We start from the raw sequence: 56,958 nt of genomic DNA on the forward strand, positions 1-56,958 counted from the left end.
GCTGTCGATGAGAAGGGCGGCGATGACGAGGGCGCCGATGCAGGCGACCTGGACGGAGGAGGGCACGGCCATCAGGTTGAGGCCGTTGCGCAGCACGCCGACCGTGAGCACGCCGAGCAACGTGCCGAAGAGCCAGCCATTGCCCTTGTCGAAGGAGGTGCCGCCGAGCGCCACGGCGGCGATGGCGTCGAACTCCATGCCGATAGCAGCTGTCGGGTGGCCGGCATTGATGCGCGCGGTCATCAGCAGGGCCGCGACCCCGGCCATTGCGCCGCCGAGCATGTAGACGGCGACGAGCAGGCGCTTCCAGGCCACTCCGGCGAGCGTCAGCGCATCGCGATTGCCGCCGAGCGCGCAGACATAGGTGCCGAAGCGGGTATGGTAGAGCAGGATGTGGAAGAGAGCGTAGAAGCCCGCACCGATCAGGATCGGGGTCGGGATGCCGAACGTGGTGCCGGAATAGATCAGCCGCACGAAGCGCGGGATGCCGACGACGCTCTGGCCGTCGCTGACGACGAGGGCGAGGCCCTGTGCGGCGCCCAGCGTGCCGAGCGTGGCGACGAAGGGCGGAATCGACAAGCCCGCAATCAGCCAACCATTGACGAGCCCGAACACGAGCCCGACGCCGAGTGCGCCCAGCAGTGCCAGCACGAGCGATTGCGTCGAGACCACGATCAGCGCCAGCACCAGCGAGGCCAGCGTCAACACCGCACCCATCGAGAGGTCGAGCCCCTCGGTCATGATGATCAGCGTCATCGGCAGGGCCAGCATCAGCAGGATGACCGACTGCACCAGCACGTTGGAGAGGTTTCCGGCGCTGAGGAAGCCAGGGCTCGCCACGGCGAAGAACAGCGAAAGCCCGGCGAGTGCGACCGCCACGCCCGGCACTGCCGGGACGCGCGGGGACGGAGAGGAGACGGCCTGATCACTCATCGTGCATCCCCATTCTGACGATGTTCTCTTCGGAGAGTTCGGAGCGGGAGAGTTCCCCGACGATGCGCTTGCCGCGCATGACATAGGCCCGGTCGCAGACGTGGACGATCTCGGCCTGCTCGGAAGAGATCATCAGCACCGCCGCACCATCCGCGACGAGTTGGTCGATCAGCGCGAAGATCTCGGACTTGGCGCCGACATCGATGCCCCGCGTCGGCTCGTCGAAGATGAACAGCCGCGTGTCGGCCGCGAGCCATTTGCCGATCACCACCTTCTGCTGATTGCCGCCGGAGAGCACCCCGACGCTCTGGCTGGGCGAGGGCGTCGCGATACGCAGCCGCTTGATCAGCTCCTCGGCCGAGCGGCGGGCGCGGGCGGGCGAGAATAGCTTGTGCGGGAACAGCTTCGGCAGGCCTGCGGCGGCGAGATTGTCGCTGACCGTGCGGATCAGTGCGAGCCCCTCCGTCTTGCGGCTTTCCGGGATGAGGCCGACACCGGCGAAGGCGGAGACGTCCGGTCCACCGCGCTTGGCCTGGCCGAAGACCCGCACTTCGCCGGCCGTGATCTCGTCGGCGCCGAAGATGGCGCGCGCGACCTCGGTCCGGCCGGAGCCGACGAGGCCGCACAGCCCGACGATCTCACCGGCGCGCACGGTCAGATCGATGTCGCGGATGCCGTTCTTGGCGCTGAGGCCCCTGACCTCCAGAGCGATCTCGCCCGGCTTCTCCGCGAAGTTGCGCGGATAGCTCATATCGACATTGCGGCCGACCATCATCCGCACGAGCTCGTCCGGCGTGGTCTCGCCCGGCTGCGCCCGGCCGGCGAGCTTGCCGTCGCGCAGCACGGTGATGCGGTCGCCGAGCGCGAACACCTCCGCCATGCGGTGCGAGATGTAGACGATGGCGACGCCCTTGGCCTGAAGCTGGCGCATCACCGCGAAGAGACGTTCCGTCTCGCGGTCGGAGAGCGCGGCGGTCGGCTCGTCCATGACGAGGATGCGCGCATTCTGCGAAAGCGCCTTCCCGATCTCGACCATCTGCTGCTGCGCGACGCCGAGCGTGTGGACCTTGGTCCTCGGATCGACGTCGAGCCCGATCAGGTCGAGCACGGCCTGCGCCTCGCGATAGAGCCGCCGGCGGTCGACGAGACCGGGCATGCGCGAGGGAAATTCGCGGCCAAGGAAGATGTTCTGCGCGACGTCGAGATATGGGACGAGCGAGAATTCTTGGAAGATCACGGCCATGCCGAGCTTGCGGGCATCCGCCGGGGTGCGGATCTCGACGGTCTCGCCCTTGTGGAAATACGTGCCGGCATCGGCCTGGTAGGCGCCGCACAGCACCTTCATCAGCGAGGATTTGCCGGCGCCGTTCTCGCCGAGCAGCATGTGGACCTCGCCCGGCCAGACGGTGAAGGAAACGTCGTCGAGCGCCTTCACACCGGGAAAGCTCTTGCAGATGCCCTTGAGCTCGAGGAGAGGCTTGCCCTCGGCCGCGCGGGGCGGTGGGAGTTCCGCTTCGATGCGGGGCTTGGCCGCGGTCATCGCGTTCATGCTGCGCCTCCCATCCGCGGCGAGGAGCGGAAGATCTTGCCGGGGTTCATGATCCCGAGCGGGTCGAGCGCCTGCTTCACGAGGCGCATCGCATCGACGGCGTCGCCCAGTTCCAGCTCGAGGAAATCCATCTTGCCGAGGCCGATGCCGTGCTCGCCGGTGCAGGTGCCGTCCAGCGCGATCGCCCGCCTGACGAGGCGCCCGTTGAACGCCTTCACCCGCGCGAGGTCCTCGGCACTGTCGGGGTCGTGCAGGACGAGAAGATGGAAATTGCCGTCGCCGACATGGCCGACGACCGGGGCGACGAGGCCGCTCTCCGCGATGTCGGCGGCCGTCGCGACGAGACATTCGGCCAGGCGCGAGATCGGCACGCAGACGTCTGTGACCAGGGCGCGCGCGCCGGGCCGCAGGGCGAGCCCGGCATAGAGCGTGTTGTCGCGGGCCTGCCAGAGGCGGCTGCGCTCTTCCGGCGAGGTCGCCCAGGCAAAACCCTGCCCGCCGAACTCGCCGGCCAGCGCCTGCGCCGTCTCGGCCTGCTCGGCGACGTAATTCTTCGAGCCGTGGAACTCGAAGAAGAGATGCGGCTCTTCCGGCAGGCCGAGTTTTGCGTGCAGGTTCATGCCGCGCATCATCACCGCGTCGAGAAGCTCGATCCGCGCCACCGGAACGCCCGATTGGATGACAGCGATCGCGGTGTCGACCGCGGCTTTGAGATCGGGAAAGGCGCAGACGGCCGAGGAGATCGCTTCCGGCTGCGGATGCAGCTTCAGCGTCACCTCGGTGATGACGCCGAGCGTTCCTTCCGCGCCGACGAGCAGGCGGGTCATGTCGTAGCCGCCCGCGGATTTGCGGGCGCGCCGGGCCGTGCGGATCATGCGGCCATCGGCGAGCACCGCCTCGAGCGCCAACACATTGTCCTTCATGGTGCCGTAGCGCACTGCCATCGTGCCGGAGGCGCGCGTCGAGGCCATGCCGCCGATCGAGGCGTCGGCGCCGGGGTCGATCGGGAAGAAAAGGCCGGTGTCGCGCAACTGCGCATTGAGCTGCTTGCGGGTAATGCCGGGTTGGACGCGTACATCCATGTCCTCGGGGCTCGCCGACAGAACCTTGTCCATGCGGGACATGTCGATGCACACGCCGCCTTGGGGCGCCGAGGCGTTGCCCTCGAGCGAAGTGCCCGCGCCGAACGGCACGATCGGCAGCCGCAGCTCGTGGCAGAGCGTCACAATGCTGCGCACCTCCTCCGTGGATTCCGGAAACACCACGAGATCGGGAGGCGAGGGCGCGTGATAGGCTTCGCTGCGGCCGTGATCGGCTAGGACGCCGGGAGCTCGGCTGGCGCGCGGGCCGAGCGTTTCGGTCAGCCGCGCCACCGCCGTCTCCACGGCTCCCTCGTTGGATGAGGGTCTGGTCAACATGGTTTCTCCCTTCGCGTTGGCCCGCTGACCGGGCTCTCTGGATGCGATTGTCGGTGGCGTTCCCCGGTGGCGCAGGCGGCTGCCTAGAATGCGGGGTTGAGCTGGAAGTCGTAGGTCAGGCGGCACCACGGTCGGTCGAGTGCCCGGCCGTCCGGAGCGGTGCCCGCCGGCTGCTCGGTGAATTCGCTGATCAGCGAATCCTTCACACCGAAGACGGCATCGGAATCGAGATACTGGTCGCCGGAGACGAAGACATGGGTGACGAGCTTCTCGTGGCCCGGCGCCGCGATCATGAAATGGACATGCGCCGGCCGCCAGGGATGGCGGCCTTGCGCCTCCAGCATCTTGCCGACCGGGCCGTCATGCGGGATCGGATAGGCGGCGGGCTTTATCGACCAGAAGTGGAAGCGGCCCTGGACATCGGTGCGGAAGCGCGCCCGGGCGACGAGATCGACCGCGTCGTCTCGTCGGAATGCCAGACATCGACGATCGCTCCCGCGAGCGGGCTGCCATCCGCCGCGGCGACAGTGCCGGAGACATACATCGGCTCACCCGGCAGCTCGCCGGAGATGTCGCTGCCTAGCGCCGCTTCCGGCGGGCCCTCGACATAGAAGGGGCCGAGCACGGTGCTCTCGGTGACGGCGCCTTGATGGTCGTGATTGATCGCGTCGACCAGCATGGAAACGCCGAGCGTGTCGGAGAGCAGGATGAACTCCTGCCGCGTGCCGGTGCACACTGGCCGGTATCGGTCAGGAAGGCGATGCCCTTGGCCCATTCCTCCTGCGTTGGGCGGACCTCGCGAATGAAATCGTGCAGGTGGCGGACGAGTGCTTCGCTGATCTGCTTGGTGCGGGCATCCGGCGCGCCGGCGACGCGCTCCAGTACCGCCTGGGTGATACTGTTCTGGTCGAAGTTCCTCATCCGAGCCTCCCTGCGTTGGTGTCGAGACCGGGCTCGCGAAGCCCGGCGAGCCATTCGGCAAGGCGCACGGTCGAGATGAAATCGGCCTCGCCCTCGCCGCGTCCGATCAGGGCGCCGTAAGTTTCGCGCGTTAGTGTCGCCAGGGGCAGCGCCATCTCGGCGGCATGGCCCGCGCCGATGATCAGGTCGAGATCCTTGGCCATCTGCCGGCATGAGAAGGTCGGGGCGAAATCGCGCGTCTCCAGGCTCTTGGCCTTGTAATGCACCATCGGCGAGCCGACCGCGCTGTTGGTCAGCACGTCGAGAATATCCTGCCACGCGAGATTGCCCTTGCGGGCAAGCACGATGCTCTCACCCATCATCGCGGCAGAGACCGCGATCATCAGGTTGACGGCGAGCTTGGCGAAGCGTGCCTCCTCAGCCTCGCCGAGATATTTCTGGGCGCGAGTGAAGTCCTGCGCGATCGGCAAGAAGGCGTCGAAAGCCGCGCGCGGTCCCGATACGAAGCAGGTCAGATTGCCGGTATGGGCGATAGCGGCGTTACCGGAGACCGGCGCACGCAGATAGGCGATGCCGCGCTGCGCGGCTGCCAGCGCGACCTCGGCCGAGATAGCGGGACTGACGGTCGAGGTTTCAACCAGGATCGCGCCCTTGCGCATGGCATCGAAGAGCCCGCCTGAGAGAGTGACGGCGGCGAGCACCTTGTCGTCCGGCAGTGAGGTGAAGACGATGTCGCGTCCGGCTGCGTCGGCAAGCGTCGTGGCAGGCGTGACGCCGCCACGCGAGGCCTCGGCGATGCGCTGCTGGTCGCGATCAAAGCCTGCGACGGCATGCCCGGCTGCCGCGAGGCGGGTGGCGATGGGCAGCCCCATCTTACCGAGCCCGATCCAGCCGATGGTTTGTGTGTCCATCATTCTGTTGTCCTCAAGCTGCTCGCTGCGAGCGGCGAAGCTCCTCGACGATTCTTGTGCCGGAAGCAGCAAGGCGTTCGAGCTTCTCGTTCAGTCCATCGGCTAGCAGCCGGCCGTCCCGTTTCGCAAAACGTCCTGCGATCAACACGGCTTCGATGTCGCCGCGCCCAGCCTGCATGATGACGGTGGCGGCGGGATCGTGCACCGGCTGTAGATGCAGCGCCCGTGCGTCGATCAGGGTGATGTCGGCTTGCTTGCCGGGCGCAAGCGAGCCGATGCGGTGATCGAGGCCCAGCATCTTCGCGCCCTCGATGGTGATCCAGGAGAGCGCCTGCCGCACGCGAATTGTCGAGGTCGGCGGAATGGCGCTGGTCCGGCGGCGGCTTTCGGCGTTGTCGAGCGCACGCTGCATGCCGAGCGCGATGCGGGCGACGCCCATCATGTCGCCGGCGAGAACGGATTCGAGATCGACGCCGAGCGATGGTGCGACGCCGCGTGCGAGGAGCCGGCCGGTGATCGGGAAGCCATGGCCCTGCGTCATCTCGTTCTCGGGCGTGACCGAGAAGGAGGCGCCGAGATCGACCAGTTGCCCGAACAGCTCGTCGGAGAGGTCATTGCCATGCACGATGTTGATGCCCGGCCCAACCAGTTCCTCGGCGATCAGCTTTTCCCATCCGCCTGGCGTCTTGGCTTCGCCGCCGCCCTGATGCATCGAGGCGACGAGGCCGAATTCGCGCGCGAGGCGGAAGTCGGCGCGGGCTACCTCCAGCGTCGCATAGTGGGGGCCGAGGATGGCGAGGCCGAGCGTCAGCAAGCCGTCATCGCTGGCGAAGCGGCCGCGCCGCAGGCGCTCGATTTCGGCGCGCGGATGCGGCACCTCGGAGAAATGCGGTTCGCCGGGGTTCGGATCGGGCTTGGGCGAGCCGTGGAAGAAGGCGGCGCGGATGCCGCTCTCGGCCAGCGCCTCGACGGCGGCATCGGTATGTTCGGGCGTGGGATTGTTGTGGCACCAGTCGACCAGCGTCGTGGTGCCGGCATCGATCTGGCCGAGCGCGCCCATCAGGGTCGCGATGCCGATGTCCTCCGGCCTGAACAGCGTGGCGAGACCGGCATGGACCCAGCGGAAATATTCGAGCAGCGTCCAGTCGGCCGCGAGCCCGCGCAGGCCCGTCTGCCAGCTATGCATATGGGCGTTGACGAAGCCCGGCACGGCGATCCGCCCGGCCACGTCGAGACGCTCGGCATCCCCGGCCTCGATGCGCGGCGCGATGGCGGCGATCTTGCCGTCCGCGATAAGGATGTCGCCGCGAGGCAGGTCGCCCACGGCCGGATCCATCGACAGGATGGTGGCGCCCGAGAGGAGGATGCGGCGAGCCATGGCTCAAGCCGCCTCGTCTTCGACGATAGCGGCGCGTGGCCGCTCGCCGGCGTAGGCATTGGCGAGCAGGTCGCGGATGCCGTCGCGCGTGATCGGGCGCGGATTCCAGTAGGGGTTCTCGACCGCGATATCCGCCGCTGTCTCGATGCCACTTTCCGGCATGCCGAGTTCGGCCAGCGAGAGCGGCACGCCGAGCGCGCGCACCAGATCGAACAGGCCCTGCGCCGCGTCGGGTGCGCCGAGCGCCCGGCAGATCGCGGCCATCGCCTCCGGCGCGGCCGCGGCATTGTAGGCGACGGCATGCGGCAGGATGACCGTATGCGTCTCGGCATGGGGCAGGTCGAAGCTGCCGCCGAGCGTGTGGCAGAGCTTATGATGCAGCGCCATCCCGACCGCGCCAAGGCAGCAGCCGCAGAGCCAAGCCCCGTAGAGTGCGTTGGTGCGCGCCTCCAGGTTCCCCGGCTCATGGACGAGGATCGGCAGGGCGGAGGACAGCGCGCGGATGCCGTCCTCCGCCATCAGGGAGATGATCGGATTGCGATCCCTCGCATAGAGCGCCTCGACCGCGTGGGCCATGGCGTTGATGCCCGAGGTTGCCGAGAGCAGCGGCGGCAGGCTGACCGTCAGATCGACGTCGTAGATCACCGTTTCCGGCAGCACATCGAGCGAGCGGATCGTCGTCTTCCGGCCGGCTTCCGTCTGGCCGAGGATCGGCGTCATTTCAGAACCCGCATAGGTCGTCGGGATGACGACCTGCGCCACTCCGGTGCGCAGTGCCAGAGCCTTGCCGAGGCCGGTGGTGGAGCCGCCACCCAGCGCCACGACGCAATCGGCCCCGGTTTCGCGCAGGGTGACGAGCGCCCGCTCGGTCACCTCGACCGGCGTGTGCATGGTTGCCTCTGTGAAATAGCCGGCGAGGGCTGGGCCGAGCAGAGCGCCGAGGCGCTGGCCCGCGCCGACCTGCTGCGGCGTCGTCAGCACCAGAGCCCGCCGGCCAAGCCGCTCGACTTCCGCCGCGACGTCGCTGATCGTGCCACGCCCGAAGCGGACCCGCGAAGGGAGAGCCTCATAAGTGAAGGTCTCGATCATCGGCCTCTCCTTGTGGATCAGGATTGCGGTGGGTCTTGCCAACTCATTCGCCGGCAACGACTTCGCGGCGACGGTGCGGCTGGCTCCCGGCGAGGGCAGGCGGCTCCTCGCCGGCGTGATAGTCGACCTGGAAGCGCGCGATCCTCAGATCGGCAAGTTCCTGCCGCACCCGCAGGTGCTCGGGATGGGTGGCATAGGCTTCCAGCGCGGCGCGATCGGTGAATTCGCTGACCAGCACGACATCGCAGGCATAGTCGACATCGCTGAAGTCGACGCCGATCTCGATGTGGCTGAGGCCGTCGATCAGACCCCGGAGTCCCTCGAAGGCGAACTTCACCTTGGCGCGCGCCGCGGCGCGCTCCTGCGGAGTGTCACCGCGCAAGCGCCACATTACGATGTGGCGGATCGGACCGGACATGAGTGTTTCCTCGACCCAGGGTCGTTCTTGTTGCAACCAATTAAGGCTTGCGGAACGCGGAAATAAAGACGACTTCCAGGAAGTCTCTTTTACGGAAAGCGGAAATATGGATCGGCTCACGCAGATCGAGGTTTTCGTAAAGACGGCGGAGATGCGCAGCCTTTCACGGGCGGCGGAAGCGCTCGGCATGTCGAACGCGGCCGCCAGCCGGCACCTGGCCGCCTTGGAGGAGCGTCTCGCCGCCCGGCTTGTCGAACGCAATACGCGGCGTCTTTGGCTGACGGAGGCAGGCCAAGCCTTCTATCAGCGCAGCAGCGCACTGCTTGGTGAATTCGCCGAGGCCGAAGACGCCGTAAACGCCCATACGCTTGCGCCACAGGGAGTGCTGCGGGTCACCAGCTCGCTCTCTTTCGCGACGATCTATCTGGCGCCGATGCTGCCGGCCTTCCGCTCGCTCTATCCCAAGCTCAGCATCCATATCGCCGTCGCCAACCGCTATCTCGATTTCATCGAGGCCGGGATCGACGTCGCCATCCGCACGCGGCTGCATGAACCCGATACGAACATCATCGTGCGTCGGCTGGGACGGATGCGGCGCGTGCTGGCGGCTTCCCCGGCCTATCTGCAAGAACGCGGCTGGCCCAAGGCGCCCGCCGACCTCGCTCAGCACGAGATGCTGGTTTACAACCTCGCCGCCGATCCGTTTTCGCTACGCCTGACCAGGGGGGATACGGAGCGGGTCGTCCGAATCAGCGCAGCCCTCGACTGCAATGACGGGCAGGTGATCCGCCAGGCGGCCATCGCCGGCCTCGGTATCCTCATCCAGCCGCTCTACATCGTGCAGGAGGACATCGCGGCAAGGCGCCTGGTGCCTGTGCTGCTCGACTGGCAGCTCCCGATGCTGACGATGAACATCGCTTATCAGAACCGCGACCACCTGCCTGCCAAGATCCGGGTGTTCAACGAATTCCTCGTCAATCATGTCCGCTCGACCTCGAATAGCCAGATATGGACGGCGTGACCGCCCTTCGCGGCGCCTTGGCTATAGACGATCGTCTCGGATGGCTGGGAGGCGGCCGATACGGACGCGTGCCAGCCGGGGGCGGCGTGAATCAGAGACAACTCGACTGTTTCACCCGCATCGCCGAACTCGGGAGCTTCCGCAAAATTTCCGAAGCGCTGAGATCGCCCAACCCGCCCTCACACGCCATATGCAACACTTGGAAGAGGAATTGGGAGTCCAGCTTTTCTTCTTCCACGGTTCGACCGCCATGCCATCGAAATCCGTGTTGCCGACACCTAGGAATGCATCGAAGCGGACCTCGCCATTGCCGCAGCAATCATCGCAGCGGTTAGGCAGCTGTATCTAAACGAAGCTGCCTTTCATGCGCCGTTGGATACCAGCCGCCTCGTCAGTATCGTCGCTGCATCGTACGGGCGGAAGACGCCCTCATCGACGATCCGGATTATCTTTCCGCCCTCGGGCCGATCGGGAAACGCATGCACTGCTGGCGAGCTTGGCGCAATCTGCTCGGGCACGCGGCTGACGGAAACGGGGCATCCCATTGGGAGAGCCTCCTTCGGGCCGGCACGATTGCGAGCAGAATCGAGCACGCACTCGGAACTTGCCCTTCCAGAAAGCGGATCGCGTCAGTCTATCGAGAATGTCTGACTGCCTCGCCAATGGACATCGTTCCGAGGCCAAACTTTTGCTCGCCACAGGGCGATAGACCTCGCTCGGTGCCTAGCTGGCCCCGCTTTCGGGCAGCGCGCCAATGGGCAGAACCGGCGCGCTGCGAAGGCCCACGTCTTTGAGCGAGGGGCGTCAGCTTACTTCATTTCAGGCGTTCGGGGCCGGATAGCGAGCAGTCCGTCATGGGCGACTCGTATTCCAGCGGTTGATTCGTTAGCATAGCAGACGTGAGTTGCGTAGCGATGAGGTGGTGTCATGCCGAATGCCCACGCCGTGATGATCTCGTCTTATGAACAGCGGAAGGCTGCTGTGCTGCGAGCTGCACAGCTGATCTCGTCCTCAAGTGGCTCTGACGGGGAGTGGGAATTCGAGATGCTGATCGAGGCTATCGCGGATTTCGACATCCGCCAGGAAGCTGTCGGCTTCATTGAGATCCCTACGGCTTTCATGCAATTCCTTTCCAGTGCGCATCAGAGCCGGGTTGCAAGCAGCCGTCGCTGAGATAAAAAGCTGCTCGTTAGGCCGCGCGCCGCGGTTCCTGGCCGCCGCGGAGTACGCGTGACATAGCCTTGCTGGCTCTATTCGCGTTCTCCCTCCAGGCCTTCGCGAGGCCCCTTGCCGAGTTGAAGCAGCGCTCGCTGCTGGTCTATGGGGCGAAAGCTACGCAGTTCTTCCGCGCAGATGAGTATCATGCGCTGGACGGCAATATTCTTGCGAGCTCAAGGGGCTGAGGGCTGGCGGTAACCCTTGCTGTTCCCCGGATGCCAATCGCACATTTCGAATAGCGGTCCTGAATGCGGAGAACGCGGCATTCTCCGAAATAGGCTTCTTCTTCCCGGAGCACCGTCGCCCATCTCACTCTTTTTCGCTGGGACCGCTGGGCCATGATGCTGTATTGATCTCGGCTCACGCACTTCAAACGCAATTCGGCTGATGAGAATGGTCCAGCAGGACTTGCGTCCGGAATGTTAACAGCCGCTCCAGTATGCTAAGCGAAATCGAGGACAATAGAGCTGCACTTGGCAGTTCGAGTGCGCAAGTGAGTTCGATCGGTCAGGGTGAGTAGTATGCGGAAGCAGCGGATTTTCTTGTCGACGCTCCTGGCGGCAATCCTGGCATCACCAGTCGTCAGCGCGCGAGAGGTCGTTTCCTATGCCGGCAATGAGGAGCCAGGCTCGATTGTTATCAGGACAAAAGACAGGAGATTGTATCTGGTTTTGGACGACGGCACGGCCATCCAATATCGCGTGGCAGTTGGCAGGTCGACGAAGCAATGGATAGGCGCTGTTAGAATTGAAGGGAAGTATGTCGAGCCGGCCTGGTCTCCGCCCGATGAAATAAAGCGTGACAACCCAAGCATCCCTGACGTGATTGCTGGAGGATCTCCACGAAATCCCATGGGCGCCCGGGCGATGACCCTGTCAGGGGGAGGGCAATATGCTATTCATGGAACGAATAGACCCGATTCCGTCGGAACTTTCGCATCGTATGGATGCTTTCGCATGCTAAACGACGATATAATCGATCTTTTCAAGCGAGTTCCGGTTGGGACACCGGTTATTGTGCTGCGATAGGACGGCAAACCGGTTGCGGCCGGGCTATTTTGCCAACATCGAAGGAAAGGCTGTCGGCCGTAGAATCGCCAATGCCGTCGCGAATCAAGCAGGAGCAGCCGGCGGCCAGCTTGATTTACCGATAGCGATGAGCCGAAAACTGTGGCTCGATAAACTTACGACTGTTGAGAGAACGAAGGCTAGATATATACTCTGCAGGATATAGAAGCGTATTATCCGGGGCCTTCATTCCCATGAATGTAGCAACCTCACCCACCCAGCGATTGCAATTATATAGGACAGCATGCCACATCGTGGCAGTCCTTTGTTTGCGCTTGATGTAGGCTGAAACTCTCCGATATTGCGCTTCATCCAGTACGACGCGGAATCTATTGGAAATGTACTGGTCTTCCAAATCACCATCGCTCGGACCCGTTTCTGCCGGCACCGGAACGACGTGTCCTACCGACCAGAGTTGCGGTCCCTCGCCTGCGGGATGAAGGCCGGCGACTTGATCTGCCGTTACAGAGCCCACTTCGCCTCTCGCGTTAAGGCGCCCATGGACCAAGAACGTGTGGCCATAGCTTAGAGCGTACCGGGAACGAAACTCGACGAAATATAGCGCTTTCTCGCGCGACAACTGTGGCGACGCAGGTGCCGAAGCCGTTGCCGCCGACGGGGAGGTTTGGCCGATATCGTGGTAACTGCCGCGATCGCGCGCGCCCGCTCCATCGTGGCCGGATACGAGTAAAGCGCTCGACAGGCCGAACGCCAGGATCCAAGAGCGAGCCGAGGGTTTTTTGCCAAACCACATCGCAGACCTCCCGATCAGGCAAACACCTAGCTGCGGAATCTCCGCACGCAAAATTGCGTATTGCTATTCCATGGAGAAAGCGGCCGATTACTCGGCCGCTTTCATTATTAGCGAAGCTAGCCCTTAGTTACGATAGGGGCAGCGACCGGCGGGGGGGCTTTACCCTTCCCCTTACCGATAGAGGCGCATCCGCCAACGCTGATCAGTGCAACAGATACGGCCAACACTACGATTGTTTTCATCGGTTCGCCCTCAGTTAACAAGCCCACTCTCAGCCCTGCGCAATTTTTATTCTAGTGCAATTGCGCAACACGGTGCCGAACAATTTAGCATCAAATCGTCGTGTGGCACACGCTAACGATCTCAGATGCTATTCGCAATTTCAACTGGCAAAAGATCGATTGGCGGTCTTACGACGAATTAAGGTTGCCAAATGACACAGGTGGTGCGGCAACTCGGCGTCAATTTTGCCATCCTTCTGTCATTTCGTCAGCGTGGCGCGCGCGGGCGGTTCGCGCGTGGGATGATGCGGCCGGTTCGCTTTATGTAATCTGCGTACTCGTGCCCGAATGCTTCATTCATCAATTTTTCTTCCTCGCTCACGCGAAATAAATAAAGCGTACCAAACCCGACCAGGCCGGCGGGGCCGGCAATCCAGTTGGGTAAAAGGAGGGCCTGCGCAATCGCCCATAGCCAAAAAGCTGAATACATCGGATGGCGTACGTAAGTATAAACGCCATCGGTAACTAACTTGTGGCTCTCTCGAACGTCTAGAGAGACGGACCAGTTTCTCCCCAAGGAGCGGTGAGTGAGATAAAAAAGCAGCAAAGCCGCTGCTGACGCAGCTGCTCCCGCCCAAGCTAATGAGGGTTGGAACGCGTACGTTGCAAAACGCGGAAACCCAAAGGCTACATAGGCGAAAGGCAAAATCCCGAGGCCGGTAAAGGAAATGCAGAGCAAAATTCGCTCCTTACCCCCTCGCGCGGAACGGGAAATCGGTGTCCGACGAGAGCGCCGCTCATGAGGAATCCGAACGATGTACCAGCCAATCGCGAGAAAGAGGTAGATCGCTTTCGCTATCGAAAGGGTCATTTCCTTGCCGTCCCGCCTTTGAGATCGCAGGCAAAGTCACCCGAATCGATCAATTGACCCTCAGTATCGAAATAATCCATAGCGCCTCGCTCCGATTGCGCAATGCACTCTGCCGGAAGCGGTCCGCAGGCTGTCATAAAGTAATCGTAGGGAGCCCGTCGATCGTTACCTCTCACAAATTGACAGTGCATCTTGTACCAGTTCTTCCGAATCCGCGGATAGCGTCCCGGTGCTATCATCCGTCTTATGCTGACATTCCGAACAAGCGGAGAGCTGGCCGGGCGAAGTTTCAGGTCTCGTAGCATCTCTGCGCCGAAAAAATTCATTACGTCGGAGCGAGCCCTGTAATCTACCCAAAGCACGTCAAGATTGGAGCTTACCCGCCCGATTGCAGCACGAAATCCAGATGCCGCGCGATGGAGCCCGATTTTGAGGGTTGAAGCTCCGACGGAAAAGAAGGCTAGCCTGCGGGGGTTGCCCGATTGATCGAGTTGAATTTTCATCGCCCGATCGATGAGGTCGATGGCAAGAACGGCGCCCAGGCTGTGCCCTATGATAAGAACCTCGTCGGCCTGATCGGCTGGGGCATTGCGCGCGATTTCCTCCGCGATACGCTGTAAGCGGTCGCTGAGAATACTATCCCCTTTTCGTATGTATCTATGTGAGAATATCCAATCCTCAATCAGAATGTTAAGATATAGCAATCTGTCAGCTGCGTATAATGTAGCGTATAACGAAATCAATAAAGTCAGGATTGCTGCGAAGTAGCTTCCGGTGGAGTTCAGAGTGAATGCCGCCGCCGCTGCAGAGACAGAGCCGGCCAGCGCCAAAATCAAAATCGGATAGAGGAAAAACAGTGCATATCGCCAACTGGATCGGAGATATGCCGTGAACGCCCCTGCAACCAGAAAATCGCAGAATGCGATAACTGCGGGCACTAGACGGCGCCATGTTGGTTGCACGCCTGCGCCGACGATCACATCGTCCCACCTGACGAGACGCATCTCGATTTCGGTACGCCAGTTCAAGCCCGACGCGGAAACCTGCCACGAGGCGAGATCTCCGCTTACTTCGAGTTCGGTCGTTGATGCATGTGTTCCCCACGCGCGTTCGAAGCGTCGCAGCTCCCTGGTGAAGCGCTCGAACACTGCCGACGGGGGCGCCGGGTCGTAGCCGCCGATATGATAGACTCGGCGCCTTCGGACGTGAGTTTCGGTCGTTCCCGAAGTTCCGGTCAGTGCCATAGCTTTACCGCTTCGTTCGATAACGGAGCTGCTTCCTTGAACCCAATTCAAAGCGCGGCAGCGATATAGCTAAGGGATCCGAGCCGGTGGGAGGCGTTCGCCGGCATAGCCCGAGTGCGAGAACCGATCATTTCCTGACCCAACGCTGTCTCCGAAAAACCGGCGGCACTTTCAAGAGTTGAACGCTGTCCCAGCGTTTAACCGGTTGAGTTCGCATGAAATCTGCTTGGCTGCTTCGAGGATATTCTCGGCCAGTTCCGAAATAGATTCCGATTCTACCCAGTTTGATGGGCCCGATATACCGATCGCAGCCTCGACAACTCCACCGCTGTATCGAATCGGCGCGGCGATTTCGCACCTCATTTTTCCCGTTTCGTCGAAATTAACAGCGAATCCTCGCGCGTGAATCATCTCAAGTTCGCTCCGGAACGATTCAGCATCGAATTGCCCCCGTGCCTCGCCAACAGTCCTAGCCTCCACTTCACTGATAACTTGTGGAGATTGAAATGCCAGGATCGCCATTCCGGCAGCGCAATTCTGAACTGGTACTTTGCTGCCAACCTCAAATTCAGTCACAGTTGGTCCTGGCGCGTTAATGCAGGCCGCGATAACGACTTCTAGATCAGCGATCACCGCCACGCATGCGGACTCGCGCGTTTCCATCACCAGCTTTGAAAGATGTCGTTCCGAAACACGTTTCAGATCAGCTGCGTCCTTGAGGCAAAACCCCAAGCTCCACAGTTTGGGTGACAGCGCTACGCGAGAAGAATGTCGCGATATCGAGACGTATCGCGACATTTCAAGAATCTTCAGCGTATTCTGGACGGTGTCCTCGTCGAAGTGAGTTTGAGAGCTTAACTGACTGACAGTGCTGGGGCAATTACTGCTGGCTAAAGCCTCAAGGACCGCCAAACCTTCTTCGAACGTCACGTTCATGGCTGAGCTCACGATCTTACGGTGGTTGAGAATTCATGTCCGTTTCACCGGAAAGGCCAGGCACAGCGGATGCGTCCTCCAGGGCGCTCGCTCGCATCGGTTGTCAGCACATCGTCGCGTATTGGGTGCACTCGCAAGGAGTGTGATCCGATCGACAATCCGGGGCTAGAGCAATTTGAACCGCTCCCCAGCTTTATGACGGCCGGCGGGCCCCCCTTCTGCTTCTAATTCATTGTAATTGAATAGAATTGTCTCGCATACTCGACATGGCAGTTATTGAATTTTAAAAGCTTGAAAACGGCGTCGCGCCACGCGAAGAGCCTAAATCCATTTATCGAGGAGACTTGGACGGCGATCCTCGTCGTCGATTTTGGAGCCACAGCGAATCAAATCCAAGATTGTCTACCGTTCTCCGCCTAACAGTGATGTGCGCGGCCGTAAGCTGAGGCCGCGGTATTACGTATCTTCTCCTTGTGGCTCAGGACGTTCAAAAGATCGCACGCCATATGAAACGGCATCCTTGCGTGGATCGGCGGTAGGATGAGTGTTGCCCAAATTGACCCGAGGAACTGCTCTGCCTAAGGCGCCGGTACCTCCTACGATGCGCTGGGCCCAGGGCCGACGGTCATCTCACTGTGATTGACCTGAGCGCTCCGGAAGAGAACGCTTTTTCAGAATGGCCAAGAAAGGCCGAGCTGATAGCACAAGCAGAACAGGCGGAAAGCGGACCTTGCCGACGTCCGCAACGGGCTAGCTGGAGAATCTCTCGGGTCTAGCCAAGTTTGATCCGCTCGGCCTCGTCCCGCCGACAAGGAAAGCGGTGAGAGCGCCGCAACACTATGCCTCAGCTCTTCAGCTGACGCGCCGTGTAATCAACTGTAGCCGGTTGTGGATCCGCAGATATTGCACTTCCGCCAGGTGCGGGCGCGCGAAAGGTGGCGTTGCCGCATCGCCGCAGCTCGCACGGTACGCTGTCTATTTCCCTCTGATGAGGGGTTAATCTCGCTTTGGGCGATTGAAGAAGCCGTTCACGCAGAGGCGGCATCTTGAGCCGCTCGGCAAAGAGCGCTCCGAGCTCTTCGTACAGGTGTTCAACGATCTCGCCGCGGCTCACTATGAAATCGGCCACCTGCCTATGAAACGAGCGACTGAAGAGTGAGAGGGAAGGCTTTGGAGGTCTCCAGCGTCGATTCCCGGCAGGGCCGAAATCTAAAAAACTGATCGCAAAAAGTGCAAGGAGCCGCTGTTGTTTACACAATGCCAGTTAGTCGGCAGCCAAGGGAATGCTAAGCCCTTGAAAACTTGCCCTCTATCGCTCTCTTTACGGTTTTCCGTTCGTCTCTTTCCGTTCTAGCTCGACCTGTGGATTCATCGTCTCCGAGTCGCTGTAATAGCGCTTGAATGGCGCACTCCTGCGGCCATTTTTGCGATGAGGAGCATGTTCCGAACGGGTCAGTGTGCTCGATCGTCGGCCGGGTCGTCTTGGACCGGATGTGATCCGGGTGCGTTCGACCGTCAGTTCCGAGTATTGCGCAGAAATTCCGCCAGCCGGGTGCTCCGGGGATTGCCGAAGATATCCGCGGGCGGGCCGTCCTCGACGATCCGCCCCTGTTCCATGAAGACGACGCGGCTGGAGACGTCACGGGCGAAGCGCATCTCATGCGTCACGATCAGCAGCGTCGCTCCGTCGTCTGCGATGCTCTTCACGGTGTTCAGCACTTCCTGCACCAGTTCCGGGTCGAGCGCCGAGGTCACCTCGTCGAGCAGCACGAGCTTGGGGTTCATCGCGAGCGCGCGGGCGATGGCGACGCGCTGCTGCTGGCCGCCGGAGAGCTGGCTCGGATGGTGATCGGCCCGCGCCGCGAGACCGACGCGGGCGAGCCACGTCTCCGCGATGGCGCGTGCCTCGGCCCTGGGACGCTTCTGCACCTTGCGCAGGCCCAGCATGATGTTGCCGGCCGCCGTCAGATGCGGGAACAGGTTGAAGCTCTGGAAGACCATGCCGGTCATCGAGCGCTGGCGCGAAAGCTCGCGGTCGCCCAGCCGATGGCGGCGCTCATTCGCCGAGCGATAGCCGATCGTCTCGCCGTCGAGCACGATGTCGCCGCCCTGATATTCCTCCAGCAGGTTGACGCAGCGCAGCAACGTGGTCTTGCCCGAGCCGCTGGAGCCGATGATCGAGACCACCTCGCGCTGGTTGAGGTCGAGGTCGACCCCCTTGAGCACTTCGACGGGGCCGAACCGCTTCGTCAGGCCACGGATCGCGAGAAGGGGCTGCCGATTGTCGTCCATCAATGCTGCCCCACGCGTCTTTCGACGATCTTGCCGATCTGATCCAGCAGGATGTTGATCGCCAGATAGAGGATGCCGGCGAAGAGATAGAACTGGATGGTCATGAAGTTGCGGCCGATGATCTCCTGCGTCTTGAGCAGGAGTTCGCCGACGCCGATCATCGACAGCAGGCTCGAGCCCTTGATCAGCTCGACGCCGGTATTGATCCAGGGGGGCAGCGCGCTGCGGGCCGCCTGCGGCAGGAGCACATAGGCGAGGAGCTGCGGGAAGGTCAGTCCGATGCTGCGCCCGGCTTCAGCCTGCCCGGGCGGGATGGCCTGCAGCGAGCCGCGCAGCAACTCGCCGATATGCGCGCCCGCGAACAGCGACAGAGCGAGAATGCCGGCCTGCGTCGGGCCGAGGCTGAGGCCTGCCACGGAGGGAATGTAGAACGCGGCGAGGATCAGCACGAGCACGGGGGTGCCGCGCATGATGTCGACATAGAGCCGGAACGGCAGCCGCAGCCACCAGGGTGCATAGGAGAGCTGGATGCCGACGAGCCCGCCCAGCAGCGTGCCGAACAGGATCGAGGCGGCCGCTATCGCGACGGTGAGGAGAAAACCGTCCCAGAGCGGCCAGCGGGCTATCCAGAGCTGATCGAGGAAAAGCTGCATGGCGCGCTCAGAACTTGGGGAAGCGGCGTTCGAGGCCGCGCAGCAGCATGGCGATGACCACGCAGGCTGCGATGTAGAGCCCGCTCGCGACGGTCCAGGTCTCGATCACGCGGAAGGTGTCGACATTGATCTTGCGGGCTTCGAAGGTCAGTTCCGGCACGGCGATGGCGGCGGCGATGGAGCTGTCCTTGAACATGCCGATGAAGGTGTTGCCGAGCGATGGCAGGACGTTGCGCAGCATGATCGGCGCGACTACCGAGACATTGGTCTGCAGCCGTGTCAGGCCGATGGAACGCGCGGCCTCGATCACGCCCTTCGCCACCGAGATCAGCCCGGCCCGGAACACTTCGGTGAGATAAGCGCCGGAATAGAGCGCGAGCGCGCCCGCAAAGCTCTGGTATTTGTCGAGCGTGATGCCGGCCTGGGGCAGGGCGAAATAGGCGAGCAGCACCAGCACGAGCAGCGGCAGGTTGCGGATCAGCGCGACATACAGGGCGGAGACGCTGCGCAACGCCCGATAAGGCGCGACGCTGGCAAAGGCCGACAGCAGCCCGAGAACGGTGCCGATCGCCACGGCGACGACGGCCAACGCCAGACCGAGGGCGAGCCCCGACAGAAGCCTGTCGAAGCTCGCCCAGACGGCGCCGAAATGCAGCGAATACTCCACGGAGCAGCGACCTGGGGCTCAGCGGAACTCCTGCGGGAAGCCGATCTTGGGCTCGGGCGGCGTCTCGCCGAACCAGCGCTCATAGGCCGCCTTGTAGATCGGGAAAGTCGTACCGGTCATCGACTCGCGGAGCGCCACGTTGACGAAGTTGAGCCAGTCCGGATCGCCCTGCTTCACGATGCAGGAATAGGTCTGCGGGTTCCAGCTGTAACCGGAATCCACATAGCGGTTGGGGTTCTGCTTCATATAGTACCGCAGCGAAGAGGAATCCGTCGCCGCAGCCTGGGCGCGGCCCGAGTTCAGCGCCTGGTACATCAGGTCGACGCTCTCGAACTGGTCGACCTTGGCGTCGGGCAATGCATCCCTGACCATCTTCTCTGCGAACACATTCTGCAGCACGGAGATCGTGACCTTGCTGCCGGCCGCCTTCAGCGCCGCATAATCGGCAAAGGGGCCGCCGGCGACCATCATCAGGCTGACGCCCTCGCGATAGTACGGCACCGTGAAGGCGACCTGCTGGGCGCGCGCGGCGGTCACGGTCACGAACTGGCAGGCGATATCGACCTTGCCGGTGGCGATGTTCGGGATGCGAGCGTCCGATGCCTGATTGACGAACTCGATCTTGTTGGGATCGTCGAACAGGCCCTGTGCGATGATCTTGGCGATCTCGATGTCGAAGCCGACCAGCTCGCCCTTCTCGTTGCGGAAATGCCAGGGCGGGTTGGTGCTGCCCGTGCCCACGACGAGCTTGCCGCGGCTCAGCACCTCCTTGAGCTTGCCCTGTGCCGAGGCACCGGTGGCGGGCAGGAGCACGCAGGCGGCGACTCCGAGCCCTGCGGCGATCTTGATGAGATTCTGAAACATGGCTTCCCCTCCGCCTTTTGCTGAAAACCGCTCGATGGCCGGCGCAGCGGCAAGCAGACGACGCGCCGCCCTCCCCAAGCAAGATGCGCCTGTTTCGTGAGAGGAAACAGGATATTCGCGGCCACGCTTCCCAGGCGCAGCTGCCGTCCGCACTATCGATGCGGCGCGTCAGCGTGGATCGGAAAGACCGGCCCGCGCAAACGCGTATAGGGCAACCCGGCGATCTTGCTGGTGCAGGGGCCGGGCGTCGTCACCGTGAAGCTGCCCTTGGCGATCTTGTCGTAGGCTCGCCGATGCGCCACCGCCGCCTTGACGCCGATCGCCTTCAGCATCTCGGGATGGATGCCCTGCGAGCGGAACTGGCCGAGGTCGAAAGGCGGGGTCTTGCGGCTGGTCAGCAGGATGGTGACGCCGCGGGCCTCGACCACCACGCTCAGCCCCATGCTGAAGCGCGAGCCCTGCGAGGCGGCGAGGTGGCTATTCAGGTCCTCCAGCGCGAATTCCCCGTCGCTGGCGCTGACGAAGCGGGCCTCGATCTCGACCGGCCCTTCGGCAACGGCGCTGCCCTTGCCGCCGATCGAGAGCTTGCGGGTTTCTCCGGGTTTCGCGCCGGTCATGGTCGCGACGGCCGCCGGATCGGCGATGGCGACCGCGCAATTCTCGACACGGTGGCGCAGGAAGGCCCGCAGCACCGAGGTGCCGTCTCCCGGCGCGCCGCCGCCGATATTGTCGGCCGGCTCGACCACGAGATACGGGCCGCCCGGAGACCGCAGGATCTCCGCGACCGCGTCGTCGATGTCCCATTCCGCCGGCAGGCCGTGATCGCGCAAGGCGACGGCCGTCTCGGTCAGTTGGGCGAGAGCGTCCCGCGCTTCCGCTTCCGAGCCGGTGAAGGCGACTGAGAAGGCGACGCCGGCCTCGGCCACATCGGAGAAGGAATAGCCGCCGATGACATTGGCGACCAGGATCGCCGGGTTCTGCTGCTCGATCAGCCGGGCCAGCGCCTCCAGGTCGCGCATGGGCCGGTCGGCGGTTCCGGTGCCGGTCGGAGGCCACATCACGGGCGCGTTGCAGGAGAGCATGCGCGGCAGGACGCCCTCCTTCAGGGCCTGCGCCAGCAGACGGGCCGAACGCACGGCGGATTCGCGAGCGTCCGTATGTGGGTTCTCGCGGTAGGCGACGAGGGCGTTGGCATGCTGTGCCATCGCCGCGGTGAAATTGGCATGCAGGTCGAAGACGCCGAAGACCGGCAGGGTCTCGCAGTCCGGCACGGAGCGGATACGGGCGAGCAGCGCGCCTTCGGGATCGGGGCAGGCGGTCGTGACCATAGCACCGTGCAGCGCGAGCCAGATGCCATCGAGGCCTCCGGAGCTGAGCGCTGCCTTCAGCCCGGCATCGAATTCCGACAGGAAGCGCTCGAAGACGGCGTGATCGACGGTTCCGGCCGGCAGCGCCGTGTAGTCAACCGTCGGCACGACCTGCCACCCCTCGGCTTCGGCCACTTCGAGGAAGCCGTCGACCGTCGAGCCGTCGCCGCGCCGGCGCAACAGTTCCTCGCCGGTGCGGATGGTGAAATCGGCCAGCCCGGTAACCTCGTCGACGAAGCTATGCGTCTCGTGGAAGAGGGACCCCAGCAGGATCCGGCGAGGCTGCGGCATGTTCTGCGAGGCTCCCTGAAGCCTCCTCATCTCGGCCGCTGCGCTGTTCCGAATCAAGCTGGCATTGTTCCGCTCCAAGGAACGCGAGTGCTTTGACAGGTTGCGCCAACTCCCCGTTTCATGGTGCCGGCCGGCGCGCCGGAGAGAGCGATGCCGGCGCAGATCGGGACTAGAGGCAGATGCGCGTCTTCACTGCGTCGCTGGCGACGGAAACCAACACCTTCGCGCCGCTCTTCGTCGATCGCAGCGCCTTCGAGGGAGCCTTTTATTGCCCACCGGGAACCCACCCGGAAACGCCGACCCTGTGCTCGGCGCCGATCGTCGCGGCGCGGCGTCGCGCCGCCAGCGAAGGCTACGAGCTGATCGAGGGAACCGCGACCTGGGCCGAGCCGGCTGGGCTTGTCTCGCAGGAGGGCTATGAAAGCCTGCGCGACGAAATCCTCGGGCAGCTCGTGGCGGCACTGCCGGTCGACATCGTCCTGCTCGGCCTGCACGGCGCGATGGGGGCGCGCGGCTATGACGATTGCGAGGGTGACCTGATCGCGCGGGTGAGGGCGCTCGCCGGGCCGGATTGCGTGGTCGGAGCCGAGCTCGACATGCATTGCCATCTCACCGCGCAGATGGTCGAGGGTGCCGACATCATCGTCGCCTTCAAGGAGTTCCCGCACACGGACTTTCTCGCGCGGGCCGAGGACCTGCTGGAACTCTGCCTCCGGACGGCGCGCAAGCAGGTCAGGCCCGCCAGCGCAGTGTTCGACTGCCGCGGGCTCGCCGCCTTCATGACCAGCCGGGAGCCCGGCCGCAGCTTCGTCGACCGGATCATGGCGCTGGAAGGGAGGGACGGCATCCTGTCGATTTCGGTCGCGCATGGTTTTCAGGCCGCGGACGTCGCCGATGTCGGGACGAAGGTGCTGGTCATTACCGATGGCGACGAAGCGAAGGCGGCGGCGCTCGCCAGGGAACTCGGTCTCGAAATCCTGCGCTGGGGGAACGGCGCCTCGCCGAAGCACTACAAGCCGGAGGAGGGCATCGCGGCGGCGCTCGAACTGGCGCAGCCGGGAAAACCCGTGGTCCTGGCCGATCGCTGGGACAATCCGGGCGGCGGCGTGGCCGGCGATTCCTCGGTGATGGTCGAGGCGCTGCTGCGGCACCCGGACGTGCCCGCCGCGATAGGGGCGCTATGGGACCCCGTCGCGGTCGGCCTCTGCAGAGCCGCCGGCGTCGGGACCGAAATCCCGTTGCGGTTCGCCGGAAAGGCGGCGCCGTCCTCCGGCAAGCCGATCGATGCGACGGTCCAGGTCATCGGGACGACCGAAGACCTGCTGATCCCGTTCGCGCAGAGCTGGGTCTCGCTCGGCCCGGCCGCCGCGATCCGGGTCGGCCTGCTCGACATCGTGCTCGCCTCGACACGGGCGCAGACCTTCAGCCCGCCCGTCTTCACCGATCTCGGCGTCGATCTTGCCGCCAAGAAGCTGGTCGTGGTGAAGTCCTCGAACCACTTCCACGCCGCCTTCGCGCCGATCGCAGCGAGCGTGCTCTATCTCGACAGCGGCGGGCCTTATCCGCCGGATGCGAGCAAGATCCCCTATACCAAGGTCAGGCGCCCCTTCTCTCCGCTGGATCCGAACCCATGGCTGTAACCGCTTCTGCCGCCGCCCTGCCGCGCCTGTCGTTGGGCGAAATCGGGGACCAGCACCTCGACGATCTGATGAAGGGACTGCCGCCGGGCGCGAAGCTGCGGCTTGGCGATAGCTGGAGCGTTCTCGGCGGCGACATGCCGATGCCGCTCGCGGTGATCCGCGAGAGCGTCCTGCAGGCCAATAGCGCCTGGATGAGCGCTTTCGCCGGCGCCAACGATTTGCTGATCGCGCCGCATGGCAAGACGACGATGGCGCCGCAGCTCTTCGACCTGCAGATCGCCGACGGTGCCTGGGCGATCACCGTGGCGACGATGCAGCAGCTTGCCGTTGCCCGGCATTTCGGCGTGAAACGCGTCATCCTCGCCAACCAGCCGGTCGGCCCGCAAGAGATCGCGGCCTGTTTCGTCGCGCTGCGGGAACCTGGCTTCGAACTTTACTGCCTCGCCGACAGCGTCGCCGGGGTCGGGTTGCTCGCCGAGGCCGCGAAGGAGCATGCGGACGCCAACCCCCTGCGCATCTTCGTCGAGATCGGTTTCATGGGCGGGCGCACCGGCGCGCGGACCCGTGAGGAGGCACTGGCCGTGGCGCGCGCCGTCGCAGGCGCGCCGGGCTTGCGGCTCGCCGGCTTCGAATGTGTCGAGGGCCTGCACAGCGACACCGCCAATGCCGACAGGCTGCTCGGCGAAGTGGTCGCGGTTGCGACGGCTGCCGAGGGCGAGGGGCTCTTGGGGCCGGAACCGATAGTGCTCTCGGCCGGCGGGACCTCGCTGTTCGACCGGGTCGGCGAGGCGTTCAATGCGGCTTCGTTCAGCCGGCCGATCGTCAAGGTGCTGCGCTCGGGCTGTTATCTGACCCATGACTCCACCGTCTATTCTGCGGCGTTCCGGCGGATCACGCTGGAGACCAGCCTGAAACTGCCGCCGGGCGGACTTGAGCCGGCTTTGGAGGTCTGGGCCTATGTCCAGTCGCGGCCGGAGCGCGGGCGCAGCCTGCTCACTGTCGGCAAGCGCGACATCAGCTTCGATTCCGGGATGCCGGTGCCCTTGCGCTGGTACCGGCCGGGCGGGGCGATGGCGCGGCCGGAGCCGATGCCGGCCGGGCATAATGTGCTGGCGCTCAACGACCAGCACTGCCATCTCGGCACGCCGGAGGAGAGCCCGCTGCAGGTCGGCGACATGGTCGCCTTCGGCATCGGCCATCCCTGCACGACCTTCGACAAATGGGCGCTGCTGATGCTGGTCGACGACGACTGGCGCGTGACCGGCGCCATCCGGACCTTCTTCTGAAGGGAGCGTGCGGACTGTTCCTTCTGATGAAACCGGTGATCCTTGACGCGAATTCGGGCGCTTCCTAGCCTGCGTTCGAGAGCGGGAAGGCCGTCACCAATCCAATGGTAAGGCGGCCAAAGCATCGAGATCAGGAACCCGACGATGCCGCCCGCCCCTTGGAGCGGCAGGCAAGGATCGGGCCGGATGCGCCGGCAAGCGTCATTGTGGGAGGATCGTTCGTGACCGCACCGTCATTCCTCGGGGTCGATGGCGAAGGCGAGCACGCGCCGTCGCGACGCAGTCTGCTGCAGCTGTTGACGGCCGGTGGCGCGGCCTTTGCCACGCCCGCCTTCTGGAGCGCGTTGGCGCACGGCCAGACCCCGGCCGCGGGCGGCACGCTGACGATCGGCGCCGATGCCGATCCGATCGGGCTCGACCCGGTCACGGTCAACGCCTTCTCGTCCTACGACTTCACCAGTCTGCTCTATACCGGCCTGCTGCGCTGGAACGCTCAGATGAAGGTCGAGCCCGATCTGGCGACGGGCTATCAGCAGCCAGATCCAAAGACTTACGTCTTCAAGCTCAGGCAGGGAGTGAAGTTCCATAACGGCAAGGGCTTCAGCGCCGAGGACGTGAAGCACACCTTCGACCGGATCATGAACCCGGCCACAGGCAGCCGCCTGCGCGCTTTGTATTCCAGCATCGAATCGGTGACGGTCGTAGATCCCTTGACGGTCAGGTTTCAGCTCAACGCGACCGATGCGGCCTTCCTCAGCAATCTCGCCAGCAACCCCAATGGCGCGATCGTCCCGGCCGGGGTAGACAACCTCGTCACCCAGCCGGTCGGCACCGGGCCCTTCGCTTTCGAGGCCTATCAGCCGAACCAGCAATTCTCGCTGACGCGCTTCGGCGACTATTACGAGAAGGGCGAGCCCCATCTCGCGAAGGTGGTGTTCAAGTTCTACAAGGACCAGGCGACGCTGACCTCAGCGCTGCGCTCCCGCGCCATTGACATGACCTGGGTGAAGGACCCGAAGGTGGCGACCGCCATCTCGCGCGCTTCGCCGAATTTCGTCTCTGCGCCGGGGCAGACATCGCGCACCTTCCCGATCTGGCTGAACATGAAGGCCAAGCCCCTGAACGACGTGAAGGTGCGGCGCGCGCTCAGCCTGGCAACGGACCGCAAGGCCTGCCTCGACACCGTGCTCGGCGGCTCCGGCAAGGTCGGGGCGATGATCCCGGAAAGCCACGTCGGCGGCTATGACGGTACGGGCGAATTGCCGTACTACAAGCACGATCCGGCTGCTGCGAAGGCGCTTCTCGCCGAAGCCGGCTATCCCGGTGGCATCGATCTCGGCGACTATATCGTCGTCGCCGCCAATCCGCTCGACGTCGCCTGCGCCCAGATCCTGCAGCAGCAATGGCAGGCGGCCGGGATCACCGTGAAGCTGGTGCCGATGGAGACCGCGCCGCTCCTCGCCAAATGGGCGAGCGGCGACTGGCCGACTCTGCTTTCCGTCGCGCTGTCCTGGACGCCCGATCCCGACGGGGTGTTCCAGTACATCACCTCGACCAGCGGCTACGGCAGGGCGATGGGCTCGAACGATCCCGACCTCGACAAGATGATCGCCGAGGCGCGGGCCGAACTCGACACGGGCAAGCGCGCAGCGAAGAATCTCGATATCCAGCGGCGCATCGCCGACAACGCTTATGTCATCCAGGTCTACCAATACCCGCTGCGTTGGGAGATCTGGTGGAACTATGTCCAGGGCTATGTGCCGCTGGCGGCGAACATCCGCTCCTTCGTGCGCACGACATGGCTGAAGAAGTAGGCTCCGCCTGCCGCCTCGCGGCGGAGGCCTGCCGATGACGCGTTTCGTCCTCGGGCGCCTTGCCTGGATGGCGGCGATCCTGCTCGGCGTCTCCTTCGTCGCCTTCATGCTGATGCGCGCGATTCCGGGCGATTTTGCCATCGCGGCGGCCGGTTCGCAGAGCGTGGCGCCGGATGTACTGGCGACGATCCGCCGCGATCTCGGGCTCGAGCAGCCCTTGATGACGCAATATCTGTCATGGCTCGGGGCTGCGCTCACCGGCGATCTTGGCATTTCCTTCGTGACGCGCCGGCCGGTGCTGGGCGAGCTGCTCGATCGGCTCGCCGTTACCTTCCAGCTCACGTTGATCGCCGCCATCATGGCCGTCGTGATGGGCATCGCCACAGGGCTGGCCGCGGCGCGGCTGCGCGGCGCGGTCGATTGGCTGGTCCGGCTCTGGAACGGGCTGATGCTGGCGGTGCCGAACTATGTCGTCGCGACGCTGATCGTGCTGCTCTTCGGCCTCTACTTCCCCGAGATCACGGTGCTCGGCTACACGCCCTTTCTCGAAAACCCGCTCGCCAATCTCTGCAGCATGCTGCTGCCTGCCTTCGCGCTGGCGCTCGCCGTCTCGGTGACCATCGCCGAGAACACGCGCGCCGCCGTGCTCGAGGTCGCCAATCAGGACTTCGTCATGGTCGCCCGCGCCAAGGGGCTGAGACCCGGCGCGATCCTGCGCGATTACCTGATGCGCAACGCGCTGACGCCTGTGATCACCGCCGCGGGCCTCAAGATCGCGGCGCTGCTCGGCGGCAGCATCCTGGTCGAGACCATCTTCGCCATTCCTGGCATGGGGCAGTACCTCTTCGATTCCATCAACAGCCGCGACTACCCGGTTATCCAGGCGATCGTGCTGGTCGCAGCCGGCATCGTCGTGCTGGTCAACACCATGATCGACATCGCCTATGCGCGGGTCGATGCGCGGGTGCAGATGTGAGCGGCGCCGTGCAGGAGAACATGCCGGCTGCCGCGGCGGCCCCTCCGAGCGAACGCAAGGCGGCCGGGATCACACAGGGCTGGCTGCTGCTCGGCCTGGGGCTGGCCATGCTGGGGGCGATGCTGATCGTCACCGTCTTCGCGCCGCTGGTCGCGCCCTATGCTCCCTCCGCGACCTCGCCGGATTCGCTCGCTCCGGCGAGCGCCGCCCACTGGCTCGGCACGGATTCGATCGGGCGCGACGTCCTGAGCCGCCTGATCGTCGGCGGCCGCACGACGCTGCTGATCACGGTGACGGCGGTGTTCATCGCGCTGGTGGCAGGGCTGATCCTGGGGCTCGCTGCCGGCTATCTCGGCGGGTTCGTCGACGAGATCGTCATGCGGCTGCTCGATGTCGTCTTCGCCTTTCCGGTGCTGCTTCTGGCAATCGCTGTCGTCGCCGCACTCGGGCCAACGGTGCCGAACCTGATCCTGACCATAGCCATCGTCTACACGCCGGCGATGGCGCGGGTGGTGCGGGCGCCGGTGCTCAGCGTCAAGCAATGGGACCATGTCGAGGCGGCGCGCAGCGTCGGCATGAGCGAGATAAGGCTGGTGCTGCGCCATATCCTGCCCATCGTGGTCTCGCCCATCCTCGTCGCGACGAGCCTGACCTTGTCGCAGACGATCTTCACGGTGACGGCGCTCTCCTTCCTGGGGCTCGGCCCGCCGCCTCCCGATCCGAACTGGGGCGGCATGCTCTCGGAAGCGCGGCAGTTCATGGAGCTGGCGCCGCTGACGGTGATCGGCCCGGCCGCCGCGATCGTCTTCGCGACGCTGACCTTCATCATCATCGCCAACGGCCTGCGTGAAGTGCTCGACGTGGGGAGCGTGCGATGAAAGGGCCGCTTCTCCGGGTGCGCGACCTGACCGCGACGGTAACGACACGGCGCGAGATCATACAGGCCGTGCGCGGCATCTCCTTCGACATCAACGCCGACGAGGCGGTCGGCTTCGTCGGCGAATCTGGCTGCGGCAAGAGCGTCACCGCCAAGGCCCTGATGCGGCTGGCACCCGAGGGTGCCTCGATCGGGCTCGGCGGCTCGGTCGCGTTCTGGGGGCAGGAGCTTCTCGGGCTGGGCGAGGAGGAGATGCGCGATTTGCGCGGCCGGCGCATCGCCATGGTCTTCCAGGACCCTATGACCTCGCTCAACCCGGTGATGAGCATCGGCGCGCAGATGGGCGACATGCTGCGCCGCCATCTCGGCTTGTCGGGCAAGGCAGCGCGCGAGCGCAGCGTCGAACTGCTCGATCTCGTCGGCATTCCCGATCCGGCTGGTCGCATCGAGGATTTTCCGCATCAGTTCTCGGGCGGACAGCGCCAGCGCGTGCTGATCGCCATCGCGATCTCCTGCGAGCCGGACTTGCTGATCGCCGACGAGCCGACCACGGCGCTCGACGTCACCGTGCAGGCGCAGATCCTGCGGCTCTTGCTGCGCCTCAGGGAAGAGCGCGGCATGGCGCTCATGCTGATCACCCATGATTTCGGGGTCGTTGCGGGCATGGTCGACCGCGTCAACGTGATGTACCGCGGCGAGATCGTCGAGGCCGGACCGGTGGACGAGATCTTTGCAGCGCCGCAGCACGCCTATACCCGGGCTCTGCTCGATGCCGTGCCGCGCCTGCAGGATGCGAGGGCGGTCCGATGACCGCGGCACCCGGGCTTCGCGACCTGACTGGGGAGCTCTCGATCGAGCCCGTGCTGCAAGTCCGCGACCTCTCTGTGCAGTTTCCGGGACGGCGCGGCGCGGCGCCGGTCACCGCCGTGGAGCGCCTCTCCTTCGATATCGCGCCGGGGCAGACGCTCGGTCTCGTCGGCCAGTCCGGCTCAGGCAAGACGACGGCAGGCCGCGCCATCCTGCAACTCCAGAAGGCGAGCGGGGGCTCGGTCAGGCTGCTCGGGCAGGAGTTGACCACGATGCGCGCCGGCGAACTGCGCCGGATGCGCCGGCACATGCAGTTCGTCCTGCAGAACCCCTATTCGAGCCTGCATCCGCGCATGACCATCGGCCAGATCCTGAGCGAGCCCCTGCAGGTCCACCGCAGCGTACCGGCGAACCAGATGCGCGCGCGGGTCGCGGAGCTGCTGGAACTGGTGAACCTCGATCCGGCGATGGTGCGGCGCTATCCGCACGAATTCTCCGGCGGGCAGCGGCAGCGTGTCGTCATCGCGCGGGCGCTGGCGGTCAATCCGGATTTCGTCGTCTGCGACGAGCCGGTCTCGGCACTCGACGTGCGCACGCAGGCGCAGATCGTCGCGCTCCTGCAATCGCTGCAGGAGAAGCTGGGGCTGTCCTATCTCTTCATCGCGCACGACCTCGCCATCGTCAGGGAGATGGCGCATCGGGTCGCCGTGATGTTCCGTGGCCGCATCGTCGAGATGGGTAGTGCGCGCCAAGTGTATGACAGCCCGGCTCATCCCTATACGCGATTGCTGCTCGACGCCGTGCCGGTGCCCGATCCTGCCCTTCAGCGCGAGCGTCTGAGGCGGGTCCCGCCGGATCTGCGCTTCCTCGAAGGCAATGGTGGTGGCTGCGTCCACGGGGTCGATCACAGTCGCGCCGGCACGCCCGAATGGCACGAGGTCTCGGAAGGGCATGGCGTCTCCTGCCGCTACTGGCCGGCGGCGAGAGCGCAGGCTGTTGCCTGACGTCATGTTCCTTCAGGTGGAACGTTGAATCCTTGACGTGAAATAGTTGCCGCACCTACGCTTTTCGAAGATTTCGCGGGCTCGTCTGCTTCGTGACCGGGACCGGCGCAGCCGATGCCTGCAAGCTTCTGACAAGCCGTTCGCCCGGCGTGGCCCGGGTGCTCGAAGCCGCTATCCGGGAGGTCGCTGTGCGTCTGGCGTTGATCCACATCGTTCAGGAAACGAACGACTTCAATCCGGTGCTGACCACGCTCGATGATTTCGAGGCGTTCGGCCTCTATGAAGGCGAGGACATCGCCCGGCACTTCGGTGAGATCGGACAGATCGGCGGGCATTTCGCCGCGATCCGCGAATCCGGGCTCGATATCGAGACGGTCCCGATCATCCGGGCCTGGGCGGTGGCCGGCGGGCGCATCTCGCGCGAGGCCTTCGACTTCTTCCAGGCGAAGATCCGGGCCGGCCTCGAGAATGTCGGGCCGATCGACGGGCTGGTGCTGCACCTGCACGGCGCCTGCGCGGCGGAGGGGGTAGACGATGTCGAGGGTGAACAGGCGGAGCTTTGCCGCCAGATCCTCGGGCCGGACGTGCCCATCCTGCTCGGGCTCGATCACCACGCCAATGTCACCCACAAGATCATGGCCAACTGCACGGCCATCGTCGGCCACCGCACCCAGCCGCATGACGTGTTCGACACCGGCAAGGTCGGGACCGAGGTGCTGCTGCGCATCCTGACCGGCAAGCTCAAGCCCGTCATGGCCTGGCGCAAGATCCCGCTGCTCTCGCATCAGGAGCAGTTCCTGACCTCGAAAGGGCCGATGAAGATCTGGTTCGACCGGGCGCGGGCACTGGAGGCCGACCGCCGCGTGCTGCAGGCCTCGAACTATCCGATGCAGCCCTGGCTCGATGTCGCAGAGGGCGGGTGGTCGACGATCGTCGTCACCGATGGCGATAAGGCTTTGGCCGAGACGCTGGCGGACGAGCTAGCCGACCTCGCCTGGTCGATGCGCGATGACTTCCAGATTCGTGAAGCCGTCTCGGTCGATGACGCCGTGCGCAAGGCCGATGCGGCCGAGCGCGGCATGGTCGTGGTCAGCGATACCGGCGATACCGTCTTCGGCGGCGCGGCCGGCGACAGCAACCTGCTGCTCGAAGCGATGCTGCGGCTCGGCATCAGGAGCAAGGCGCTGATCCCGCTGATCTCGCCCAAGGCCGTCGCGACGCTGACCGCGGCGGGCGAGGGCGCCGAGGTGACCCTGCCGCTCGGCGGCGATGCGGCGACCGCCTTCTTCAAGCCGCTGACGGTGACGGGCAGGGTGCGGAAGCTCGGAGGCGGGTCGATCCCGCTGAACTTCAATCATCAGCCCGAGGTCGACATGGGCCGGGTCGCCGTCTTCGATGTCGGGCCGGTGACGCTCCTGATCTCGGAATTGCGCGGCGTCGCGGGCAATGTGCCCGACGTTTACGAGGCCTTCGGCATCGACCTCTCCGACTACAAGATGGCCGTGCTCAAGACGGCCTCGAACTTCCAGTATTTCGACCGTATCGCCTCCGGCCTCGTGCGTGCCGACACGCGCGGGCCGGGACAGTCGGATGTGTTCACCCTGCCGTGGCAGCGGATTCCGCGCCCGGTCTATCCGTTGGAGACAATAAGCGACTGGCGGGCGCATTCGTCCCAGCCGGGAGCGGGGACGAGCTGACGCGAAACCGAAGCACAACAAGAGGGGAAAGCGATGACAAAGCTGTCGCGACGTCAAATCTGCATGACCGGCCTTGCCCTTGCGGGGGCGGCCCCGCTGCTGGCGGCCTTGCCGGCTTCCGCCCAGCAGCTCAAGGGCGGCACTCTGCGTGTCGCCGTGCTGAACGAGCTGGCGAACTATGATCCGCAGCAGCTCTCCACGGTCAATTTCCATGTCATCAAGAACCTCTACGACAGCCTGATCGAGTACACGCCGGAGGGGAAGCCGGAGCCGAGCCTGGCGACCGGGTGGATAATCGCGCCGGACAAGACGTCGGTGACGCTGAAGCTGCGCGACGGCGTGACCTTCCATAGCGGCACGCCGTTCAAGTCCGACTCCGTGGTCGCCACCCTGCAGAAGGGCGCCGATCCCAAGCGCGGCAAGAACGTCTTTTCGACCATGGCGATCGTGAAGGATTGGTCGGCGCCGGACGAGCGCACGGTCACGATCAACTTCAAGGCGCCGGTGCCGGACCGGCAGATTCTAGACCTCCTGCAGTTCCTGATCCCGATTGACCCAAAAGGCATCGACACGGTCGAGACAGTTCCGGCCGGCACCGGCCCGTACACGCTGGTGAGCCGTGCGGTCGGGCAGGGGCTCGTTCTCAAGGCCAACCCGAAATACTGGCGCGAGAAGCAGCCGATCGCGCAGGACCTCGTCTTCACCGTCTTCAGCGAGGATGCGGCGGCGACCGCGGCGCTGGAGTCGGGCGCCGTCGACATCGTCTACAACGGCTCTTCGCGCAGCGCGGTCAGGCTCAAGGGCGCCGGCTATCAGGTCTTCGCCGGCCCCGGCCAGCTCGTCCAGGTCTTCCGGATCAACTCGACGCGCGTTCCCTTCCGCAACAAGTCGTTCCGGCAGGCCTTCAATTATCTGATGGACCGCGGCAGCATCCTGCGCGTCGGTTATGCCGGCATGGGGCAGGTGGTCGCCTTGCCCTGGGCGCCGGCGAGCCCGGCCTTCGATGCCAGCTACATCAAGACCTACTCCTTCGATCTCGACAAGGCGAAGAAGCTGCTCGCGGCCTCCGGTCTTTCGGCGGACGAGATGAAGGGCTGGAAGATCCTGGTGGACGGCAGCAACGAGGCTTCCGTGACGATCAGCCAGATCGTCCAGGGCTCGCTCGCCAAGGCCGGTATCCCGATCGAACTCGATATGCGGCAGGGCGCGGAATACGTCACGGCGCTGCTCGGCGGCGATTTCGCCGCGACTTTCGGCGCTGTCGGCAACGTCCAGAAGTTCCCGTCGCGGGTCACGACCAACTCGATCTACCGGACGTCGCAGAACCCGGTCCTCAAGGACCCCCACCCGCACCCGGACTATGTCGCCGCGATCGCCAAGGTCGACGGTGCCGCGGGCGGAGAGGCCGAGGTCAAGGCCGCCTACGACAACCTCAACCGGGTCATGGTGGACGAGGCTTTCGCGATCCCGACCAACTCTTACGATGTCGGCCTGATCGCCGCCTCGGAGAAGATCGGCGGGGTTACGCTCGACATCGACAACCTGTTCGTCGCGCGCACCATCGGGTTCAAGTGATGCGGCTGGCGGAAACGCGGCGGCGCCTCATCGGCGCCGCCTGATGCGGGAGAGCCTGGCCTCGCTCGGGCGCGTGCTGCGCCGGCTGCTGGCCCGGCGTGGCGCGGCGCTGAGCCTCGCCTTCCTCGCCCTGGTCGCGCTCACGGCGATCTTCGCGGGCATGCTGCCGCTTGACCCGCTGAGGCAGAGCATCGCGGATTCGCTGCAGCCGCCTTCGCCGGAATACTGGTTCGGCACCGACGAACTCGGCCGGGATATTCTCGCCCGCGTCGTCTATGGCGCGCGAACCTCGCTGGTCACGGCCTTCGGCGCGGTCCTCATCGCGGCGCTGATCGGCGTGCCCGTCGGGCTCATCGCCGGCTTCTACGGCGACTGGCGGGACTCGCTCCTGATGCGCTGCATCGACGTGCTGCTCGCCCTGCCGAACATCCTCTTCGCCATGGCGCTGATCGCGGTGCTCGGACGCAGCCAGGGGGCGGCGCTGATCGCGGTCGGCGTCGCCGGCATTCCCGGTTTCGCGCGCATCGCGCGGGCGCAGGTCATGGCACTGCGCCAGCTCGATTTCGTCATGGCGGTGCGCGGCTTCGGCGGGCGCCCCGGCTACATCATGTTCCGAACGATCCTGCCCAACGCCTTGAGCCCATTGGTAGTTCAGGCGATCGTGCTCGCCTCGATCGCGATCCTGCTCGAGGCGGCGCTCGCCTTCCTCGGAGTCGGCGTGCCGCCGCCAACACCGAGCTGGGGCGAGATGCTGCGCACCGGCAAGTCCTATCTCTACGAGGCTCCCACCTATGCGGTGCTGCCCGGCCTCGTCCTGACACTGACGATCCTGTCCTTCGACACGATCGGCCGGGCCCTGACCTCGCTGCTCGACCGCAACGAGACCGACGCCTCCGGCGAGACGATCGGGGCCAGGCGATGACGGCCTATATCCTGCGCCGCCTCCTGCAGATGCTGCCCGTGCTGCTGGCCGCCTCGTTTGCGATCTTCGCGATGATTTATGCGGTGCCAGGCGGGCCGGTCGCGGTCATCGTCGGAGAGAATGCGGGGCCGGAGGAGATCGCTGCGGCCATCCAGCGCTACGGGCTCGACCGCCCGATGGTCGTGCAGTATCTCGACTGGCTCGGCCGGGCGCTGACCGGCGATTTCGGCCTGTCGCTGCATAGCCGCCAGCCGGTGCTACAACTGATCGGCGAACGGCTGCCGGCGACACTGCAATTGGCGCTGGCGGCGATCGTCGTGGCCCTGGCGATCGGCATCCCCGTGGCGATCGCGAGCGCGGTCCGGCCGAATTCCTGGCTCGACCGGCTGCTCAGCGGCTGGAGCGCATTGGCGCTGGGCGTACCGACCTTCTGGCTCGGCATCCTGCTGATCCTGCTCTTCGCCGTGGAGTTGCGCTGGCTGCCCTCGGCCTCGCGCCATGTGCCGCTCTGGGAGTCTCCGGCTGACGCGCTGCGCAGCCTGGCGCTGCCGGCGATCACGCTCGGCACCTATGTCTCGGGCATCCTGGCGCGGTTCCTGCGGGCTTCGTTGATCGGCGAGGCGCGGGCCGACTATGTCCGCACCGCCCGCGCCAAGGGTGTGCCGGAAAGCCGCATCGTCGGGCTGCACATCATGCGCAATGCGCTTTTGCCCTTCGTCACCATCGTCGGCTTGATGATGGCGAATTTCATCGGCGGGGCGGTGGTGACGGAGGCGGTCTTCACCTATCCGGGGCTGGGGCGCCTGCTGATCCAGGCGATCAGCACGCGCGACTATCCCCTGATCCAGGGTTGCATCCTGGTGATCCTGATCGCCTACATGCTGATCAACCTGACGGTCGACGTGCTCTATGCCTGGATCGACCCGCGGATCGAATATCGATGAACGGGGCTTCAGCGCGCAGCGGCCGGCGGATGCGAACCGAGCCGGGTCGAGATGCCGGCAGCAACCTCGCGCAGACGCGTCCCGACCTTCGCCGCCAGCGAATGCGGCATGCGCATCAGGGGGGCGGAGACGCTGAGCGCCGCGACGGGATAGCCGTCCTCGTCGAGGATCGGCACGCCGACACACATGGCGCCGTCCTCGTTCTCGCCCATTTCGGTGGCATAGCCGGTCCGCGCCACCTGACGGAGCTGGCGCTCGATCTCCTCGCGCTCCAGCAAGGTGCGCCCGGTGCGCTCTGTCAGGGGCAGGTCGAGCTGGCGCTGACGTTCGGCTTCGGGGAGGAAGGCCAGGATCGCCTTGCCGAGCGCGGTCGAATGCATCGGATGGCTTTCGCCGATGCGCGCCTGCATCCGCAGCGAACGATTGGCCTCGATCAGGTCGATATAAACGACCGTGCCGTTGCCCTTCACGGCCAGGTTCACCGTCTCGTTGAATTCGTGCATCAGCTCGATCATGGCCGGGCGCGCAAGCTCGCGGACCTTGCTGACGCTGGCATCGGCACGGGCGATGGCGCGCAGCTGGGGGCCGAGATTGTAGCGGTCGGTAGCTCGGTTGTGGTCGAGAAAGCCGGCGGCGGTGAGCGTCTGCAGATAGCGGAAGGTGGTCGTCTTCGGAATCCGCAGCTCCTTGCTGACGGCTGTGAGCGCGATCTCGTGCCCGTGGCGGGCCACCAGTTCCAGCACCTTCAGCGCCTTCATCACCGGCTGCACGACGTAGGGGTTGTCGGGTTTCCTGGTCATGGCCGCTCCGGTCGTCCAGCTCGATCAGCTTCGCATAGCCAGCCCGACGGAATTCCGCAAGACGAAACCAGCGTTCCTTTACGCGGTGCGGAGGGTCTGGTCTGGTCGGGGCAATAGCAGCGGAGGCAACGCACGTGGCAGGCAACGGCACACAGCAGTCCGAGACACTGCGCTTCGAGGAATCGGCCCGTCAGGTCGCGGCGAACGCCCGTTTCGTCGCGGGTGGCGTGAACAGCAATTTCCGGCTCGGCATGGCACCGGGGCCGCTCGTCTTCGAGCGCGGCGAGGGCGCCTATCTGATCGATGTCGATGGCAATCGGATCATCGATTATTACTGCGGCATGGGCGCGACCGTGCTTGGCCACTCGCCCAAGGCCGTGATCGAGGCGGCCCAGCGTCAGGCGGAGAAGGGCATCCTCTTCGCCGGGCAGGCGCCGATCGAATATGAAGCCGCCAAGCTGATCTGCGAGCGCATCCCCTCGGCGGAGCGGCTGCGCTTCGGCTCCTCCGGCTCGGAGGTGGCGCAGGCGGCGATGCGGCTGGTGCGTGCGGCCACAGGCAAGCGGACCATCGTCAAGTTCGAGGGGCATTATCACGGCTGGTTCGACAACATCCTGTGGTCGACGGCGCCGGGGCTGAACGCGGCCGGGCCAGACGAGGCGCCGACGCCGGTGATCGGCAGCAAGGGGCAGGACCCGGAGGCGGGCGAGGGGCTCTCGATCCTCGGCTGGAACGACCTCGCGGCGCTGGAGGCGCGGCTGGCCAAGGGCGACGTCGCCGCCGTGCTGATGGAACCGGCGATGTGCAACCAGGGTGCCATCGCGCCCGCGCCCGGCTATCTCGAGGGTGCGCTCGCCGCCTGCCGCAGGCATGGCGCGCTATTGATCTTCGACGAGGTCATCACCGGCTTTCGCCTCGGCCGCGGCGGGGCGCAGGAGCGCTTCGGCGTGACGCCGGACCTCACCATCATGGCGAAGGCGATCGCCAACGGCTTTCCGGTCGCGGCGATCGCCGGTCGCGCGGAGCTTGTCGATATGTTCGCAGATGGCGTGCTGCATGGCGGCACCTTCAATGCGCAGCCGATCGCCATGGCAGCGATGGTCGCAACCCAGAAGGCGCTGACGCCGGAGCACTACGAGCGCAGCTCCGCCCATGGTCAGCGCCTGCAGGACGGCATCCGCAAGATCCTGGCCGAGGAGGGCATCAAGGCGCAGGTCGCGGGCTTCCCGCTGATGTTCCATGTCGCCTTTGGGCTCGATGCGCCGGCACGGAACTATCGCGATGTCGCCCGCTCGGACAAGGCGGCCTACAGCCGCTTCGCCCATGCGCTGCTCAAGCGCGGCGTTCGCGTGCTGGAACGCGGCGCCTGGTTCGTTTCGTCGGAGCATGACGCAGCGATCGTCGATCGAACCTTGGACGCGGTCCGGGCGGCAGCGCGCGAAGTCGCTGCCCCTCGACCGGCTTGATGCCGGGGCGCTGTCGGCCAGCCGCCATCGCAATGCTAGACCGCCGATCGTCCGTTGAGCATTTCGATGGCGGATCGGACGAGCACCCGCACGCCTTCGGCAATACAGGACTCGTCGGGCTGGTAGTTCGAGTTGTGGACGCGGTCCTGACGGCCTGCTTGTCCGGAGCCGATGCGGATATGCGAGGACGGCACCCGCTCTGAGAAGAAGGCGAAATCCTCGGCGCCGAACCCGCCCTCGACTTCGATGGCATCGCCGCCCTGCAGCCTCACCGCCGCGATTGTGCGGTCGAGCAGTTTGTCGTCGCTCATCACCGGCGGCAGATTGCGGCGATGGTGGATCTTGCAGTCCACGCGATGGACGAGCGAGACGCCGGCGCAGATGCGCTTCATCGCCGCCTCGATAGTGTCGCGCGCCTCGGGCGAGCGGGTGCGGACCGTGCCAGCCATCGTGCAGCGGTCCGGGATGATGTTGTAGGCGTCGCCGCCTTCGATGCGGCCCACGGTGACGACGGCGCTGCGGATCGGGTTTAGCTCGCGCGAGACGATCGTCTGCAGCTGGGTCAGGAGGTAGCCGGCCGCCACGATGGGGTCGACGGCTTCGTGCGGTTGGGCGGCGTGGCCGGAGCGACCCTCGACCACGATCTGGAAACTGTCGGCGGAGGCGAAGCTCGCGCCGCGAATATAGGCGATCTGGCCGGCGGGTATGCCGGGCTCGTTGTGGAAGCCGAGCGCCATGTCGACACCGTCCAGCACGCCGTCGGCGATCATGGCGGCGGCACCGCTGTCGATCGTCTCCTCCGCCGGCTGGAAGACGAGGCGGATCGAGCCCCTCAGCTTGCCGGAGAGCTGGTTGAGGACGGCACCCACGCCGATCAGCGTCGCCGTGTGCAGATCATGGCCGCAGGCATGCATCCGGCCCGGAACGGTGCTGGCATAGGGCAGGCCGGTGGTCTCCTGCATCGGCAGCGCGTCCATGTCGGCGCGGATCACGAGGCGCGGGCCGGGAGCCCCGCCTTCGATATCGGCGACGACGCCGGTGCGGCCGACGCCGGTCCTGCATGCGATGCCCAGTCGCTCAAGCTCGGCGGCGACGACGCCGGCGGTGCGTTCCACCTCGAAGCCGATCTCCGGATGAGCATGGATGTCGCGGCGGATCGCGACGAGGCTCGGTTCGATCTCGCGGACGATGGCGTCGATGACGGGGCCGATATCGTTGCGGTCGGTGACGTGGTCCATGGTGGAATCCGATCGAGAGAAGCTGCTTCGAAGGCGCGAGGGAGGTAGCGCCGGCCGAAAAACCGGCCGGGTTTCTGGGTCGCACTGCGGAATGCGGTCCCGTCAGCGCGCGGCTGCCAGCGAATCGGTGATCCAGCCGTCGAAGGTCGACTGGTTCTCCTTGATCCAGGCCTCGGCAGCCGCCCTGATGGCGCGCGGCGAGCTGTCGAGGGCGATCGCGCCTTCCCATTTCGCCCAGGTGTCGCGCGGGTAGCGGGACAGTTCGAGGAAGCGCTGGATCGCCGGATTCTTGGCGAGGAAGTCCTTGTTCGCGATCGGCATGTAGTTCCACTGACCGAGTGCCATCCGGCACGGATCCTGCCCCCCGGCGCAGCCCTTGACGCCGGGCACGAGGGCGCTCGCCGAGACCTTGATGTTGGGCGGCACGGCGTCGAACGGCGTGGGCAGCCAGACGACATCCTTGCCCGGCACCAGCTTGTCCATCACCCAGGACGGGCTCCAGGCGTAGTAAAGCGTCGGCTCGCCGCGCATCACCCGCGCGATCGCCTCGGCCATCAGCGCTTCGTATTTGCCGCGCACCGATTTGATGGTGCCCTTCAGCCCGAACTTGTCGATCTGGTATTCGACCACGTCACCGCACGACCAGCCGGGGTCGCAGTTGATCAGGTTGACCCTTCCCTCGGCGGAGAGCTTCGAGGCGATCTGGGCGTCCTTGAGTTGGTCCAGCTGGGTGATGTTGAGGGCGTCCGCCGTCTTCTTGTCGATCAGGTAGCCGTTGACGCCGCCCTCGACGATCGTGCCGTTGCCGATGGTCGCCAGCTGCTTTTCGACCGCCTTGAACTGCGGTTCGCGCTGCGGAAAGTTGACGCCCGAGATCATGTCGAGATCGCCGAGCGCGGACGCCTGGAAGAACAATGTCGGGTTGATCTGCGTCTCGACGGGCTTGTACCCCATCTTCTGGAAGGCGGTTTGAATGATGTGATCCTGCATCCGCGTCGCGCCCAGCGTGTCGCCGATCGCAATCCGCACCGCTTTTCCCGTGCCGGGCAGGGTTTCGGCGGAAGCGCCGCCTGCCCATGACCCCGCCAGGGCCAGTGCCAGGATCATCCCGGCATTGCGCGTCCAGAAAGCGGCCATCATCGATCTCCTCGAATTCAGTCCCGTCGAAGGTTAGCGGGAGCCTGCAACTTTCACTTCCTGCCGCGAGGCGGAGAGCAAGCGGACCGTTTCCATCGAAACGACGCATGTCGTGCCGGTGCCCGCGAAGCATAACCTGCTGGCAGGGGTCCAATTGCAGCAGGAAGTGGTGCTGGCCGTTCGCTGTCGGTATTCCCTGTCGCCGAACCGCACGATCATGGGCCATCTGCCCTGGAGGATATCATGAGCATCGCAGCCCGCCTGAAGGACCCATCCCTGTTCCGTGAGCAGGCCTATGTCGGGGGCGACTGGATCGGCGCCGCCAACGGCGCAACGCTCGATGTGGTGAATCCGGCGACGGGGGAGACAATTGGCACAGTGCCCGCGCTCGGCCGCGGCGAGACGCAAAGCGCGATCACGGCGGCAGAAGCGGCTTTCGCCAGCTGGCGCGCCCTGCCGAGCGCCGAGCGCGGCCGGCTGGTCGAGGCCTGGCACGACCTGATGCTCGCCAATCTAGAGGACCTCGCGATCATCATGACCGTGGAGCAAGGCAAGCCGCTGGCCGAGGCGCGCGGCGAAGTGCGCTACGCCGCCGGCTTCCTGAAATGGTTCGCCGAGGAATCGCGCCGCATCTATGGCGATACGATCCCCGCGCCGACCAGCGACCGTCGCATCATCGTGCTGAAGGAGCCCGTCGGCGTCGCCGCAGCGATCACGCCCTGGAACTTCCCGGCGGCGATGATCACCCGCAAAGCTGGGCCAGCGCTGGCGGCGGGCTGCCCGATCGTCATCAAGCCCTCGGAGCTGACCCCCTATTCGGCGCTGGCGCTCGCGGTGCTGGCCGAGCGCGCCGGGATTCCGAAAGGCATCGTCAGCGTCCTCACGGGCCTGCCGCAGGAGATCGGCGCCGAACTCACCTCCAGCATGGCGGTCCGCAAACTGTCCTTCACCGGCTCGACCCGGGTCGGCCAGCTCCTGATGCAGCAATGCGCCGACACGATGAAGCGCATCAGCTTCGAGCTTGGCGGCAACGCGCCCTTCCTGATCTTCGACGACGCCGATATCGACCTCGCGGTTGCCGGGCTGATGGCGAGCAAGTTCCGCAACAGCGGCCAGACCTGCGTCTGCGCCAACCGCGTGCTGGTGCAGGACGGCATCTACGACCGTTTCGCCGACAAGCTCTCAGCGGCCGTCTCGCAGCTCGTCGTCGGCAATGGCCTTGAGGAGGGCATCACGATCGGCCCGCTGATCAACAAGGCCGCCGTCGAGAAGGTCGAGCGCCATATCGACGATGCCCGCGCCAAGGGCGCAACGCTGCTGGCGAGCGCCAAGGCCGCGCAGGGCCAGCTCTTCGCCGCGCCGACCGTGCTCGGCGGCGCCAATGTCGGGATGGCGCTGGCGAGCGAGGAGACCTTCGGGCCGGTGGCACCGCTCTTTCGCTTCAAGGACGAGCGCGAGGCGGTGGAAATCGCCAACGCGACTCCCTATGGGCTGGCCTCCTACTACTTCACCAGCAACCTGAACCGGGCCTGGCGCGTGGCCGAGAAGCTCGAATTCGGCATGGTCGGGCTGAATACCGGCTCGGTCTCGATCGAGGCGGCGCCCTTTGGCGGCGTCAAGCAGTCCGGCATCGGGCGTGAAGGCTCGAAATACGGCATCGAGGAGTATCTCTCGATGAAGTCGTTCCACATCGGCGGGCTCGGCTGACCGTCCGGCACGACCTGGGCCAACGGCTTGCCGCGGCCTGGGCCTTTGCCCGCTATGTCGCGGCCAGAACCACACCGGGATTGAGGATTCCCAGCGGATCGAACGAGGCCTTGATGGCGCGCATCAGGGCGAGCTCATGCGCAGGCCGCGCCTTGCCGAGAGCGGCGACCTTGAGCCGCCCGATCCCATGCTCGGCGCTGATGCTGCCGGCATCCGCCGTGACGGTGCCGTAAACGATTTCATCGACGAGCGGCCTGAGCGCCTCGATGCCGCCGGCTTGCTCCTGATGAACGGGGTCGGGGACCACGTTCACATGCATGTTGCCATCGCCGAGATGGCCGACGAAGAGACGCCTGGCTGTCGGAAGCGCGACCGCGAGTTCTGCCTCGATGCTGTCGAGGAAGGCCGGGACGGCAGCCGTCGCGACGCTGACGTCATAGGAAAAACCTGGTCCGGTGCGGCGGTTCGCTTCGGATACGGCGAAGCGCAGATGCCAGATCGCGGCCGCCTGTCGGCCGTTCTGAGCAAGCACCGCGTCGGCTACCGTGCCGTTTTCGAGAGCCGCGGCCATGCCTGCGCCTAGGCTTTCGCGAGCGGCTTCATCGCTGTCCCCCTCCGTTTCGACGAAGACGTACCAGCGATGGCGGTTCGCAAGGCCGGTCCGGGCAGCAGGCAGGAGGTCGAGGACGAGCTGCATCTCGCCCTCGCACATCAGCTCGAATGAGGCGATCGCGGCGAGGCCGGCATCGCGCAGGCGACCAAGCAGCGCGAGTGCATCTCGCGGGTGTCCGACGCCGCAGAGGGCTGTCGCGGTGCCGCGCGGCGCCGGCAGCAGGCGCAGCGAAGCGGCGGTGATGACGGCGAGGGTTCCCTCCGAGCCGATCAGCAGATGGCGCAGGTCATAGCCGGTATTGTCCTTGCGCAGCAGCGACGGGGTCCGGCTGACGGTGCCGTCCGCCAGCACATATTCGAGGCCGAGGACGAGATCGCGCGTCATGCCGTGCCGGATCACATTGATGCCGCCGGCATTGGTCGCGACGATGCCGCCGATCTGGCACGAGCCCTCGCTGCCGAGGCTGATCGCCAGCAGGCGGCCGGCCGCGCGCGAGGCCTGTTGGACCGTTGCGAGCACGCAGCCGGCTTCCGCGACCACCGTATCGCCTTCCGTGTCGATCGCGCGGATGCGGTTCATCCTTTCGAGCGATAGAACCACGGCGCGGCCGGACGCGTCCGGCGTTGCTCCGCCGGAGAGGCCCGTATTGCCGCCCTGCGGCACGACCGGCGTCCGGGTTGCCGTTGCCCATTCCATCACGGCCGCGACTTCGGCTGTATCACGCGGTTTCAGCACGGCTTGCGCGATGCCGCGATAACGCCCGCGCCAGTCGACCAGATAGCGTGCCATCGCCTCGGGGGCGGTAACGATGCTCCCGGGTCCGAGCCGGTCTTGCAGCGCCTCCATCATCAGACCGTCCCCGCATCGACGATGAAGTTCTGGCCGGTGCACATGCGCGAAGCGCCGGAACAGAGGAACAGGATCATCGCGGCGACGTCCTCCGGCTCGATCGCTCCCTTGATCGCCTGCTGCGCCTGCGCCTTCGCCCAGCGCTCCGCCGACATATGCTCGGAGCGCTGGCGTCGGGTCATCACCCAGCCGGGCGTGACGCAATTGACCCTGACGCCGTCTGGGCCGAGTTCCCGCGCCAGCGAACGGGTGAAACCGAGCACGGCGGATTTCGCGGTGGCATAGGCGATCAGGTCGGTCGCGCCCTTCATCCAGGACGTCGAGCCGAGATTGATGATGGAGCCGCCGCCGAGCGCCGCCATGCCGGGCGCAACCGCCTGCGCCAGGACCATCATGGGCCGCAGATTGACGGCGAAACGATCGTCCCAATAAGCGGGCGTGATGCTGGCGAAGCTGTGACGCTCATCGTGGCCGGCATTGTTGACGAGCATCGAGACGGGGCCGAGACGGGTCTTCAGCATTTCGGCGGCATCGCGCGCCGCATCGACGTCGCGCAGATCCGCGTGCTCGAAAGCGACGTCCAGCCCTTCCGCCATGAGCGCGGCGGCCAGTGCCTCGCCGGCATCGCGGGCGATGTCGATGAAGCCGGTGCGGACACCCTGCCGGGCAAGCATCGTGACCGTGGCACGGCCGATGCCGTCAGCGCCGCCGCTGACCAGTGCGGCCTTGCCACGCAGGTCCGGATAGCTGGCTTCGACGCTCATCCCGCAAAGCCCGCGGCGGGCAGGCCGGGCGCCGGGGCCTGTGCGGCGAAGAGGCCGCCGGAGAAGGGGGCATCGGCCAGCACGCGCGAGGGCAGCCTGATTCGCGCGGTGGTGATGAAAAGCGTGGAGAGATCCGGGCCGCCGAAGGCGACGCTGGTCGGGCGCGGGACCGGCAGCCGGATATCGCGCTCGCGGCGGCCGTCGGGCGCGAAGCGGCGCACGCACCAGCCGTCCCAGAGCGCGCACCAGACGAAGCCCTCGCTGTCGACCGCAAGCCCGTCGGGGCGGCCCTCGCTCGGGTCGATCTCGGCGAAGATGCGGCGGCGGGCGACCGAGCCCGTGGCCGGGTCGAACTCATAGGTGTAAATCCGGCCGGGCGCGCTGTCGGTGAAGTAGAAGGTCCGCCCGTCGGGGCTCCAGTCGAGCCCGTTGGCCACACGGAATCCCTCGTCGACACGTCGCCAGCTCAGGTCGGCCTCGATGCGGTAGAGCGAACCGGTCGGCCTTGCCGCGTCGAGGCTCATCGTGCCGGCCCAGAGCCGGCCCTGCCGGTCGCATTTGCCGTCGTTGAACCGGTTGTCGGGCAGGTCGGCTTCGGGGTCGACAAGCGGGGTGAGGCTCCCGCTCGCGAAATCGAAGCTCTCCACCCCCTCCTGCGTCAGCGCGACGAGCCCGCCATTGCGCCGTTCGACGACGGCGCTGACGAGGCGAGGCAGGCGCACCTCCTGATTGGTGCGGGTGACGGGGTCGAAGCGATGCACGGCCGGGGCGAGGATATCGACCCAGTAGAGCCGCTGCTCGGCCGCCGACCAGATCGGCCCTTCCGCCAGATGCGCGCCCCAGGGCAGCACGCATTCGGCATCGCTGTCGCCGTGGCGGTGGGCGGGAGCCGGCGGGGCGATGTTGACCGGCATGGCACCGACATTGCCGGAAATCTGCCGGGCCGCCGCCATCAGATCGCGACCCGTCGTATGCAGCCGGTCGTTGGAGAGCCGCGCCGTCGGGCCGAAAATGCCGATCGCGGCAATGGCGCGGCCGGTATGATCGAAGATCGGGGCGGCGGCCGAGGACACGCCCGGCACATGCTCTTCCTGCGAGACGGCATAGCCCCGTGCGCGCACCAGGGCGAGGTCGGCGAGCAGCGCCTCCTCGTCGGTGATGGTATGGGGCGCGTGATGGTCGAGCGTGATCTGGTCGAGCAATGCGCGCCGCTCATGCGGAGTGGCGAAGGCCAGCAGCGCCTTGCCGCCGGCCGTGCAGTGGAGCGGTGCCCGGCGTCCGGCCTCGATGCGGAAGCCGAAGGCTCCGCCGCGGCTGCGTTGGTCGATATAGAGCGCCTCTCCGCCATCGACGGCGCAGAGCGCGGCCGTCTCGCGCGATTCCTCGGCGAGACGCTCCAGCATCGGCGCCGCCGCGGCCCGCAGGTCGAAGGACTCCCAGACGCGATGGGCGAGCTCGAACAGCCGGTGACCCAGCCGGTAGGTGTTGTCGCTATCCTCGTGCCGGATCAGCCGGAACAGCAGCAGGGTGTTGAGGAGGCGCGCCAGTGTGCCCTTGGCGAGCTTCGTCGCTGCCTGCAGATCCTTGAAGCGCGGCGGCGTCGGGTGTTCGCCGATCACTTCGAGCAGATACAGGCCTTTGGCGAGGGCAGCCGCGCCCAGCGGCACGTCGCGCTCTTCCGGGGGCGGTACGCGCTCGGGCTGCATGTTCAGGCCGCCTTCGCCCGCGCGGCCCGCGCCGCGGCGGCTTCCGCGATCATGCGCTCGATCGTCCATTGCGGCGCGAACCCCAGCTCCGCCCGAATCCGGGCATTCGAGGTCTCGTAAAACACGCCGCTGCCGGGCAGGTCGACCGTTTTCAACGGCAGGCCCGTCGCCCGCGCCATCGCCGGCAGCGCTTGCGCAAAATCGACCGGGGCGGTGGCGCCCAGATTGTAGGTCCGCCCGGCCGCCTTCTCGCTCTCCAGCGCGAGCAGGATGCCTTCGACCATGTCGCGCGTATCGGTGATGTGCATGCGGAAGGGGCGGCCGCTTTCGTTGCGAGAGAGCACGAGCGCGGGCACCCCGTCGTCGATCGCCTTCAACGCGGCGACCGCCATCGCGTTGCCGAAGCCCTCCTGCTGGCGGATTTTCGGATGCAGGAAGAAACGCGGGCCTGAGAAGAAGCTGGTCTCATCGAGCAATTCACTCGCGTCCTGCGTATGCGAGAAGCGCAGGATCGTGGCCGGGATGCCGGCACTGCGCTCGGTGAAGCGGACGATCTCCTCGCCGACCTGTTTCGACAGGCCGTAGGCCGAACGCGGCTTCAGCGGATGATCCTCGTCGACGGGCAGATAATCAGGCACGTTCTCGGGATAGACTTCGCCGGAGCTGGCGAAGACGATGCGGCCCGCCCGGACCTTCGCCGCCTCTTCCAGTAGGACGCGCGTACCGTCCACATTGGCGCGGAAGAGCTTGTCCGCATCGCACGCGAGCCAGGACATGAAGGCGCCGAGATGCAGGATCTGCCGGGCGTCCTTCACCGCTTCGCGTGCCGCCTCGCGGTCGTCGAAGGCGCCGACGATCTCTCGGTAGCCGGCCTCTCGGCGCCCGGAGCCGCGCAGGTCGAAGCCGGTGACGGCATGGCCGGCGGCAAGGAGCAGATCGACGACGCGGGAGCCGATACGTCCTGCGCTTCCTGTGACGAGAATGGCCATGGCAGCGCTCCTCAGTTCAGGGCGAGATGCGTCTGCGCATCGAAGAGATGCAACCGGGCCGGGTCGAAGGAGAGCGGCATCGCCGCGCCCGCCGTCGCGCTGTCGGCATCCATGACGCGAGCGATGAACTGGTCGGCGCGCCGCTCGTCGGTCTCGGCGCCTTTGAGCGTCGCCCGGTTCTCCTCGACGAGATCGACATAGAGGTATTTCTCGCTGCCAAGGCTCTCGACCAGGCGGGGCGTGGCCTCGAAGCTGACCACCCCGGCCGCCCCGGCGGAGAGATGCTCCGGCCGCAGGCCCAGTATGAGGTCGCGGCCGGCGATGTCGCTGGTGCCGGGCAATTCGATCTCCCGCCCGAACAGCCGCGCGATGCGGCCGTCCCGGACCGTCGCGCGCATGAAATTCATGCCGGGCGAGCCGATGAAACCGGCGACGAAGAGATTGGCCGGCCTGCGGAACATCGTGTCGGGATCGGCGATCTGCTGGATCGTGCCGTCGCGCATGATCACGATGCGGTCGGCCATCGTCATCGCCTCGGTCTGGTCGTGCGTGACGTAGATCGTCGTCGTCTTGAGCCGCTGGTGCAGGGCGGAAATCTCGGCGCGGGTGTGGACTCGCAGCTTGGCGTCGAGGTTGGAGAGCGGCTCGTCCATCAGGAAGGCCTGCGGCTCGCGCACGATGGCCCGGCCGAGCGCGACACGCTGGCGCTGTCCGCCGGAGAGCGCCCTCGGCTTGCGGTCGAGCAGATGCTCGACGCCGAGGATCCGAGCGGCGTCCCGGACCTTGGCGTCGATCTCGGCCGAGGGCACGCCGCGCATCTTAAGCCCGAAGCCCATGTTCTTCGCGACGGAGAGATGCGGATAGAGCGCGTAGTTCTGGAAGACCATGGCGATGTCGCGGTCCCCAGGCGCAAGGTCGGTGACGTCGCGCCCCGCGATCTTCACCGTGCCGGAGGTCGCTTCCTCAAGCCCGGCCAGTATCTTGAGCATGGTCGACTTGCCGCAGCCGGACGGGCCGACGAAGACGACGAACTCGCCATCATCGATCTCCAGCGTGAAGTCCTTCAGAACATGCAGCGAGCCGTAGGATTTGGTGACGCGTTCGATGCTGATGCCAGCCATGAATTGAAGACCCTTGGCTCACTTCTCCGCGCCGGCGGTGAGCCCGCCGACGAGGTAGCGTTCGAGGAAGAGGTAGATCAGGAGAACCGGCACGGCGACGATCAGCGACGCCGCCGAGATATCGGCCCAGTTCGAGACATACTCGCCCTTCATTGTCGTCAGGCCGAGATTGGCGGTCCAGTTGGTCTGGGCGTTGGTCAGGAACGTGCGCGCATAGGCGTAGTCCGACCAGGAGAGGACGAATCCGTAGAGCGCCGTCGCGGCCAGGCCCGGCGCCGAGACCGGCAGGATGACCCTGACCATCGCGCCGAGCGGCGAGCAGCCATCGACCATCGCCGCCTGCTCGAGCTCGCGCGGGATGGTGTCGAAATAGCCCTTCAGCATCCAGGTCGTGAACGGCACGATCAGCGTGGCGTGGGCCAGGATCACCGACCAGAGCGAGCCGATCATCCCGGTCATCCGGAAGATGCCGAACAGCGGAATGACCAGCAGCGTCGCCGGCAGCATCTTTGCCGTGAGGATGAACAGGCCCAGCGACTGGCCGCCGCGCACGCGGAAGCGCGAGAGGCTGTAGCCGGCGAGCACCGAGACGAGCATCGAGAGTGTCACCGCCCCGGTGGCGGCGAGAATGGAGTTGCCGAGCCAGAGCAGGATCGGACGCTGCTGGATGATCTCTCCGAAGACGCCCCAGCGCGGCTCCGATGGCCAGAAGGTCGGCGGCAGGGCGCGCAGCTCGGCCGGGGTCGCGAGCGCCGTCACCACGAGCCAGTAGATCGGGAAGACGAGGACCGCGCAGGTCAGGACGACCGCTGCGTACAGCAGGATGCGCGCGGAAAGGCTTCGTCTCATCGCGACGCTCCTCAAACCGTCTCGGGCGCGCGGCCCATCAGCAGGCGGCTCGCGATCACGCAGACGACCAGTGTGACGACGCCGACGGCCGAGGCGTAGCCCATCTTGAAGAAGCCGAAGGCCTGCTCGTAGGTCATGATCGAAAGCGTCTGGGTCGCCTTGAGCGGGCCGCCGCCGGTCATCACGTAGATGATCGAGAAGTCGCGGAAGACCCACAGCATCACCAGGATCAGCGTGACGCCGAGCACCGGCATCAGCGAGGGCAGGGTGATGTTGGTCAGCCGCTGCCAGGCATTGGCGCCGTCGACACGGGCGGCGTTGTAGAAATCCTCCGGGATCGACTGCAGCCCTGCCAGCATCATGATCGAGACGAAGGGATAGCCCTTCCACACCATCGTGACGCAAACGACGGCGAAAGCGGCCTCGGGCGAGGAGAACCAGTTGATCGTGGTGTCGATCAGCCCGAGCCGGATGAAGAGCCAGTTCATCAGGCCGAAGGAGGAATCGAAGATCCAGGCGAAGATGACGACGGCGACGACTTCCGGCACCGCCCAGGGCAGTGCGACGAGGAGGCGCGCGATCGACTGGCCCTTGAAGCGGTTGTTGACGAGCAGCGCCGTGCTCAGGCCCAGCACGAAGCAGAAGAAGCTGACGATCAGGACGAGCTTGAGCGTGGTCCAGCTCGCATTCCAGAAGTCCGGCGAGGTGAAGAGCCGCTCGTAATTCGCCGTCGTGAAGGGACGCCGCGGCTGGTCCAGCCGCGGGATTCCGACATTCTGGAATGAAAGGTCGACCGAGACGAACAGCGGGTAGACGATGATCAGCCCGATCAGCAGCACCGCCGGCAGCAGCAGCAGATAGCCGAGCCAGTGGCGCCGGCTCGGCCGGGCCAGATCGAGGAATGCGGATCGCGCCATGATCTCTCCGTGACGGGTCGCTTCATTCCCGGGCGGCATGGGCGCCGCACCCGGGAAGGGCGTATCGGAACAGCGTCGGCTTGCGGGATGGCCGGGACAGGGCCGGCCTTGACGCGGCCGTCACTGCTTCTGCAGCGCCTCGGCCTTCTTCTGCATCGTCGCCGCCACGACCTTGGGGTCGAGATCCTGGATGATCATGCGCTGGCTCTCTTCCATGATCATCTTGGCAAACTCGTTGAACTGCAGCTCGAGCCCCTTGGGAATGCGGTCGACCTTGGCGTCGGCGGCAGCCTTGGTCGCCTTCACCAGCAGATCGAAATGCGGCGTGTCCTTGCTCGCGCCCGAGGTGTCGGCGCGCGGGTCCGGCGGGGGCGAGGCGCCGAGCGTCGCATATGTCGACTGGAACTTGTCAGAGGTCGCGATCGCGATGAAGTCCCAGGCGAGCTTCTTGTTCTCGGCCGAGACCTCGGAGGCGATGCCGAGCACGTTGGAAGAGCCGCCGACCGGCGGATTGAACGGCACCATGCCGAGCTTGATCTGATCCTTGGCCTTGCCCTTCTGGATGATCGGCCACAGCCAGGGACCATCCATCTTCATCGCGATCTTGCCGTCGGCGAAGAGCTGGCGGACCTCTCCGGCGGCGAGATCGCGCGGGGTCAGGCTGTCCTTGACGACGGTCTTCCAGCGGGTGAGGCCCTCGACCATCTGCGGCGTGTCGATCGTGACCTTGCCGCTCTCGTCGGTCCAGCGGCCGCCGGCGTCGAGCGTGTAGTTCATCATCTCGGACATGTACTGGCCGCCGCCGCCGCGGGTCTCGTGTCCTGTGCCGAACTGGTCGACGATGCCGTCGCCGTTGACGTCCTTCGTCAGCTTGCGGGCGGCGGCGAGGAATTCGGCGTAGGTCTTGGGAGCCTCGAGACCCTCCTTCTTCAGGAGCTCTTCGTTATAGGCCATGAAGTACCCGAAATAGAGCATCATCACGCAGACATTCTGCTTGTTCCAGCTGCAGGTGTCCTGGCCGGCCCAGCCCTTGAGGTCGAGCTTGGCGTTCTTGATGTAGGGGTCGAGCCGCTCCAGCCAGCCATTATCCGCGAACTTCTGGAACTCGAAGGAGGCGAGGTGGACAATGTCGGGCGGTTGGCCGCCGGCGAAGAGCGTCGTCATCGTGTCGGCGAAGGCGCCGCGCTCGACCTTGGTCCATTCGATCTTGACGCCGGGATGGGTCGCCTCGAACTCCTTGATCACGGAGCCCCACCAGTCGCCGGTCCCGCGCTCGTCCTTCTGCCAGGACACGAACTTCAGGACCTTGTTCTGGGCAAGCGCGGGCAGGGCCGTCGTCGTGCAGAGCGCGACGAGCGCGCCGGCTGCGAGCCGCTTCCAGTCTGGCATCCTCATGACGTTTCTCCCTCTCGTGTTTCTGCCGTGTTATCCGGCGGTTACGGTGAGTGCTTGTCGAGGAGGCTCAGCGCCTCCTCGGATGGCGCAACGCCCAGGCCCGGACCGGTCGGCAGGCTGTAGAAGCCCTCGCGGCAATCCATGTCGCCGGTGAGCAGGCGCCGGTTCGGCTCGAAGATCGAGTGCTGGTATTCGTGACAGCTCACGGCCGAAAGGGCGGCGCTGGCATGCAGGCTCGCGGCCATGAACAGGCCCATGCCGATCGTCGCATGCGGGATGACGGCAAGGTTGTGCGCCTGCGCGTAGTGCCCGATCCGCATGAACTCGGTGACGCCTTTGTGCCCCATCTCCGGCTGGACGATCGCGCAGGCCCGCCGCGCCACTCGCGGCACCAGATCATAGACCGTGCGCCATTCCTCGCCCGCTGCAACCGGAGTCGAGACGCGGGCCGCGACATGGGCGAGGCCGTCGATATCCTCGGGCTTAACCGGGGCCTCGGCAAACCACAGGCCATGCGGTTCCATCGCGCGGATCGCCGAGACGGCCTCCTCGCCCGTGTGGACCCAGTGCATGTCGCAGGCGATCCGGGCCTGAGGCCCCAGCCGCTCGCGCAGCGTCGCGATCTCGGCCACGTTGCCGTCATCGGCGACGGGTGCGGCGAATTTGAAGCTGTCGAAGCCTTTGGCCTGCCATTCGGCGGCAAAATCGGCCCGCTCGGCCCGCGTGCGCTTCGGCAGGCCCGAGATGTAGGCGGGCAGGCGCTCGTGCCGCCGCCCGCCAAGCATGGCGACGAGCGGCCGGTCGGCGAGGCGGGCATTGAGGTCCCACAGCGCAATGTCGATGGCTGCGAGCGCGTCGAGATAGAAGCCGCCGATATAACCGCGCACCCGCATCAGGTCGTAGAGATCCTCATGGATCACCACCACGTCCTGCGGCGAGCGCCCGACGACATAAGGGCCGAGCAGGTCGTCGATGATGGCGATTGCGGCGCCGGGCGCGACGATGCCGTATGTCTCGCCCCAGCCGACGAGGCCGCCGCTCGTCTCCAGCCGCACCACGACCGTGCGGTCCATGGTCGGGTAGACGGTGCGGTTGCCCTTGCGGACGATGTAGCCCTTCGCGTTGACGCTCTCGCCGGGGCGCGGATCGCCGAGATAGACGGTCTCGCGCGGGATCGTCAGCGTGAAGACCTCGACCTTGGCGACGCGCTCGCTCATCGGCCGGTCACCCTGCCTTGCGTGCCGCGGCCGGGGCCGCGAGCAAATCGGCGACGGAGGCGAGCCAAGCGTCGATTTCGGCGCAGTCGACCTCGTCGAGAGGCGGCACGGGCGCGCGGCAGAGATGATTGTGCAGAATTCCGCGCTGCGTCAGCACATATTTGGTGAAGGCCATGCGGAAATTGGCCTGGATGACCAGCAGCGGCAGCGTACGCCGGTAGAGCTCGCGCGCCGTCGCGAGGTCGCCGGCCCGAAAGGCGCGGTCCAGCGCGACATGAACGTCGGTGATCTCCACAGCCGGCATCGCGCCGCAGGCGCCCCGCACATATTCCTCGACGATATAGCGCGCCCCACCGCCGCCGAGCACACCTTTCAGGTGAGCCGGAGCGCCTTTCAGGATCGTGCTGATCGGGCCACCGGAGGGAAGCGTTTCCTCCTTCACATAGGTGATGGCGGGATTGCCGTTGACGATCTGCAGGATGACATCGGGCTTGAGATCGGAGCCCCGCGGAGCGGGCGCGTTCTGCAGCACGATCTCGATGCCCGGAACCGCATCCGATATCGCGCGGTAGAAAGCTGCGACCGCGGCGCCGTCGATTCCGACGGATTTAGGCGCCTGAATCATCACATGGGTGATCCCGAGTTCACGGGCGCGCCGCGCATGGCCCGCAGCCTCGTCCGCGGAGGGCGCGCTCGCCCCGGCGACGACTGGAATGCGCCCAGCGACCACCCGCACGATCTCGCGCAGCAGGGTCTCGCGCTCTTCGGCCGTCAGGTTGTCGACCTCGCTGGCGAAGCCCGGAAACACCACGCCGGCCGCTCCCACGTCGCAGGCAAAGGCGGTGATTCGCGCCATTGCGGCCGGATCGACCGTCCCTGCGGCCGAAAAAGGCGTCGGCAATACCGGCAATATACCGTTCAGAGTCATATCCATCCCTAAGGTCCAATATATGGATCATTTGTTTTCTTATTTGGATCATACGGACGCCTGCGAGATGGCGTCAAGACAGGCAGACGCGTTTCCGCGCGATCGGATTGCGATCCGCGATCGTCATGGGACGAGCAATTGAGAAGCGCCGCGCTTCGTCGACGACTGGGCGCTGGTGCGCTGGTACGGCGCCGGGCGCCGCAGGCCGGAGGCGCCTAAGGCAACTTGAGCAGCGTCTTCAGCGGCAGCGTGCTCTTCACGATCGGCGACTTCAGCACGACGTAGCTGAAATACTTCTCGATCCCGATGTTTCGCCGCAGGAGGCTTTCCATCCGCTCCTGGTAATGCGCGATGCTTGGCGCGAGAAAGCGCAGCAAATAGTCGTAGCCACCGCTGATCAGGTGGCACTCCATCAGTTCGTCGACGTCGCGAATATTGGCTTCGAACTTGGCGAAATCGTCGATGCGATGGTCGACCAGCGTGACTTCGGTAAAGACGGTGACGCTGTCGGCCAGCTTGGCGAGGTTGAGCCTTGCGCCATACCCGGTGATGTAGCCGGCGCTTTCCAGTCGCTTCACCCGCTGCAGGCAGGGGCTCGGCGACAGCCCGACCTTCTCGGAGAGCTTGAGATTGGTCTGCGCCCCGTCCAGCTGCAGCTGCACGAGGATGTTGAGGTCGATCCGATCGAGCTTCAGATGTCCGCCCATGTCACTGTTCCTGGTGTCAGGGATCGATCGGGAGGGCGAAGCTCGCCTTCACCCGGTCCATCACCACCATGGTCTTGAAGCCGTTGATGTCGGGGTTCTCATAGAAGAAGCGGCGCGTGAAGCGCTCATAGTCTTCCATGTCGCGGGCGGTGACATGGAGCACGAAATCGGCGTCGCCGGTGACGTAGAAGCCGATCATCACCTCTTTCGTCGCCCGGATCGAGGCCTTGAAGCGATCGACGATGTCGGCTCGCTCGCGCTCCAGCGTCACCAGGACGAGCATCGAGATTGGCCGCCCGATGGAACGGGGCGAGACGATGGCCACGTCTGCCTCGATCACGCCGGTATCGCGCAGGCGCTTGAGCCGGCGCTGGCAGGCCGTGGCGGAGAGGCCGACGCGCTCGCCGAGTTCGGCCGTGGTCAACCGGTTGTTCTGCTGCACCGCGTCCAGAAGTCTGCGGTCCAAGCTGTCGAGTTCGATCATGCCGAAATCCTGCGTCCTTCTCTTGATATAAGCCGGAAATCATCGCGAAAGCCCGCGCTTCGGCGGCATAGGCCGCATTCTCTGCACTAGCCTCCTCGCCACTCAATCGTCGAAGCGGAGGATGGGATGCGGGATTTATCCGCGAAAGCGCTGAAAAAGCTGAAGCGCGGCGACTTGCTGGAGAGCCGGGCTTTCGTGGACGGAAGCTGGCGCGATGCTGCCGAGCAGATCGCCGTCGTCGATCCCGCGACGCAGGAAGCCATCGCCAGTGTTGCCTCGCTGTCGCTGGAAACTGTCGACGAGGCCGTCGCGGCAGCGGTCGCCGCACAGAAGCTTTGGCGCGAGCGCCTGCCGGTCGAGCGTGGCCGCCTGCTGCGGGGCTGGGCGGCGGCGATGCGCAGCAACAGCGATGACCTTGCCGTCATCATGACGGCCGAGCAGGGCAAGCCGCTCGCCGAATCGCATGGCGAGATCGACTATGCCGCTGCTTTCCTCGACTGGTTTGCGGGCGAGGGCGAGCGCAGCTATGGCGAGACGATCCCGAGCCATCTGCCCGGCAGCCGACTTTCGGTGCAGATGCAGCCGATCGGCGTTGCCGCCGCGGTGACGCCATGGAATTTCCCGAGCGCGATGATCACTCGCAAGGCCGGGGCCGCGCTCGCCGCCGGCTGCGCCATGGTGGTGAAACCGGCTCCCGAAACGCCGCTCTCGGCGCTGGCGTTGGCGAAGCTTGCGGAAGAAGTCGGCTTCCCCAAAGGCGTCTTTCAGGTGCTGACCGGGGAGGCTGCGCCGCTGGCGCATCGCCTGCTGGCACACACCGATATCCGCGCCTTCTCCTTCACCGGCTCGACGGAGGTCGGCCGTCTCCTGCTCGGCCAGGCCGCGCAGACGGTGAAGCGCGCCTCGCTCGAACTCGGCGGCCACGCGCCCTTCATCGTCTTCGACGACGCCCCGCTTGAGCAAGCGGTCATCGGCGGGATCGCGGCCAAGTTCGCGACCTCCGGCCAGGACTGCCTCGCCGCCAACCGCATCTATGTTCAGCGCGGCGTCTATGAGCGCTTCGTCACGGCCTATGCGGAGGCGGCCGCACGCCTCAAGGTCGGCCACGGGCTGGAAGAGGGCGTCGATATCGGCCCGATGACGCGCCCCTCCGTTGCCGAGAAGTGCCGCCAGCAGATCGCGCAGGCGCTTGCCGCCGGGGCGCGCATCGTCGCGGGCGGGCAGGACAGCCCGCTCGGCGGCAGCTTCGTCCAGCCGACGGTTCTGGCCGATGTGACCGAGGAGATGACGATCGCCCGCGAGGAGACCTTCGGCCCCGTCGCCGCGATCCTGCCCTTCGATACGGAGGAAGAGGTCGTGGCGCGCGCCAACGCGACCGAGATGGGGCTTGCGGCTTACCTCTACACCCAGGATCTGCGCCGGGCGATGCGCCTCACCGACCAGCTCGAATACGGCATGGTCGCGGTCAACACGCCGAAATTCACCGGCGCCCCCATCCCCTTCGGCGGCTGGAAGCAGTCCGGCCTCGGCCGCGAGGGCTCCCGCCACGGCATCAGCGAATACCTCGAAGCGAAATATGTCTGCTTCGGCAATCTGGCAGCGTAATCAAGGAGATAAGATAATGACGATCGACGTCGCGGCCATCGGCGCGCTGGATCGCGCCAGCACCCTGCACCCCTTCACCCAGCTCAAGGACTTCGCCACCGGAAAGCTCGGCGAGCCCACCATCGTCGAGACCGGCAAGGGCATCCGCATCCAGGACGCGACCGGCCGCAGCTATATCGACGGCTTTGCCGGGCTCTACTGCGTCAATATCGGCTATGGCCGCACCGAAGTCGCCGAGGCGATCTCGCGGCAGGCCTATCGGCTGGCCTATTACCACTCCTACGCCGCCCACACGACGGATGAGCTCGCCATCCTTTCCGACCGCCTCGTGAAGATGGCGCCGGGCAAGATGAGCAAGGTCTTCTACGGGATGTCCGGCTCGGACGCGAACGAGACGCAGGCCAAGCTCGTCTGGTACTACAACAATCTGCGCGGCCAGCCGAAGAAGAAGAAGATCATCTCGCGGCTGCGCGGCTACCATGGCTGCAGCGTCGTTTCCGGCTCCATGACCGGGATGAGCTTCTACCACGACCATATGGACCTGCCGTTCTCCGGCATCCTCCACACCGGCGCGCCGCATCACTATTGGGGCGCTCAGCCCGGCGAGACCGAAGCCGAGTTCTCGCAGCGCCTCGCCTCGGAGCTGGAGGAGCTGATCCTGCGCGAAGGGCCGGAAACGGTCGGTGCCTTCATCGGCGAGCCGGTGCTAGGCACGGGCGGCATTACCCCGCCGCCGGAGGGCTACTGGACTGCGATCCAGGCGGTGCTGCGCAAATACGACGTGCTGCTGATAGCCGACGAGGTCGTCACCGGCTTCGGGCGCATCGGCACGCCCTTCGGC

Annotated in this window: 49 protein-coding genes and 1 pseudogene (2 of these 50 only partly in view); 18 read left to right on the forward strand and 32 right to left on the reverse strand. The window is 65.5% G+C overall.

Annotated features, from left to right (window positions below; translation table 11 throughout):
- The 8 genes and pseudogenes from NWE53_RS05050 to NWE53_RS05085 form a co-directional block, all read right to left on the reverse strand.
- Positions 1-933 carry the 5' portion of an ABC transporter permease gene (locus NWE53_RS05050; protein ID WP_265053277.1) on the reverse strand. 21 nt of this gene lie to the left of the window's left edge, so 933 of the gene's 954 nt are visible here — the first part of the coding sequence; it begins with the start codon at positions 931-933; its stop codon lies beyond the left edge, outside the window.
- Complete coding sequence (locus NWE53_RS05055) at positions 926-2,473, reverse strand: sugar ABC transporter ATP-binding protein (RefSeq protein WP_442865017.1); 1,548 nt, start codon at positions 2,471-2,473, stop codon at positions 926-928. Before NWE53_RS05055 ends, NWE53_RS05050 begins: the two co-directional genes overlap by 8 nt.
- 5 nt (positions 2,474-2,478) lie before the next feature.
- Positions 2,479-3,900 carry an FAD-linked oxidase C-terminal domain-containing protein gene (locus tag NWE53_RS05060; RefSeq protein WP_265053279.1) on the reverse strand — a complete coding sequence of 474 codons (1,422 nt, stop codon included), beginning with the start codon at positions 3,898-3,900 and terminating at the stop codon, positions 2,479-2,481.
- 83 nt (positions 3,901-3,983) lie between these two features.
- Positions 3,984-4,821, reverse strand: a pseudogene (locus tag NWE53_RS05065) (intradiol ring-cleavage dioxygenase).
- Positions 4,818-5,735: an NAD(P)-dependent oxidoreductase gene (locus NWE53_RS05070; protein WP_265053280.1), complete on the reverse strand. Its 918-nt coding sequence runs from the start codon at positions 5,733-5,735 to the stop codon at positions 4,818-4,820. The pseudogene NWE53_RS05065 and the gene NWE53_RS05070 overlap by 4 nt, the downstream one beginning before the upstream one ends.
- A 10-nt stretch (positions 5,736-5,745) precedes the next feature.
- Positions 5,746-7,110, reverse strand: coding sequence for an amidohydrolase family protein (locus NWE53_RS05075; RefSeq protein ID WP_265053281.1), 1,365 nt, complete (start codon positions 7,108-7,110; stop codon positions 5,746-5,748).
- 3 nt (positions 7,111-7,113) lie between these two features.
- A complete protein-coding gene (locus NWE53_RS05080; protein WP_265053282.1) occupies positions 7,114-8,199 on the reverse strand; it encodes a maleylacetate reductase in 1,086 nt (361 codons plus the stop codon).
- 43 nt (positions 8,200-8,242) lie between these two features.
- Positions 8,243-8,617, reverse strand: a complete 375-nt coding sequence (locus NWE53_RS05085) for a Dabb family protein (protein ID WP_265053283.1) — start codon at positions 8,615-8,617, stop codon at positions 8,243-8,245.
- 106 nt (positions 8,618-8,723) lie between these two features.
- Here NWE53_RS05085 and NWE53_RS05090 point away from each other — a divergent pair, with 106 nt between their 5' ends.
- The 3 genes from NWE53_RS05090 (at position 8,724) to NWE53_RS05100 (ending at position 11,884) form a co-directional block, all read left to right on the forward strand.
- Positions 8,724-9,638, forward strand: a complete 915-nt coding sequence (locus NWE53_RS05090; protein ID WP_320109578.1) for a LysR family transcriptional regulator — start codon at positions 8,724-8,726, stop codon at positions 9,636-9,638.
- A gap of 927 nt (positions 9,639-10,565) precedes the next feature.
- Entirely contained in the window at positions 10,566-10,811 is a 246-nt protein-coding gene (locus NWE53_RS05095) for a hypothetical protein (protein ID WP_265053285.1), read from the forward strand.
- A 566-nt stretch (positions 10,812-11,377) separates the two neighbouring features.
- Entirely contained in the window at positions 11,378-11,884 is a 507-nt protein-coding gene (locus tag NWE53_RS05100; protein WP_265053286.1) for a L,D-transpeptidase, read from the forward strand.
- Between the two features lie 909 nt (positions 11,885-12,793).
- Here the strand turns inward: NWE53_RS05100 and NWE53_RS29825 are convergent.
- The 9 genes from NWE53_RS29825 to NWE53_RS05140 all read right to left on the reverse strand — a co-directional run bounded on the left by NWE53_RS29825 (position 12,794) and on the right by NWE53_RS05140 (position 22,083).
- On the reverse strand, positions 12,794-12,919 hold the full coding sequence (locus NWE53_RS29825) for an ABC transporter (RefSeq protein ID WP_320109552.1): 126 nt from the start codon (positions 12,917-12,919) through the stop codon (positions 12,794-12,796).
- A gap of 247 nt (positions 12,920-13,166) precedes the next feature.
- Entirely contained in the window at positions 13,167-13,769 is a 603-nt protein-coding gene (locus tag NWE53_RS05105) for a protein-S-isoprenylcysteine O-methyltransferase (RefSeq protein ID WP_265053287.1), read from the reverse strand.
- Positions 13,766-15,013, reverse strand: a complete 1,248-nt coding sequence (locus NWE53_RS05110; RefSeq protein WP_265053288.1) for a hypothetical protein — start codon at positions 15,011-15,013, stop codon at positions 13,766-13,768. Before NWE53_RS05110 ends, NWE53_RS05105 begins: the two co-directional genes overlap by 4 nt.
- A gap of 171 nt (positions 15,014-15,184) precedes the next feature.
- Positions 15,185-15,949: an IclR family transcriptional regulator gene (locus NWE53_RS05115; RefSeq protein WP_265053289.1), complete on the reverse strand. Its 765-nt coding sequence runs from the start codon at positions 15,947-15,949 to the stop codon at positions 15,185-15,187.
- 1,515 nt (positions 15,950-17,464) lie between these two features.
- On the reverse strand, positions 17,465-18,241 hold the full coding sequence (locus NWE53_RS05120; protein ID WP_265053290.1) for an amino acid ABC transporter ATP-binding protein: 777 nt from the start codon (positions 18,239-18,241) through the stop codon (positions 17,465-17,467).
- Positions 18,241-18,894 (reverse strand): amino acid ABC transporter permease, encoded by a 654-nt coding sequence (locus tag NWE53_RS05125; protein ID WP_265053291.1) that lies wholly within the window; start codon positions 18,892-18,894, stop codon positions 18,241-18,243. The genes NWE53_RS05120 and NWE53_RS05125 overlap by 1 nt, the downstream gene beginning before the upstream one ends.
- A gap of 7 nt (positions 18,895-18,901) precedes the next feature.
- A complete protein-coding gene (locus tag NWE53_RS05130; RefSeq protein ID WP_265053292.1) occupies positions 18,902-19,561 on the reverse strand; it encodes an amino acid ABC transporter permease in 660 nt (219 codons plus the stop codon).
- A gap of 18 nt (positions 19,562-19,579) precedes the next feature.
- Positions 19,580-20,425, reverse strand: coding sequence for a transporter substrate-binding domain-containing protein (locus NWE53_RS05135; RefSeq protein ID WP_265053293.1), 846 nt, complete (start codon positions 20,423-20,425; stop codon positions 19,580-19,582).
- A gap of 152 nt (positions 20,426-20,577) precedes the next feature.
- Entirely contained in the window at positions 20,578-22,083 is a 1,506-nt protein-coding gene (locus NWE53_RS05140; protein ID WP_265053294.1) for a M81 family metallopeptidase, read from the reverse strand.
- Positions 22,084-22,262: 179 nt separating this feature from the next.
- Between NWE53_RS05140 and NWE53_RS05145 the strand changes: the two genes are divergently transcribed.
- From NWE53_RS05145 to NWE53_RS05195, 11 genes are all read left to right on the forward strand, one after another.
- The gene (locus NWE53_RS05145; RefSeq protein ID WP_265053295.1) at positions 22,263-23,723 is read left to right on the forward strand and encodes a M81 family metallopeptidase; all 1,461 of its coding nucleotides are present in this window, start codon (positions 22,263-22,265) and stop codon (positions 23,721-23,723) included.
- Positions 23,714-25,009, forward strand: a complete 1,296-nt coding sequence (locus tag NWE53_RS05150; protein WP_265053296.1) for an alanine racemase — start codon at positions 23,714-23,716, stop codon at positions 25,007-25,009. The genes NWE53_RS05145 and NWE53_RS05150 overlap by 10 nt, the downstream gene beginning before the upstream one ends.
- A 221-nt stretch (positions 25,010-25,230) precedes the next feature.
- Positions 25,231-26,823, forward strand: coding sequence for an ABC transporter substrate-binding protein (locus NWE53_RS05155; protein WP_265053297.1), 1,593 nt, complete (start codon positions 25,231-25,233; stop codon positions 26,821-26,823).
- Positions 26,824-26,857: 34 nt separating this feature from the next.
- Complete coding sequence (locus NWE53_RS05160; protein ID WP_265053298.1) at positions 26,858-27,799, forward strand: ABC transporter permease; 942 nt, start codon at positions 26,858-26,860, stop codon at positions 27,797-27,799.
- A complete protein-coding gene (locus NWE53_RS05165; RefSeq protein ID WP_265053299.1) occupies positions 27,796-28,677 on the forward strand; it encodes an ABC transporter permease in 882 nt (293 codons plus the stop codon). Before NWE53_RS05160 ends, NWE53_RS05165 begins: the two co-directional genes overlap by 4 nt.
- Positions 28,674-29,486 carry an ABC transporter ATP-binding protein gene (locus tag NWE53_RS05170; RefSeq protein WP_265053300.1) on the forward strand — a complete coding sequence of 271 codons (813 nt, stop codon included), beginning with the start codon at positions 28,674-28,676 and terminating at the stop codon, positions 29,484-29,486. The genes NWE53_RS05165 and NWE53_RS05170 overlap by 4 nt, the downstream gene beginning before the upstream one ends.
- On the forward strand, positions 29,483-30,487 hold the full coding sequence (locus NWE53_RS05175) for an ABC transporter ATP-binding protein (protein ID WP_265053301.1): 1,005 nt from the start codon (positions 29,483-29,485) through the stop codon (positions 30,485-30,487). The genes NWE53_RS05170 and NWE53_RS05175 overlap by 4 nt, the downstream gene beginning before the upstream one ends.
- A gap of 92 nt (positions 30,488-30,579) precedes the next feature.
- Entirely contained in the window at positions 30,580-32,184 is a 1,605-nt protein-coding gene (locus NWE53_RS05180; RefSeq protein ID WP_265053302.1) for a M81 family metallopeptidase, read from the forward strand.
- 63 nt (positions 32,185-32,247) lie between these two features.
- Positions 32,248-33,759: an ABC transporter substrate-binding protein gene (locus NWE53_RS05185; RefSeq protein ID WP_265053303.1), complete on the forward strand. Its 1,512-nt coding sequence runs from the start codon at positions 32,248-32,250 to the stop codon at positions 33,757-33,759.
- A 43-nt stretch (positions 33,760-33,802) separates the two neighbouring features.
- Positions 33,803-34,681, forward strand: coding sequence for an ABC transporter permease (locus tag NWE53_RS05190; RefSeq protein WP_265053304.1), 879 nt, complete (start codon positions 33,803-33,805; stop codon positions 34,679-34,681).
- Positions 34,678-35,625 (forward strand): ABC transporter permease, encoded by a 948-nt coding sequence (locus NWE53_RS05195; protein ID WP_265053305.1) that lies wholly within the window; start codon positions 34,678-34,680, stop codon positions 35,623-35,625. Before NWE53_RS05190 ends, NWE53_RS05195 begins: the two co-directional genes overlap by 4 nt.
- A gap of 8 nt (positions 35,626-35,633) precedes the next feature.
- Here NWE53_RS05195 and NWE53_RS05200 read toward each other — a convergent pair whose 3' ends face one another.
- Positions 35,634-36,425 (reverse strand): IclR family transcriptional regulator, encoded by a 792-nt coding sequence (locus NWE53_RS05200; protein ID WP_265053306.1) that lies wholly within the window; start codon positions 36,423-36,425, stop codon positions 35,634-35,636.
- Between the two features lie 134 nt (positions 36,426-36,559).
- Here NWE53_RS05200 and NWE53_RS05205 point away from each other — a divergent pair, with 134 nt between their 5' ends.
- Positions 36,560-37,891, forward strand: coding sequence for an aspartate aminotransferase family protein (locus NWE53_RS05205; RefSeq protein ID WP_265053307.1), 1,332 nt, complete (start codon positions 36,560-36,562; stop codon positions 37,889-37,891).
- A 35-nt stretch (positions 37,892-37,926) separates the two neighbouring features.
- On the opposite strand, the gene NWE53_RS05210 is transcribed toward NWE53_RS05205, so the two are convergent.
- The gene (locus tag NWE53_RS05210) at positions 37,927-39,129 is read right to left on the reverse strand and encodes a M20 metallopeptidase family protein (RefSeq protein ID WP_265053308.1); all 1,203 of its coding nucleotides are present in this window, start codon (positions 39,127-39,129) and stop codon (positions 37,927-37,929) included.
- 102 nt (positions 39,130-39,231) lie between these two features.
- Positions 39,232-40,266, reverse strand: coding sequence for a glycine betaine/L-proline ABC transporter substrate-binding protein ProX (gene proX, locus NWE53_RS05215; protein ID WP_265053309.1), 1,035 nt, complete (start codon positions 40,264-40,266; stop codon positions 39,232-39,234).
- Between the two features lie 243 nt (positions 40,267-40,509).
- On the opposite strand from proX, the gene NWE53_RS05220 reads away from it, so the two are divergent.
- Entirely contained in the window at positions 40,510-41,973 is a 1,464-nt protein-coding gene (locus tag NWE53_RS05220; protein WP_265053310.1) for an NAD-dependent succinate-semialdehyde dehydrogenase, read from the forward strand.
- A gap of 52 nt (positions 41,974-42,025) precedes the next feature.
- On the opposite strand, the gene NWE53_RS05225 is transcribed toward NWE53_RS05220, so the two are convergent.
- The 12 genes from NWE53_RS05225 to NWE53_RS05280 form a co-directional block, all read right to left on the reverse strand.
- Positions 42,026-43,435 carry an FAD-binding oxidoreductase gene (locus NWE53_RS05225; protein ID WP_265053311.1) on the reverse strand — a complete coding sequence of 470 codons (1,410 nt, stop codon included), beginning with the start codon at positions 43,433-43,435 and terminating at the stop codon, positions 42,026-42,028.
- Complete coding sequence (locus tag NWE53_RS05230) at positions 43,435-44,199, reverse strand: SDR family NAD(P)-dependent oxidoreductase (RefSeq protein WP_265053312.1); 765 nt, start codon at positions 44,197-44,199, stop codon at positions 43,435-43,437. The genes NWE53_RS05225 and NWE53_RS05230 overlap by 1 nt, the downstream gene beginning before the upstream one ends.
- A complete protein-coding gene (locus NWE53_RS05235; protein ID WP_265053313.1) occupies positions 44,196-45,905 on the reverse strand; it encodes an SMP-30/gluconolactonase/LRE family protein in 1,710 nt (569 codons plus the stop codon). The genes NWE53_RS05230 and NWE53_RS05235 overlap by 4 nt, the downstream gene beginning before the upstream one ends.
- Positions 45,906-45,907: 2 nt before the next feature.
- On the reverse strand, positions 45,908-46,894 hold the full coding sequence (locus NWE53_RS05240) for an NAD-dependent epimerase/dehydratase family protein (RefSeq protein ID WP_265053314.1): 987 nt from the start codon (positions 46,892-46,894) through the stop codon (positions 45,908-45,910).
- Between the two features lie 11 nt (positions 46,895-46,905).
- Positions 46,906-48,015: an ABC transporter ATP-binding protein gene (locus NWE53_RS05245; protein ID WP_265053315.1), complete on the reverse strand. Its 1,110-nt coding sequence runs from the start codon at positions 48,013-48,015 to the stop codon at positions 46,906-46,908.
- An 18-nt stretch (positions 48,016-48,033) separates the two neighbouring features.
- Positions 48,034-48,864: a carbohydrate ABC transporter permease gene (locus NWE53_RS05250; RefSeq protein WP_265053316.1), complete on the reverse strand. Its 831-nt coding sequence runs from the start codon at positions 48,862-48,864 to the stop codon at positions 48,034-48,036.
- 11 nt (positions 48,865-48,875) lie between these two features.
- A complete protein-coding gene (locus tag NWE53_RS05255) occupies positions 48,876-49,781 on the reverse strand; it encodes a carbohydrate ABC transporter permease (protein WP_265053317.1) in 906 nt (301 codons plus the stop codon).
- A gap of 120 nt (positions 49,782-49,901) precedes the next feature.
- Positions 49,902-51,176: an ABC transporter substrate-binding protein gene (locus NWE53_RS05260; protein WP_265053318.1), complete on the reverse strand. Its 1,275-nt coding sequence runs from the start codon at positions 51,174-51,176 to the stop codon at positions 49,902-49,904.
- A gap of 41 nt (positions 51,177-51,217) precedes the next feature.
- Positions 51,218-52,393, reverse strand: coding sequence for a mandelate racemase/muconate lactonizing enzyme family protein (locus tag NWE53_RS05265; protein WP_265053319.1), 1,176 nt, complete (start codon positions 52,391-52,393; stop codon positions 51,218-51,220).
- A gap of 7 nt (positions 52,394-52,400) precedes the next feature.
- Complete coding sequence (locus NWE53_RS05270; RefSeq protein ID WP_265053320.1) at positions 52,401-53,327, reverse strand: dihydrodipicolinate synthase family protein; 927 nt, start codon at positions 53,325-53,327, stop codon at positions 52,401-52,403.
- A 209-nt stretch (positions 53,328-53,536) separates the two neighbouring features.
- Positions 53,537-54,016 carry an Lrp/AsnC family transcriptional regulator gene (locus NWE53_RS05275; protein ID WP_265054822.1) on the reverse strand — a complete coding sequence of 160 codons (480 nt, stop codon included), beginning with the start codon at positions 54,014-54,016 and terminating at the stop codon, positions 53,537-53,539.
- A 28-nt stretch (positions 54,017-54,044) separates the two neighbouring features.
- Complete coding sequence (locus tag NWE53_RS05280; protein WP_265053321.1) at positions 54,045-54,512, reverse strand: Lrp/AsnC family transcriptional regulator; 468 nt, start codon at positions 54,510-54,512, stop codon at positions 54,045-54,047.
- Positions 54,513-54,638: 126 nt separating this feature from the next.
- Here NWE53_RS05280 and NWE53_RS05285 point away from each other — a divergent pair, with 126 nt between their 5' ends.
- Positions 54,639-56,117, forward strand: a complete 1,479-nt coding sequence (locus tag NWE53_RS05285) for an NAD-dependent succinate-semialdehyde dehydrogenase (RefSeq protein ID WP_265053322.1) — start codon at positions 54,639-54,641, stop codon at positions 56,115-56,117.
- Positions 56,118-56,133: 16 nt separating this feature from the next.
- Positions 56,134-56,958 carry the 5' portion of an aspartate aminotransferase family protein gene (locus NWE53_RS05290; RefSeq protein WP_265053323.1) on the forward strand. 582 nt of this gene lie beyond the right edge of the window, so the window shows 825 of its 1,407 coding nt (coding positions 1-825); the start codon lies at positions 56,134-56,136; the stop codon falls past the right edge of the window.

It is taken from the genome of Bosea sp. NBC_00550, assembly GCF_026020075.1.
Lineage (GTDB): Bacteria > Pseudomonadota > Alphaproteobacteria > Rhizobiales > Beijerinckiaceae > Allobosea.

What these genes read in the sequence shown, in the direction of transcription:
- NWE53_RS05225 (WP_265053311.1), bottom strand. Translation starts at nt 43,435, where the DNA reads ATGATGGAGGCGCTGCAAGACCGGCTCGGACCCGGGAGCATCGTTACC.
- NWE53_RS05150 (WP_265053296.1), top strand. Translation starts at nt 23,714, where the DNA reads ATGGCTGTAACCGCTTCTGCCGCCGCCCTGCCGCGCCTGTCGTTGGGC.
- NWE53_RS05075 (WP_265053281.1), bottom strand. Translation starts at nt 7,110, where the DNA reads ATGGCTCGCCGCATCCTCCTCTCGGGCGCCACCATCCTGTCGATGGAT.
- NWE53_RS05095 (WP_265053285.1), top strand. Translation starts at nt 10,566, where the DNA reads ATGCCGAATGCCCACGCCGTGATGATCTCGTCTTATGAACAGCGGAAG.
- NWE53_RS05100 (WP_265053286.1), top strand. Translation starts at nt 11,378, where the DNA reads ATGCGGAAGCAGCGGATTTTCTTGTCGACGCTCCTGGCGGCAATCCTG.
- NWE53_RS05060 (WP_265053279.1), bottom strand. Translation starts at nt 3,900, where the DNA reads ATGTTGACCAGACCCTCATCCAACGAGGGAGCCGTGGAGACGGCGGTG.
- NWE53_RS29825 (WP_320109552.1), bottom strand. Translation starts at nt 12,919, where the DNA reads ATGAAAACAATCGTAGTGTTGGCCGTATCTGTTGCACTGATCAGCGTT.
- NWE53_RS05220 (WP_265053310.1), top strand. Translation starts at nt 40,510, where the DNA reads ATGAGCATCGCAGCCCGCCTGAAGGACCCATCCCTGTTCCGTGAGCAG.
- NWE53_RS05055 (WP_442865017.1), bottom strand. Translation starts at nt 2,473, where the DNA reads ATGACCGCGGCCAAGCCCCGCATCGAAGCGGAACTCCCACCGCCCCGC.
- NWE53_RS05160 (WP_265053298.1), top strand. Translation starts at nt 26,858, where the DNA reads ATGACGCGTTTCGTCCTCGGGCGCCTTGCCTGGATGGCGGCGATCCTG.
- NWE53_RS05105 (WP_265053287.1), bottom strand. Translation starts at nt 13,769, where the DNA reads ATGACCCTTTCGATAGCGAAAGCGATCTACCTCTTTCTCGCGATTGGC.
- NWE53_RS05240 (WP_265053314.1), bottom strand. Translation starts at nt 46,894, where the DNA reads ATGGCCATTCTCGTCACAGGAAGCGCAGGACGTATCGGCTCCCGCGTC.
- NWE53_RS05170 (WP_265053300.1), top strand. Translation starts at nt 28,674, where the DNA reads ATGAAAGGGCCGCTTCTCCGGGTGCGCGACCTGACCGCGACGGTAACG.
- NWE53_RS05200 (WP_265053306.1), bottom strand. Translation starts at nt 36,425, where the DNA reads ATGACCAGGAAACCCGACAACCCCTACGTCGTGCAGCCGGTGATGAAG.
- NWE53_RS05120 (WP_265053290.1), bottom strand. Translation starts at nt 18,241, where the DNA reads ATGGACGACAATCGGCAGCCCCTTCTCGCGATCCGTGGCCTGACGAAG.
- NWE53_RS05085 (WP_265053283.1), bottom strand. Translation starts at nt 8,617, where the DNA reads ATGTCCGGTCCGATCCGCCACATCGTAATGTGGCGCTTGCGCGGTGAC.
- NWE53_RS05195 (WP_265053305.1), top strand. Translation starts at nt 34,678, where the DNA reads ATGACGGCCTATATCCTGCGCCGCCTCCTGCAGATGCTGCCCGTGCTG.
- NWE53_RS05115 (WP_265053289.1), bottom strand. Translation starts at nt 15,949, where the DNA reads ATGAACGTGACGTTCGAAGAAGGTTTGGCGGTCCTTGAGGCTTTAGCC.
- NWE53_RS05235 (WP_265053313.1), bottom strand. Translation starts at nt 45,905, where the DNA reads ATGCAGCCCGAGCGCGTACCGCCCCCGGAAGAGCGCGACGTGCCGCTG.
- NWE53_RS05190 (WP_265053304.1), top strand. Translation starts at nt 33,803, where the DNA reads ATGCGGGAGAGCCTGGCCTCGCTCGGGCGCGTGCTGCGCCGGCTGCTG.
- NWE53_RS05125 (WP_265053291.1), bottom strand. Translation starts at nt 18,894, where the DNA reads ATGCAGCTTTTCCTCGATCAGCTCTGGATAGCCCGCTGGCCGCTCTGG.
- NWE53_RS05185 (WP_265053303.1), top strand. Translation starts at nt 32,248, where the DNA reads ATGACCGGCCTTGCCCTTGCGGGGGCGGCCCCGCTGCTGGCGGCCTTG.
- NWE53_RS05250 (WP_265053316.1), bottom strand. Translation starts at nt 48,864, where the DNA reads ATGAGACGAAGCCTTTCCGCGCGCATCCTGCTGTACGCAGCGGTCGTC.
- NWE53_RS05285 (WP_265053322.1), top strand. Translation starts at nt 54,639, where the DNA reads ATGCGGGATTTATCCGCGAAAGCGCTGAAAAAGCTGAAGCGCGGCGAC.
- NWE53_RS05140 (WP_265053294.1), bottom strand. Translation starts at nt 22,083, where the DNA reads ATGCCGCAGCCTCGCCGGATCCTGCTGGGGTCCCTCTTCCACGAGACG.
- NWE53_RS05270 (WP_265053320.1), bottom strand. Translation starts at nt 53,327, where the DNA reads ATGGATATGACTCTGAACGGTATATTGCCGGTATTGCCGACGCCTTTT.
- NWE53_RS05145 (WP_265053295.1), top strand. Translation starts at nt 22,263, where the DNA reads ATGCGCGTCTTCACTGCGTCGCTGGCGACGGAAACCAACACCTTCGCG.
- NWE53_RS05175 (WP_265053301.1), top strand. Translation starts at nt 29,483, where the DNA reads ATGACCGCGGCACCCGGGCTTCGCGACCTGACTGGGGAGCTCTCGATC.
- NWE53_RS05210 (WP_265053308.1), bottom strand. Translation starts at nt 39,129, where the DNA reads ATGGACCACGTCACCGACCGCAACGATATCGGCCCCGTCATCGACGCC.
- NWE53_RS05070 (WP_265053280.1), bottom strand. Translation starts at nt 5,735, where the DNA reads ATGATGGACACACAAACCATCGGCTGGATCGGGCTCGGTAAGATGGGG.
- NWE53_RS05255 (WP_265053317.1), bottom strand. Translation starts at nt 49,781, where the DNA reads ATGGCGCGATCCGCATTCCTCGATCTGGCCCGGCCGAGCCGGCGCCAC.
- NWE53_RS05135 (WP_265053293.1), bottom strand. Translation starts at nt 20,425, where the DNA reads ATGTTTCAGAATCTCATCAAGATCGCCGCAGGGCTCGGAGTCGCCGCC.
- NWE53_RS05080 (WP_265053282.1), bottom strand. Translation starts at nt 8,199, where the DNA reads ATGATCGAGACCTTCACTTATGAGGCTCTCCCTTCGCGGGTCCGCTTC.
- NWE53_RS05265 (WP_265053319.1), bottom strand. Translation starts at nt 52,393, where the DNA reads ATGAGCGAGCGCGTCGCCAAGGTCGAGGTCTTCACGCTGACGATCCCG.
- NWE53_RS05110 (WP_265053288.1), bottom strand. Translation starts at nt 15,013, where the DNA reads ATGGCACTGACCGGAACTTCGGGAACGACCGAAACTCACGTCCGAAGG.
- proX (WP_265053309.1), bottom strand. Translation starts at nt 40,266, where the DNA reads ATGGCCGCTTTCTGGACGCGCAATGCCGGGATGATCCTGGCACTGGCC.
- NWE53_RS05230 (WP_265053312.1), bottom strand. Translation starts at nt 44,199, where the DNA reads ATGAGCGTCGAAGCCAGCTATCCGGACCTGCGTGGCAAGGCCGCACTG.
- NWE53_RS05280 (WP_265053321.1), bottom strand. Translation starts at nt 54,512, where the DNA reads ATGATCGAACTCGACAGCTTGGACCGCAGACTTCTGGACGCGGTGCAG.
- NWE53_RS05090 (WP_320109578.1), top strand. Translation starts at nt 8,724, where the DNA reads ATGGATCGGCTCACGCAGATCGAGGTTTTCGTAAAGACGGCGGAGATG.
- NWE53_RS05245 (WP_265053315.1), bottom strand. Translation starts at nt 48,015, where the DNA reads ATGGCTGGCATCAGCATCGAACGCGTCACCAAATCCTACGGCTCGCTG.
- NWE53_RS05260 (WP_265053318.1), bottom strand. Translation starts at nt 51,176, where the DNA reads ATGAGGATGCCAGACTGGAAGCGGCTCGCAGCCGGCGCGCTCGTCGCG.